This is a genomic window from Nonomuraea sp. PA05 (assembly GCF_008086045.1).
GTDB lineage: Bacteria > Actinomycetota > Actinomycetes > Streptosporangiales > Streptosporangiaceae > Nonomuraea > Nonomuraea monospora.
Genome location: NZ_VSEY01000026.1, coordinates 1 through 56,186, shown reverse-complemented (window position 1 = coordinate 56,186; position 56,186 = coordinate 1). Strand labels below are relative to the sequence as shown.

52 protein-coding genes (1 of these 52 running past the window's edge) are annotated in these 56,186 nt (G+C 71.8%); 26 read left to right on the top strand and 26 right to left on the bottom strand.

Translation table 11 applies throughout. The features are described from left to right. A protein-coding gene (locus FXF51_RS35545) for an NAD(P)/FAD-dependent oxidoreductase (RefSeq protein ID WP_148439098.1) crosses the window boundary here: on the bottom strand, nucleotides 1-453 show its 5' portion. The gene continues 663 nt to the left of window position 1, outside the view; 453 of the gene's 1,116 nt are visible here — the first part of the coding sequence; the start codon lies at nucleotides 451-453; its stop codon lies off the left edge, out of view. Nucleotides 454-492: 39 nt separating this feature from the next. After that, complete coding sequence (locus FXF51_RS35540) at nucleotides 493-1,050, bottom strand: hypothetical protein (protein ID WP_148439097.1); 558 nt, start codon at nucleotides 1,048-1,050, stop codon at nucleotides 493-495. 131 nt (nucleotides 1,051-1,181) lie between these two features. On the opposite strand from FXF51_RS35540, the gene FXF51_RS35535 reads away from it, so the two are divergent. The 7 genes from FXF51_RS35535 to FXF51_RS35505 all read left to right on the top strand — a co-directional run bounded on the left by FXF51_RS35535 (nucleotide 1,182) and on the right by FXF51_RS35505 (nucleotide 7,783). Next, on the top strand, nucleotides 1,182-1,811 hold the full coding sequence (locus FXF51_RS35535; protein ID WP_148439096.1) for an IclR family transcriptional regulator: 630 nt from the start codon (nucleotides 1,182-1,184) through the stop codon (nucleotides 1,809-1,811). Nucleotides 1,812-1,890: 79 nt separating this feature from the next. Beyond that, complete coding sequence (locus FXF51_RS35530) at nucleotides 1,891-3,060, top strand: homogentisate 1,2-dioxygenase (RefSeq protein WP_148439095.1); 1,170 nt, start codon at nucleotides 1,891-1,893, stop codon at nucleotides 3,058-3,060. Beyond that, on the top strand, nucleotides 3,057-3,833 hold the full coding sequence (locus FXF51_RS35525; protein ID WP_148439094.1) for a hypothetical protein: 777 nt from the start codon (nucleotides 3,057-3,059) through the stop codon (nucleotides 3,831-3,833). Before FXF51_RS35530 ends, FXF51_RS35525 begins: the two co-directional genes overlap by 4 nt. Next, complete coding sequence (gene fahA / locus FXF51_RS35520; RefSeq protein ID WP_148439093.1) at nucleotides 3,830-4,933, top strand: fumarylacetoacetase; 1,104 nt, start codon at nucleotides 3,830-3,832, stop codon at nucleotides 4,931-4,933. The genes FXF51_RS35525 and fahA overlap by 4 nt, the downstream gene beginning before the upstream one ends. A gap of 73 nt (nucleotides 4,934-5,006) precedes the next feature. Then, nucleotides 5,007-6,197 carry an Ig-like domain-containing protein gene (locus tag FXF51_RS35515; protein ID WP_148439092.1) on the top strand — a complete coding sequence of 397 codons (1,191 nt, stop codon included), beginning with the start codon at nucleotides 5,007-5,009 and terminating at the stop codon, nucleotides 6,195-6,197. A 74-nt stretch (nucleotides 6,198-6,271) separates the two neighbouring features. Next, on the top strand, nucleotides 6,272-6,703 hold the full coding sequence (locus tag FXF51_RS35510) for an NfeD family protein (protein WP_148439091.1): 432 nt from the start codon (nucleotides 6,272-6,274) through the stop codon (nucleotides 6,701-6,703). Nucleotides 6,704-6,706: 3 nt separating this feature from the next. Further along, nucleotides 6,707-7,783, top strand: a complete 1,077-nt coding sequence (locus FXF51_RS35505) for an SPFH domain-containing protein (protein ID WP_148439090.1) — start codon at nucleotides 6,707-6,709, stop codon at nucleotides 7,781-7,783. A 24-nt stretch (nucleotides 7,784-7,807) separates the two neighbouring features. On the opposite strand, the gene FXF51_RS35500 is transcribed toward FXF51_RS35505, so the two are convergent. The 4 genes from FXF51_RS35500 to FXF51_RS35485 all read right to left on the bottom strand — a co-directional run bounded on the left by FXF51_RS35500 (nucleotide 7,808) and on the right by FXF51_RS35485 (nucleotide 11,411). Further along, complete coding sequence (locus tag FXF51_RS35500) at nucleotides 7,808-8,380, bottom strand: hypothetical protein (RefSeq protein WP_148439089.1); 573 nt, start codon at nucleotides 8,378-8,380, stop codon at nucleotides 7,808-7,810. Then, nucleotides 8,377-8,961 (bottom strand): RNA polymerase sigma factor, encoded by a 585-nt coding sequence (locus tag FXF51_RS35495; RefSeq protein ID WP_148439088.1) that lies wholly within the window; start codon nucleotides 8,959-8,961, stop codon nucleotides 8,377-8,379. The genes FXF51_RS35500 and FXF51_RS35495 overlap by 4 nt, the downstream gene beginning before the upstream one ends. 12 nt (nucleotides 8,962-8,973) lie before the next feature. Beyond that, nucleotides 8,974-10,167 carry a Gfo/Idh/MocA family protein gene (locus tag FXF51_RS35490; protein ID WP_148439087.1) on the bottom strand — a complete coding sequence of 398 codons (1,194 nt, stop codon included), beginning with the start codon at nucleotides 10,165-10,167 and terminating at the stop codon, nucleotides 8,974-8,976. Between the two features lie 101 nt (nucleotides 10,168-10,268). Continuing rightward, complete coding sequence (locus tag FXF51_RS35485) at nucleotides 10,269-11,411, bottom strand: ROK family protein (protein ID WP_148439086.1); 1,143 nt, start codon at nucleotides 11,409-11,411, stop codon at nucleotides 10,269-10,271. 158 nt (nucleotides 11,412-11,569) lie between these two features. On the opposite strand from FXF51_RS35485, the gene tdh reads away from it, so the two are divergent. From tdh to FXF51_RS35460, 6 genes are all read left to right on the top strand, one after another. Continuing rightward, a complete protein-coding gene (tdh, locus tag FXF51_RS35480) occupies nucleotides 11,570-12,670 on the top strand; it encodes an L-threonine 3-dehydrogenase (RefSeq protein WP_262380048.1) in 1,101 nt (366 codons plus the stop codon). After that, nucleotides 12,670-13,839 carry a glycine C-acetyltransferase gene (locus FXF51_RS35475; protein ID WP_148439085.1) on the top strand — a complete coding sequence of 390 codons (1,170 nt, stop codon included), beginning with the start codon at nucleotides 12,670-12,672 and terminating at the stop codon, nucleotides 13,837-13,839. Before tdh ends, FXF51_RS35475 begins: the two co-directional genes overlap by 1 nt. 65 nt (nucleotides 13,840-13,904) lie before the next feature. Beyond that, nucleotides 13,905-14,807, top strand: a complete 903-nt coding sequence (locus FXF51_RS35470; RefSeq protein ID WP_148439084.1) for a LysR family transcriptional regulator — start codon at nucleotides 13,905-13,907, stop codon at nucleotides 14,805-14,807. A 61-nt stretch (nucleotides 14,808-14,868) separates the two neighbouring features. Further along, on the top strand, nucleotides 14,869-15,411 hold the full coding sequence (locus FXF51_RS35465) for an RNA polymerase sigma factor (RefSeq protein ID WP_148439083.1): 543 nt from the start codon (nucleotides 14,869-14,871) through the stop codon (nucleotides 15,409-15,411). Nucleotides 15,412-15,413: 2 nt separating this feature from the next. Next, nucleotides 15,414-16,286, top strand: a complete 873-nt coding sequence (locus tag FXF51_RS61150; RefSeq protein WP_187414745.1) for a hypothetical protein — start codon at nucleotides 15,414-15,416, stop codon at nucleotides 16,284-16,286. Between the two features lie 23 nt (nucleotides 16,287-16,309). After that, nucleotides 16,310-17,485, top strand: coding sequence for an MFS transporter (locus tag FXF51_RS35460; protein WP_187414744.1), 1,176 nt, complete (start codon nucleotides 16,310-16,312; stop codon nucleotides 17,483-17,485). Between the two features lie 42 nt (nucleotides 17,486-17,527). Here FXF51_RS35460 and FXF51_RS62960 read toward each other — a convergent pair whose 3' ends face one another. The 6 genes from FXF51_RS62960 to lhgO all read right to left on the bottom strand — a co-directional run bounded on the left by FXF51_RS62960 (nucleotide 17,528) and on the right by lhgO (nucleotide 25,283). Then, complete coding sequence (locus tag FXF51_RS62960; RefSeq protein ID WP_262380047.1) at nucleotides 17,528-19,399, bottom strand: YfjP family GTPase; 1,872 nt, start codon at nucleotides 19,397-19,399, stop codon at nucleotides 17,528-17,530. Next, nucleotides 19,396-21,174, bottom strand: coding sequence for a GTPase domain-containing protein (locus FXF51_RS61145; RefSeq protein ID WP_262380046.1), 1,779 nt, complete (start codon nucleotides 21,172-21,174; stop codon nucleotides 19,396-19,398). The genes FXF51_RS62960 and FXF51_RS61145 overlap by 4 nt, the downstream gene beginning before the upstream one ends. A 62-nt stretch (nucleotides 21,175-21,236) precedes the next feature. Then, a complete protein-coding gene (locus FXF51_RS35445; protein ID WP_187414757.1) occupies nucleotides 21,237-21,896 on the bottom strand; it encodes a response regulator transcription factor in 660 nt (219 codons plus the stop codon). 65 nt (nucleotides 21,897-21,961) lie between these two features. Next, nucleotides 21,962-23,377 (bottom strand): sensor histidine kinase, encoded by a 1,416-nt coding sequence (locus FXF51_RS35440; RefSeq protein WP_148439080.1) that lies wholly within the window; start codon nucleotides 23,375-23,377, stop codon nucleotides 21,962-21,964. After that, a complete protein-coding gene (locus FXF51_RS35435; protein WP_148439079.1) occupies nucleotides 23,377-24,069 on the bottom strand; it encodes a response regulator transcription factor in 693 nt (230 codons plus the stop codon). Before FXF51_RS35435 ends, FXF51_RS35440 begins: the two co-directional genes overlap by 1 nt. Nucleotides 24,070-24,086: 17 nt before the next feature. Continuing rightward, nucleotides 24,087-25,283 carry an L-2-hydroxyglutarate oxidase gene (lhgO, locus tag FXF51_RS35430; protein ID WP_148439200.1) on the bottom strand — a complete coding sequence of 399 codons (1,197 nt, stop codon included), beginning with the start codon at nucleotides 25,281-25,283 and terminating at the stop codon, nucleotides 24,087-24,089. A 65-nt stretch (nucleotides 25,284-25,348) separates the two neighbouring features. On the opposite strand from lhgO, the gene FXF51_RS35425 reads away from it, so the two are divergent. Beyond that, the gene (locus FXF51_RS35425; RefSeq protein ID WP_148439078.1) at nucleotides 25,349-25,720 is read left to right on the top strand and encodes a hypothetical protein; all 372 of its coding nucleotides are present in this window, start codon (nucleotides 25,349-25,351) and stop codon (nucleotides 25,718-25,720) included. Between the two features lie 45 nt (nucleotides 25,721-25,765). On the opposite strand, the gene FXF51_RS35420 is transcribed toward FXF51_RS35425, so the two are convergent. Together FXF51_RS35420 and FXF51_RS35415 are read right to left on the bottom strand one after the other, a co-directional pair. Beyond that, a complete protein-coding gene (locus FXF51_RS35420) occupies nucleotides 25,766-26,797 on the bottom strand; it encodes a hypothetical protein (RefSeq protein ID WP_411268413.1) in 1,032 nt (343 codons plus the stop codon). Between the two features lie 29 nt (nucleotides 26,798-26,826). Beyond that, a complete protein-coding gene (locus FXF51_RS35415; RefSeq protein WP_148439076.1) occupies nucleotides 26,827-28,107 on the bottom strand; it encodes an MATE family efflux transporter in 1,281 nt (426 codons plus the stop codon). A gap of 85 nt (nucleotides 28,108-28,192) precedes the next feature. On the opposite strand from FXF51_RS35415, the gene FXF51_RS35410 reads away from it, so the two are divergent. Continuing rightward, nucleotides 28,193-29,161 (top strand): aldo/keto reductase, encoded by a 969-nt coding sequence (locus FXF51_RS35410; protein ID WP_148439075.1) that lies wholly within the window; start codon nucleotides 28,193-28,195, stop codon nucleotides 29,159-29,161. A gap of 158 nt (nucleotides 29,162-29,319) precedes the next feature. On the opposite strand, the gene thpR is transcribed toward FXF51_RS35410, so the two are convergent. The 4 genes from thpR to FXF51_RS35390 form a co-directional block, all read right to left on the bottom strand. After that, nucleotides 29,320-29,877 carry an RNA 2',3'-cyclic phosphodiesterase gene (gene thpR / locus FXF51_RS35405; RefSeq protein ID WP_148439074.1) on the bottom strand — a complete coding sequence of 186 codons (558 nt, stop codon included), beginning with the start codon at nucleotides 29,875-29,877 and terminating at the stop codon, nucleotides 29,320-29,322. Nucleotides 29,878-29,992: 115 nt separating this feature from the next. Further along, nucleotides 29,993-31,234 (bottom strand): MFS transporter, encoded by a 1,242-nt coding sequence (locus FXF51_RS35400; RefSeq protein ID WP_148439073.1) that lies wholly within the window; start codon nucleotides 31,232-31,234, stop codon nucleotides 29,993-29,995. Nucleotides 31,235-31,257: 23 nt separating this feature from the next. Beyond that, nucleotides 31,258-31,710 (bottom strand): MarR family winged helix-turn-helix transcriptional regulator, encoded by a 453-nt coding sequence (locus FXF51_RS35395; protein ID WP_148439072.1) that lies wholly within the window; start codon nucleotides 31,708-31,710, stop codon nucleotides 31,258-31,260. Nucleotides 31,711-31,842: 132 nt separating this feature from the next. After that, a complete protein-coding gene (locus tag FXF51_RS35390; protein ID WP_411268412.1) occupies nucleotides 31,843-33,222 on the bottom strand; it encodes an NCS2 family permease in 1,380 nt (459 codons plus the stop codon). A gap of 143 nt (nucleotides 33,223-33,365) precedes the next feature. On the opposite strand from FXF51_RS35390, the gene FXF51_RS35385 reads away from it, so the two are divergent. After that, nucleotides 33,366-33,578 carry a DUF2530 domain-containing protein gene (locus tag FXF51_RS35385; protein ID WP_262380045.1) on the top strand — a complete coding sequence of 71 codons (213 nt, stop codon included), beginning with the start codon at nucleotides 33,366-33,368 and terminating at the stop codon, nucleotides 33,576-33,578. A gap of 112 nt (nucleotides 33,579-33,690) precedes the next feature. Then, a complete protein-coding gene (locus FXF51_RS35380) occupies nucleotides 33,691-35,160 on the top strand; it encodes an alpha/beta hydrolase (protein ID WP_148439070.1) in 1,470 nt (489 codons plus the stop codon). A gap of 58 nt (nucleotides 35,161-35,218) precedes the next feature. On the opposite strand, the gene FXF51_RS35375 is transcribed toward FXF51_RS35380, so the two are convergent. Both FXF51_RS35375 and FXF51_RS35370 read right to left on the bottom strand, forming a co-directional pair. Further along, nucleotides 35,219-38,254, bottom strand: coding sequence for a sacsin N-terminal ATP-binding-like domain-containing protein (locus FXF51_RS35375; protein WP_148439069.1), 3,036 nt, complete (start codon nucleotides 38,252-38,254; stop codon nucleotides 35,219-35,221). Between the two features lie 66 nt (nucleotides 38,255-38,320). After that, nucleotides 38,321-39,121, bottom strand: a complete 801-nt coding sequence (locus tag FXF51_RS35370) for a DUF3027 domain-containing protein (RefSeq protein WP_148439068.1) — start codon at nucleotides 39,119-39,121, stop codon at nucleotides 38,321-38,323. Nucleotides 39,122-39,235: 114 nt separating this feature from the next. On the opposite strand from FXF51_RS35370, the gene FXF51_RS35365 reads away from it, so the two are divergent. Then, entirely contained in the window at nucleotides 39,236-40,984 is a 1,749-nt protein-coding gene (locus tag FXF51_RS35365; protein WP_148439067.1) for an MFS transporter, read from the top strand. A gap of 45 nt (nucleotides 40,985-41,029) precedes the next feature. Here the strand turns inward: FXF51_RS35365 and FXF51_RS35360 are convergent, their stop codons facing one another. Together FXF51_RS35360 and FXF51_RS35355 are read right to left on the bottom strand one after the other, a co-directional pair. Next, the gene (locus FXF51_RS35360; RefSeq protein WP_101789277.1) at nucleotides 41,030-41,425 is read right to left on the bottom strand and encodes a cold-shock protein; all 396 of its coding nucleotides are present in this window, start codon (nucleotides 41,423-41,425) and stop codon (nucleotides 41,030-41,032) included. Between the two features lie 92 nt (nucleotides 41,426-41,517). Beyond that, nucleotides 41,518-42,135 carry an HAD family hydrolase gene (locus tag FXF51_RS35355; RefSeq protein WP_148439198.1) on the bottom strand — a complete coding sequence of 206 codons (618 nt, stop codon included), beginning with the start codon at nucleotides 42,133-42,135 and terminating at the stop codon, nucleotides 41,518-41,520. 104 nt (nucleotides 42,136-42,239) lie between these two features. Here FXF51_RS35355 and FXF51_RS35350 point away from each other — a divergent pair, with 104 nt between their 5' ends. Next, nucleotides 42,240-42,626, top strand: a complete 387-nt coding sequence (locus FXF51_RS35350; RefSeq protein ID WP_148439066.1) for a hypothetical protein — start codon at nucleotides 42,240-42,242, stop codon at nucleotides 42,624-42,626. Between the two features lie 84 nt (nucleotides 42,627-42,710). Further along, on the top strand, nucleotides 42,711-43,328 hold the full coding sequence (locus FXF51_RS35345) for a TetR/AcrR family transcriptional regulator (protein ID WP_148439065.1): 618 nt from the start codon (nucleotides 42,711-42,713) through the stop codon (nucleotides 43,326-43,328). On the opposite strand, the gene FXF51_RS61140 is transcribed toward FXF51_RS35345, so the two are convergent. Continuing rightward, nucleotides 43,321-44,298, bottom strand: a complete 978-nt coding sequence (locus tag FXF51_RS61140; RefSeq protein WP_187414742.1) for a hypothetical protein — start codon at nucleotides 44,296-44,298, stop codon at nucleotides 43,321-43,323. The genes FXF51_RS35345 and FXF51_RS61140 overlap by 8 nt on opposite strands. Nucleotides 44,299-44,343: 45 nt before the next feature. On the opposite strand from FXF51_RS61140, the gene FXF51_RS35330 reads away from it, so the two are divergent. Continuing rightward, entirely contained in the window at nucleotides 44,344-46,707 is a 2,364-nt protein-coding gene (locus FXF51_RS35330; RefSeq protein WP_148439062.1) for a helicase-associated domain-containing protein, read from the top strand. 100 nt (nucleotides 46,708-46,807) lie between these two features. Here the strand turns inward: FXF51_RS35330 and FXF51_RS35325 are convergent, their stop codons facing one another. After that, complete coding sequence (locus FXF51_RS35325) at nucleotides 46,808-48,160, bottom strand: hypothetical protein (protein WP_148439061.1); 1,353 nt, start codon at nucleotides 48,158-48,160, stop codon at nucleotides 46,808-46,810. A 304-nt stretch (nucleotides 48,161-48,464) separates the two neighbouring features. Here FXF51_RS35325 and FXF51_RS35320 point away from each other — a divergent pair, with 304 nt between their 5' ends. The 3 genes from FXF51_RS35320 to FXF51_RS35310 all read left to right on the top strand — a co-directional run bounded on the left by FXF51_RS35320 (nucleotide 48,465) and on the right by FXF51_RS35310 (nucleotide 52,142). Further along, nucleotides 48,465-49,943, top strand: a complete 1,479-nt coding sequence (locus tag FXF51_RS35320; protein WP_148439060.1) for an AMP-binding protein — start codon at nucleotides 48,465-48,467, stop codon at nucleotides 49,941-49,943. Between the two features lie 77 nt (nucleotides 49,944-50,020). Beyond that, nucleotides 50,021-50,371, top strand: coding sequence for a hypothetical protein (locus tag FXF51_RS35315; RefSeq protein WP_148439059.1), 351 nt, complete (start codon nucleotides 50,021-50,023; stop codon nucleotides 50,369-50,371). Between the two features lie 124 nt (nucleotides 50,372-50,495). Continuing rightward, nucleotides 50,496-52,142, top strand: coding sequence for a DNA repair helicase XPB (locus FXF51_RS35310; RefSeq protein WP_148439058.1), 1,647 nt, complete (start codon nucleotides 50,496-50,498; stop codon nucleotides 52,140-52,142). Nucleotides 52,143-52,391: 249 nt separating this feature from the next. Here the strand turns inward: FXF51_RS35310 and FXF51_RS35305 are convergent, their stop codons facing one another. Beyond that, entirely contained in the window at nucleotides 52,392-52,727 is a 336-nt protein-coding gene (locus FXF51_RS35305) for a hypothetical protein (RefSeq protein ID WP_148439057.1), read from the bottom strand. A 120-nt stretch (nucleotides 52,728-52,847) separates the two neighbouring features. On the opposite strand from FXF51_RS35305, the gene FXF51_RS35300 reads away from it, so the two are divergent. Together FXF51_RS35300 and FXF51_RS35295 are read left to right on the top strand one after the other, a co-directional pair. Next, nucleotides 52,848-54,848: a HelD family protein gene (locus FXF51_RS35300; protein ID WP_148439056.1), complete on the top strand. Its 2,001-nt coding sequence runs from the start codon at nucleotides 52,848-52,850 to the stop codon at nucleotides 54,846-54,848. Nucleotides 54,849-54,959: 111 nt separating this feature from the next. After that, a complete protein-coding gene (locus FXF51_RS35295; RefSeq protein WP_148439055.1) occupies nucleotides 54,960-55,490 on the top strand; it encodes a YbhB/YbcL family Raf kinase inhibitor-like protein in 531 nt (176 codons plus the stop codon). Nucleotides 55,491-55,598: 108 nt separating this feature from the next. Here the strand turns inward: FXF51_RS35295 and FXF51_RS35290 are convergent, their stop codons facing one another. Then, nucleotides 55,599-56,006: a hypothetical protein gene (locus tag FXF51_RS35290; protein WP_148439054.1), complete on the bottom strand. Its 408-nt coding sequence runs from the start codon at nucleotides 56,004-56,006 to the stop codon at nucleotides 55,599-55,601. Between the last annotated feature and the right edge of the window lie 180 nt (nucleotides 56,007-56,186).

Here is a 56,186-nt window from a genome sequence, read left to right as displayed (position 1 = left end):
CTGGGTGGCCCGCCTGGCCCTGATCACGCCCGCGTTCGGCTCCCAGAGCAGGAAGCTGAGTCCGTCGCCGCTGAAGCTGGGGAAGAACCTGCCGCCGTCGGCCGGGTCCAGCTCCGCGCACTCGATGTCCAGGCTCTTCAGCACCTGGGCGCTGGCGCGCTCCCACCCGTCGGGGGTCCTGGCGAGCCACACCATGCCCGCCTCCAGGTACAGCTCCTCCCCGGCCCGCTCGCCGAGCCGCCGCCAGCCGTCCCTGGCCTCCCAGGCCAGGCGGGCGTACCAGTCGTCGGCTCCGTGCGCGCAGCGCAGCAGGCGGGTCTCACCCGCGCTGGCCTGCCGTACATGCCCCGGCCTGTGCTGCTCGACCAGCGTCACCCGCCAGCCGGTTTCGGCCAGCCGCAACGCCAGTGACGACCCCCAAATGCCCGCTCCGACCACGATGACCGATTTCATGAGACCACCGTGACCGGTAACCGGGCCCCGCCACAAGACTCAGACGATGATGAGCCGCACGACCACGCCCGCGCAGTTGCCCGCCACGCAGACGCGCACCGGCACCTCGGAGATGCCGGGCGCGGCGGGGACGCCGCCCACGTGCCCGTCGGGGCCGATGCTCACGCCCTCCGGCACCTTGTCGTGGTCGGTCACGGTAAAGGTGGGCACCACCCCGGCGGGGCCGCCGTTGATGCCGATCTCGCCGTTCAGCGCGGTGCCCGCCTTGCCGGGGAAGGTCAGCTCGCGCGGCTCCCACGGCACGTTGGCCAGCACGACGAGCGTGACGTCCTGCTCGCGGCACGAGCCTCCCGAGCAGACCTGCACCGTGGCGACGAACGTGCCGGAGCGCTGCGGCTTGCCGTACAGCCGGCCGCCCTGGTCGACCTGGACGCCGACCGCGAGGTAGGCGGGGCGGAAGGTGACGCCCTTGGCCGTGGGCAGCAGGAACTGGCTCACCTCGATGCCGACGGTGACGTAGAACGTGTCCTCGACCAGGCTCTCGTCGGCGGGGGTCTCCCTGGACACCTGGACCATGGGGGTGGTGAGCGACGGCATGGCAGGCGAAAGAGCACACATCGCCGCCCCGGCAAGCAGGAGAACCCACCTTTGCCGCATCATTACCCCCCGGCTCTTCTACGCCGATACGTACCCCCTTCACCGCGGAGCGTCACTCCATAATCGGTCGCATGGCCGCTGAATCAGCTCAGACCCTGGAGCGCGGGCTCCGCCTGCTCCGACTGCTCGCCGACGGCAAGGGCGGGCGAACGCCGACCGAGCTGAGCGCCGAGCTGTCGCTCAGCCGTCCCGTGGTGTACCGGCTGCTCACGACGTTGCTAGGCGAGGGTTTCGTGCGCAGGGACGCCGAGGGGCGGGTGCATCTCGGGTTCGGGGTGCTGGCGCTGGCCCAGGCCGTGCAGCCGCTGCTGCGGGCGGCGGCGGTGCCGACGTTGCGGCGGCTGGCCGAGCAGGTGGGCGCGACCGCCCACCTGACGGTGGCCGAGGGCGACGACGGGCTGGCCGTCGCGGTGGTGGAGCCGTCCTGGACGCGGATGCACGTGGCCTACCGCGAAGGCTCGCGCCACCCGCTGGCCAGGGGCGCGGCGGGGCAGGCGATCCTGGCCCTGCGGGAGGGGCGGCACGACTACTTCGTGACGGAGGGGCAGTTGCAGGAGGGGGCGCGGGGCGTCGCCGCGCCCGTGACCGGTCTGCCGTGGCTGGAGGCGTCGGTGGGGGTGGTGACGTTCGGGCCGCTGGACGATTCGACGGGAGCGCGCGTGGTGGCCGCGGCGGCCGAGCTGGCCGCGGCCCTGGGTTGACATCTTCACGGCGATAGCGGACGGTAGTCACAGATAGAGGACACATCCGTCCGATAGTCGGACAGGTATGGAGGGGCCGATGCCGTACTACCGGCTCGTGGGAGAGGTGCCGAGGAAGCGGCACACGCAGTTCAGGCGGCCGGACGGCGGCCTGTACGCGGAGGAGCTGATGGGCGAGGAGGGCTTCTCGTCCGACTCCTCCCTGCTCTACCACCGCCACCTGCCGACCGCGATCGTCAAGGCCGAGGCGGTCACCCCGGCCGCGCAGGCGCGACTGGAGCCCAACCTGCCGCTCTCGCCACGCCACTTCCGCACCCAGGACCTGGCCAGCGCCGGCGACCTGGTCAGCGGGCGGATGACACTGGCGGGCAACGGCGACGTCCGATTGTCGTACGCGACCAGCGACCGGCCCAGCGAGCTTTACCGCAACTCCATGGGCGACGAGTGCGTGTACGTCCAGCGCGGCCGGGTGCGCTTCGAGTCCACGTACGGCGTGATCGAGGCCGCGGAGGGCGACTACGTGGTCATCCCGACCGGCACCATCCACCGCTGGGTGCCCGAGGGCCAGGTCAACGTGCTGGCCATCGAGGCGGCCGGGCACATCAGGCCGCCCAAGCGCTACCTGTCGCAGTACGGCCAGCTCCTGGAGCACGCGCCCTACTGCGAGCGCGACCTGCGCGCCCCGTCGGAGCCGCACGTCGCCGAGGGCGAGGAGGTGCCCGTCCTGGTCCGCACGCGCGGCGGGCTGACCAGGCTCGTCTACCGCCACCACCCGTTCGACGTGGTCGGCTGGGACGGCTACCTCTACCCGTTCGCGTTCAACATCGACGACTTCGAGCCGATCGTGAAGAAGACGCACGCGCCGCCGCCGGTGCACCAGACGTTCGAGGGGCCGGGGTTCGTGATCTGCTCGTTCTGCCCCAGGCCGCTCGACTACCACCCGGAGGCCGTGCCGATCCCGTACAACCACCACAACGTGGACTCCGACGAGTTCATGTTCTACGTCGGCGGCGACTACTCGGCCCGCGCGGGCTCCGGCATCGACGTCGGCTCCGTCTCGCTGCACCCGGCCGGCTTCACGCACGGGCCGCAGCCAGGCGCGGTGGAGGCGGTGATCGACGCCGTCTCGCGCGGCGTCACGACGACCAGCGAGGTGGCCGTCATGGTGGACACCTTCCGCCCGCTCGACCTCGGCCAGGGCGCGCTGTCCTGCGAGGACCCCGGATACGCCTGGACCTGGGCACGATGACCATCTCAACGGACACGAGCCTTTTCACCGCACTGGTGGACGACGCGGGCCTGTTCCCGCCGACGTCCCTGCACATGGACGAGGCCCTGGCGCGCAACCGCCGCGACCTGGAGCGCGGCAGCCAGGTGCTCACCCACCGCTTCCTCTGCCCGGCCAGCCGCCTGGACCGGCTGCGCGGCATGGACTACCGGCCGCGCAGGATCGGGCTGATCGCCGACACCAGCACGCTGCCCGACTGGGGCGACCTGCCGGTCGACTACGTCGAGATGCCGCTGCCGCCCGACACCTCCGTCGAGGAGCTGGCCGGACGGCTCGCGCTGCGCGACGGCGTGCGGCTGTTCGCCGAGGTGCCCGCGCGCAAGACCGCCATGGACGTGCCCGGCGGCGTCGGGCTGAAGGTGCGCTGCGGCGGCGCCACGGCCGAGGCGTTCCCGCCGGCGGAGCACCTGGGGCAGTTCATCAAGTCGTGCGCGGAGAACGGCATCCCGTTCAAGGCCACGGCCGGGCTGCACCACGCCGTCCGCCACTTCGACCCGTCGCTCGGCGTGGACCGGCACGGCTTCCTGAACCTGCTGCTGAGCGTCTGCGAGGCGGTGGAGGGCCGCGACCCGGTGCCCGTGCTGCGCACGACCGACGTCGGCCACCTCGTGCGGATGGCGAACGCCGTGCCGCGCGAGACGGCGGAGCGGGCCCGCAAGCTGCTGGTGAGCTACGGCTCGTGCAGCACCAACGCGCCCATCGAGGACCTTCGGACACTGGGGCTGATCGCATGAGCTGGGGCGTGGACAACCTGCCGTACGGCGTCTTCTCCTGCCCGGGGCAGCAGCCCAGGGTCGGCGTCCGGTACGGAGACAAGGTGCTCGATCTGGCCGCCGCCCTGCACGACGAGGTCTTCGCCGCCCCGTCGCTCAACCCGTTCATGGCCAGGGGCCGCGCGGCCTGGCACGACACCAGGGCGCTGATCCAGAACAAGCTCACCACCGACAGGTCGGTCACGGAGCGGCACCTGATCTCGCTGGACCAGGTGCGGCTGCACCTGCCGTTCGAGGTGGCCGACTACGTCGACTTCTACTGCTCGATCGACCACGCGAGCAACATCGGCAGGATCTTCCGTCCCGGCTCCGAGCCGCTGCAGCCGAACTGGCGGCACCTGCCCGTCGGCTACCACGGCAGGGCGGGCACGGTCGTGGTGTCGGGCACGCCGGTCAAGCGGCCTCAGGGGCAGCTCGGGGCCGGGGTGTTCGGGCCGTGCGAGAAGCTCGACGTCGAGGCGGAGCTGGGGTTCGTGGTCGGCGTGCCGACCTCGATGGGCTCGCCCGCCGGGGCGTTCGAGGACCACGTGTTCGGGGTGACGCTGGTCAACGACTGGAGCGCGCGCGACATCCAGGCGTGGGAGTACGTGCCGCTGGGGCCGTTCCTGGCCAAGTCGTTCGCCACGTCCGTCTCGCCCTGGGTCACGCCGCTGGAGGCGCTGCCCAGGATCCCCGGCCGGGAGCAGAGCCCCGAGCCGGCCGGATACCTGCGCAGGCAGGGTGACTGGGGCCTGGACATCGCGCTGGAGATCCTGCTGAACGGGGAGGTCGTGTCGCGGCCGCCGTACTCGGCGATGTACTGGACGCCCGACCAGATGCTCGCGCACCTGACCGTGAACGGAGCCTCGCTGCGGACCGGCGACCTGTTCGCCAGCGGCACGATCTCAGGGCCCGAGCAGGGCCAGCGCGGCTCGCTCATCGAGCTGACCTGGAACGGCGACGAGCCGATCAAGCTGCCGGGCGGCGAGACGCGCACGTTCCTGCAAGACGGCGACACGGTGACGATCAGGGCCACCGCAGCCGGGCTGAGCCTCGGGGAGGTTTCCGGAACTGTCGGATAGCTGACTCGGCGTGCTTGCACGGTGACTCACCGCTACCCTGGGACGACCCCTTCCCTCGGAAAGCAGGAGTTCCATGCGGCATGCCGCGACCCTTTGTGTCGCCTTTGTCCTGGTCTGCGGGTTCTTGCTCCTGGTCAGCGGCTGCGGCTCGGCCCCGGCCGAGCCGCCCGCCTCACCGCCCGTGGTGCAGGTCTGGCCGCCGTTCGACTCCAAACGCGCCCGCACCGACCGCGGCCTGATGGTCAAGGTGCAGGGCGGCACGCTCACCCAGGTGCTCGTCTACGAGGGCGGCGAGCCGGTGCCGGGCAAGCTCGACGACACGCGCACGACCTGGCGCACCGATTGGACCCTGCGGCCGGGGGCCGAATACACCGTGACCGCCACCGCCACCCGCGAGGGCGCGCCCGCTACGGTCGCCATGGGCCGCATCCGCACCCGCACCGCCGCCAGGACGTTCCAGGTGGCCGCCACCGCGCCGCTGCCCGGCGAGACGGTCGGCGTCGGCATGCCCGTCGTCATCGACTTCGACGCGCCCATCGAGGACAAGGCGGCCGTCGAGCGCGCGCTCGAGGTGCAGGCCGAGTCGCCGGTCGAGGGGGCCTGGCGGTGGACCAGCGACACGCAGGTGGTCTACCGCACCCGGCGGTGGTGGCCGTCCAGGCAGCGGGTCACGGTCACGGCGCACCTGGCCGGCGTGCGCGCGGGCGACGGCCTCCACGGCGCGACCGACTCCACCTTCTCCTTCCTCGTCGGACGCAGGCAGACCAGCTCCATCGACACCAGGACCCACCAGATGCTCGTCCTGCGCGACGGCAAGCCGGCGCAGCGCATGGCCATCAGCGCCGGCATGGCCACCACCACCGAATACACCACGACCAGCGGCATTCATCTCACCATGGACAAGGGAAACCCGGTGCGCATGATCTCCCCCGGCCGCGAAAAAGGTGATCCCGGCTTTTACGACTTGATGATCGACCACGCCGTCCGCATTTCCAACAGCGGCGAATACGTGCACGCCAAGGACAACGTCTGGGCCCAGGGCCGGTCCAACGTCAGCCACGGCTGCGTCAACGCCAGGCCCGACCAGGCCGCCTGGTTCTACGCCACCTCACTGCGCGGCGACCCGGTGACGATCACCGGGACCGATCGCATCCTGGAATGGGACAACGGATGGGGTTTCTGGCAACTCCCGTGGGAGAAATGGCAACAGGGAAGCGCTCTGCGGGAAATGCGCGACGCAGGTGGATGGGTGCCGAAGAGGTGATATCAGGATTACGGTAGAGAGGGGAGGAACCACTCGCGGACACAGGCCCGTTGTCCCATCAGGAGGGCCAGGACATGGATGAATGGATCATCTGGATAATCCTCGCAGTCGTCCTCGGCGTGGCCGAAATCTTCACGCTCACGGCCTCACTCGGCCTGCTGGGCGTCGCGGCTCTGCTGACGGCCGCCACCGCGGCCATCGGGTTGCCCGTCCCCCTGCAATTGATCTTCTTCGCCGTGTCCTCGGCGGCCGGCCTGCTGGTGCTCAGGCCGATCGCGATGCGTCATATCAACCAGCCGCCGCTGCAGCGGTTCGGCGTGGAAGCGCTCGTCGGTAAACCCGCGTACGTGGTGGCCGAAGTGACGGGCCGCGACGGCCGCGTGCGCATCGGGGGCGAGGAATGGTCGGCGCGCGCCTACGACGAGACGCTCGTGATCCCCGCCGGGGCGACCGTCGACATCATCGAGATCGAGGGTGCGACAGCCCTCGTATATCCCCGGGAGTGACTGATGGATCCGCTGTTGCTGGTCGGACTGTTCATCATACTTTTCGCGGTGATGACCCTGCTCAAAGCGGTACGGATCGTTCCGCAGGCCCGGGCCCGCAACGTCGAGCGCCTCGGCCGCTACCACCGGACGCTCAAACCGGGGCTCAACTTCGTCATCCCGTACATCGACCGCGTCTACACCATGATCGACCTGCGTGAACAGGTCGTCTCCTTCCGCCCCCAGCCCGTCATCACCGAGGACAACCTCGTCGTCGAGATCGACACGGTCCTGTACTTCCAGGTGACCGATCCGCGGGCGGCGGCGTACGAGATCGCCAACTACATCACCGGCGTCGAGCAGCTCACCGTCACCACCCTGCGTAACGTCGTCGGCTCCATGGACCTGGAGAAGACCCTCACCTCCCGCGACACCATCAACAGCCAGCTGCGCGGCGTCCTCGACGAGGCCACCGGCAAGTGGGGGCTGCGCGTCAACCGCGTCGAGATCAAGGCCATCGACCCGCCGAAGACCATCAAGGACGCGATGGAGAAGCAGATGCGGGCCGAGCGCGACAAGCGGGCCGCGATCCTGAACGCCGAGGGCCAGCGCCAGTCGCAGATCCTCACCGCGGAGGGCGACAAGCAGAGCCGCATCCTGCGCGCCGAGGGCCAGCGCACGGCCGCCATCCTGGAGGCCGAGGGCCAGTCGCGCGCCATCGACCAGGTCTTCCAGGCCGTGCACCGCAACGACCCCGACCCGAAGCTGCTGGCCTACCAGTACCTCCAGGTGCTGCCGCAGCTCGCGCAGGGCGACGGCAACACGTTCTGGGTGATTCCCAGCGAGGTCACCTCGGCCCTCCAGGGCGTCTCCAAGGCGTTCACCGAGGCGCTGCCGCGCTCGGCGGCCACGCGCGAGGAGGTTCCCGAGAGCTCGGCGGCCGAGGAGGAGGCCGCCAAGGCGGCCGAAGCGGCGGCCGAGGCCGTCGCCGACGCGCAGGAGGCGGAGAGCCCGAACGGCCCCCGGCAGATCACGCAGCGGGTCGACGAGCCCTCCCCCTTCCCCGACCTGGACAAGAAGCGGTCGGAGGCCGAACGCTGAGTGCCTGTCGCCGAGTGGGAGCTGTCAGTGCGACAGCGGCGCCTGCGTGGTGTCCACCAGCTCGCACTCGGCGATCGGGCCCTCGCCCACCCGGGCCCAGATGCCCGCGACAACGCCCCCGTTGTTCTCCGAGACGCTGAACTCCAGGACCCCCGTCTGGCCCTCCCCGATCACCCGGGGGTCGATGACGAAGCCCGGCAGGCTGTCCTCAGGCGTGGGGAACACGTGCAGCGGGGCCTCCTCGACACTGAGGAAGTGGCCGCTGCGGGGTTGCGGGCTGCACTTCTTGCCCATGGGGATGTAGTCCACGACCACGTTCGCCCCCAGGTCCCGCAGATCCTGCTCCAGCCGGTCCGGGTCCTTGGCCTCGTTGATGGTGATGTGGATCAGGCCGTCGGGCCGCTCGGACACCGCGTACGCGGGCGAGCCGCCCAGCACCAGCGGGACGGCGACCGCGGCGGCGGCGGCCAGCCCCAGCGCGGGGGCCAGAACGGTCAGGCGGCGCTTGCGCGGGGTCGTCTCGATCTCGGTCATCACGAACTCCTTGAGCAGTCGGTGACGGCCCTCGGGAAGATCGCGTTCAGCCGGCATGTTCATCGGATCTCCTCCTTGGGGCCTCGGTCACCTACTACCTGTCGGCTGCCGGGAGGCGGTTCCCCGGCAGCCGCGAGTTTCTTGCGCGCCCGCGACAGCCGGGAGCGCACCGTGCCCACCGGGATGCCGAGCGCCTCGGCCGCCTGGGCGTAGTCGAGCCCCGACCACACGCACAACGCGAACACGTCCTGCTCCTGGCGGCGCAGCCGTCCGTACGCCGCGCGCACGGCGGCCAGGCGCTCGGCGTCGTCGATGCGGCCCACGACCTCGTCGGCGAAGTCCGGCACCGTCTCGCCGGCGGGCATCCTGGCCAGCGCGTCGTCGTGCCTGCGGGCGGCCCTGCGCACGTTGCGGTGCACGTTGGTGGCGATGCCCAGCAGCCAGGGCCGCAGCGAGCCGCCCTCGGGGTCGATCTTCGCCCGTAGGCGCCAGGCCTCCAGGAAGGTCAGCGCCATCACGTCCTCGGCGGTGGACCAGTTGGCGGTCAGGCGGAAGGCATGGTTGTAGACGGCCTTCGCGCATTCGTCGAAGAGTTGCCCGAAGGCCGCCTGATCACCATCACGGATCCGGGCACGTAGTGACATATCCACATATGTCTACTGTCCGGACGCGCTCCCCGGTTCCGTCTGGCCGTTGTCGAAGTACGCCGCCAGGTCCGCGTCCAGCGGCGGCACGTCGTACGGCATGCCGCCGTCCCGCAGCGACATCGTCGCCATGTACCCGGCCGCCACGCTCATCCGCGCCGCCACCGGCGAGGTGTCCGTCGCCCCGCCTTCCCTGACGAACCTGAGGAACTCGGTCACGATCTCCGCGTCCGCGCCCCCGTGCGAGCCGGTCGCCGCCGGCACCTTGTAGGCGATGTCGCAGTCCTCCCGGTACCCGGTGGGCCCGGTGTTCCACACCTTGACCGTGTCGCCAGGCCCGTCGCCGAAGTTCTCCAGGCGGCCCTCGGTGCCGATCACCGTGTAGTTGCGCACGTAGTCGGGCGAGAAGTGGCACTGCTGGTAGGCGGCGATGACGCCGTTGTCCAGGCGCATGTTCATCACCGACACGTCCTCGACGTCCACGATGTGGTGCAGGTTCTCACGCGTGGTGGGCGGCCACTCGTACTCCTGCAGCCACCCGTCGGGCCGGGGCGTGCCGGGCTCGCGGCGCGGCAGGTCGCCGTAGAGCATGAGGTCGCCCAGGGCGTTCACCCTGCTCGTGTAGCCGCCGGCGAGCCAGTGGATCACGTCGAGGTCGTGCGCCGCCTTCTGCAGCAGCAGCCCGGTGGTGCGGGTGCGGTCGGCGTGCCAGTCCTTGAAGTAGTAGTCACCGCCGTAGGAGACGAAGTGGCGCACCCAGACCGTCTTCGGCTCGCCGATGACGCCCTTGGCGATGATGTCGCGCATCAGCCGCACCACGCCCATGTGCCGCATGTTGTGGCCCACGTACAGGCGCGTCCCTGTGCGGCGGGCGGCGCGCAGGATGTTGTCGCAGCCCTCCACCGTGATGGCCATCGGCTTCTCCAGGTAGACCGCCTTGCCGGCCTCCAGGCAGTCGATCGCCAGCCGCTCGTGCGTGTCGTCCGGGGTGTTGACCACGATCGCGTCGAGATCGGGGCGGTCGAGCAGCTCGCGGTAGTCCTCGGTGAGGAAGCCGGCCTCGAACTTGCCCGCCTGCCCCTTGAGCACGGCCGGATCGGAGTCGCACAGGGCGGCCACGACCGCGCCCCCGCCCGGCCGGTGAGCCGCCAGGGCGAGGCTCTTCCGCAGGCCGAGGCCGATCACTCCGATGCGCAGGTCTTCCACAGGTGCCCCTTCCGGCAGCGCTGATTTATCCAAGCCATCAGCTTAAATCACGCGGATCTACGCAAACATGACCAATACTGCCATCTTCCCGACACATTTCTTCAGGGCGCCTGCGTAAAGAGCCGTCGGTCGGCGTGGTCGAGCGCCAGCCTGACAGCGCCCAGCGCGATGCACTCACCACCCAGACCCGAGGCCACCACGATCGGCGGACAGAGACACGCCTCGGAGAACAGCTCCCTGATCGGCTCGATGAGCAGGTCACCGGCCTTCGACAGGCTGCCGCCGATCACCACCATCTCCGGGTCCAGCGGGTTGACCACCGTGATCAGGCCCTCGCCGAGATGGCGGGCGAAGTCCCTGACCGCGCGCAGGGCCTGCGCGTCGCCCGCGCGGGCGCGCTCGATCGCGAACTCCGCGGCCTCGCGCTGCGAGCGCATCTCGCCCGGCTCCACCGAGATCGCGTACTCGCTCATGTGCCGGTAGGCCCGCCAGTGGTCGCCGGACTGCCGCCCGATCTCGCCGGAGGCCGCGTGGGCGCCACGGTGCGGCCTGCCGCCGATGAGCAGGCCCAGGCCGAGCCTGCTGCCGGTGAAGAGGTAGACCACGTCCTGGCGGCCCCGCGCCTGGCCGCGCCAGTGCTCGGCCAGCACGGCCAGCCGCATGTCGTTCTCCACCAGCACCGGCGCCGGGATGCGGCGGGACAGCTCGCCTCGCAGGTCGAGCCCCGTCCAGCCGGCCAGTGCGACGCTCTTGACGACCCTGCCCGAGCCGTCGACGGTGCCCGTGGTGCCTACGCCCACGGCCGCCACCCCGGGCACGGTCAGCCCCGCCTCGGCCACCACCGTGCCGACCAGCCCCGCGATGGCGTCGAGCCGGTCCGCGGCGGGCATCGAGGAGTGGTGCGGCACCTGTCGCGCGGCCACGACGGTTCCGTTGAGGTCGGTGACCATGGCCCGCAGCCTGGAGGCGCCCACGCCGACGCCCACCACGTGCCCGGCCGCCGCGCGGAACCTGAAGCGCCTGGCCGGCCGCCCGCGCCGGCGGTCGCCCTGGTCCTCGCCACACTCCTCCGCCCACCCCTCGGCGAGCAGGTCCTCCACGATCACCTCGGCGGTCGGCCTGGACACGCGGGCCGCCCTGGCCAGCTCCGACAGCGTGGCCACCTCGCTCTCACGCAGGATGCGCAGGATCGCCGCCGCGTTCAGCCTGCGCAGGAGAGAGGCGTCACCGCTCTGCTGTCGCACCCGACCTCCAACCGGTTATTCCAAGAAGTTTGTCTAATTCTGCCAGGTACGGCGGTCGCGTGAAGCAGAGCTGAGGGGGCACTTAAGAACTCCTCGATGGACACGTCCCGTATCGGGCAGGCACAGTGCACTAGGTTCGTCAAGGGGGAATGGGAGCTATGAAAGCGCTGGTCAAAGAGCGGCCCGAGGCTGGCCTGTGGCTGGTGGACGTGCCCGAGCCCGAGGTCGGCCCCGGTGAGGTGAAGATCCGGGTCCTGCGGACCGGCATCTGCGGCACGGACCTACATATTCGGAAATATGACGACTGGGCGCGGCACACGCTGGAGCTCCCGCTCATCGTCGGGCACGAGTTCTCCGGCCACGTGGTCGAGGTCGCGCCCGGCGTCGAGGACATCGCCGTCGGCGACCTCGTCAGCGGCGAGGGGCACATCGTCTGCGGCAAGTGCCGCAACTGCATGGCCGGCCGCCGCCACCTGTGCGCCAACACGATCGGGCTCGGCGTCAACAGGGACGGCGCCTTCGCCGAGTACGTCACCCTCCCCGCCTCGAACGTCTGGGTGCACCGCGTCCCCGTCCACCCCGACGTGGCGGCCATCTTCGACCCGTTCGGCAACGCCGTGCACACCGCGCTGTCCTTCCCCCTCGTCGGCGAGGACGTGCTGATCACCGGCGCCGGCCCGATCGGCCTGATGGCGGCGGCCGTGGCCACCCACGTCGGCGCGCGCAACGTGATGATCACCGACGTCAGCGACGAGCGTCTCGACCTGGCGGGCAAGCTCGGCGTCTCCCTGGCCGTGAACGTCTCCCGCTCCTCCATCGCCGAGGGCATGCGCCAGCTCCACCTGCGCGAGGGCTTCGACGTCGGGCTGGAGATGTCCGGCAACCCCGTGGCGGTGCGCGACATGATCGCGGGCATGGCCCACGGCGGGAAGATCGCCATGCTGGGGCTGCCCGCCGGGGAGTTCGCCATCGACTGGGCGACCGTCGTCACCTCCATGATCACGATCAAGGGCGTGTACGGCAGGGAGATGTACGAGACCTGGTACAACATGTCCGTCCTGCTGGAGAAGGGGCTCGACCTCTCCCCCGTGATCACCGACCGGTTCTCGTACCGGGACTTCGACGCCGCCTTCGACACGGCGGCGAGCGGCCGTACCGGCAAGGTCATCTTGGACTGGAGCGAAGGAGCTCGGCTGGAGAGCGCGAGCGCCGAGCCAACGGAAGCCGAAGCGGTCGCGACCGTAGACAGGAGCCTCTGATGTTCACGAACGTGCGCCAGCAACTGCGTACGACGCTCGACGAGATCACCGAGGCGGGTTTGCTCAAGCCCGAACGCGTGATCTCGACCCCGCAGAGCTCCCAGGTGAGCGTGGCCGGCCGCGAGGTGCTCAACTTCTGCGCCAACAACTACCTCGGCCTGGCCGACGAGCCCACCGTGGTGGAGGCCGCCAAGCAGGCGCTCGACCGGTGGGGCTTCGGCATGGCCTCCGTGCGCTTCATCTGCGGCACCCAGGAGGTGCACAAGGAGCTGGAGTCCCGCCTGTCCGACTTCCTCGGCATGGAGGACACCGTCCTCTACAGCTCCTGCTTCGACGCGAACGGCGGCGTGTTCGAGACCCTGCTCGACGCGCAGGACGCGGTCATCTCCGACGCGCTCAACCACGCCAGCATCATCGACGGCATCCGCCTGTCCAAGGCCCAGCGCTACCGCTACGCCAACCGCGACATGGCCGAGCTGGAGGCCCGGCTGAAGGAGGCGTCGCAGGCCCGGCGGCGGCTGATCGTCACCGACGGCGTGTTCTCCATGGACGGCTACCTCGCGCCGCTGCGGGAGATCTGCGACCTGGCCGAGCAGTACGACGCCATGGTCATGGTCGACGACTCCCACGCCGTCGGCTTCGTCGGCCCGACCGGCCGCGGCACGCCCGAGCTGCACGGCGTCACCGACAGGATCGACATCATCACCGGCACGCTGGGCAAGGCGCTCGGGGGCGCCAGCGGCGGCTACGTCGCGGCCCGCGAGGAGATCTGCGAGCTGCTGCGGCAGCGCTCGCGCCCGTACCTGTTCTCCAACTCGCTGGCCCCCGTCATCGCGTCGGCGTCGCTGCGCATCCTCGACCTGCTGGAGACCTCGAACGAGGCCCGCGAGCGGCTGCGCGCCAACACCGCCCGCTTCCGCGGCGAGATGACCAGGAACGGGTTCGACATCCTGCCCGGCGACCACCCGATCGCGCCCGTCATGATCGGCGACGCCGCCGAGGCCGCCGCCATGGCCGACCGCCTGCTCGACCTGGGCATCTACGTGATCGGCTTCTCCTACCCCGTCGTCCCGCACGGGCAGGCCAGGATCCGCGTGCAGCTCTCGGCGGCCCACTCGGAGGAGGACGTGGACCGCGCCGTCCAGGCGTTCGTCCAGGCCCGAGGCTGAGCCAGCCACCCACCCGCGCTCGTCCAGGTGCCGGGCTCAGTATTCTCGCGTGCTATGGAGCACGGGTGATTGACACGCGGCGGTTGCGCACGCTGCGCGCGGTGGCCGACCACGGCACGGTCACCGCCGCGGCGGCGGCGCTGCACCTGACCCCCTCCGCCGTGTCCCAGCAGCTCGTCGCGCTGGAGCACGAGGTGGGGCACCGGCTGTTCACCCGTGACGGGCGCGGCGTGCACCTCACCGCCGTGGGCAAGATCATGCTGGGTCACGCCAACGAGGTGCTCGCCCAGCTCGAACGCGCCGAGGCCGAGGTGGCCGCGTACACGACGGGCCAGGCGGGCGAGGTCACGGTGGCCTGCTTCGCGACCGCCATCAGCGCCGTGCTCTCCCCCGCCATCGCCGCCCTGCGCGAGACGTCCCCGGGCGTGCACGTCCGCGTGCAGGACGCCGAGGGCGACCACAGCCTGGCCCTGCTCCTGGACGGCCAGGCGGACCTGGCCATCACGGTGGAGTACCGTGGCGCGCCCGACGCCGCCGACCCCCGGCTGTCGCGCCGCCCCCTGTACGCGGAGCCGTTCGACCTGGTGCTCCCCCGCGACCATCCCCTGGCGGGCTCGGCCACGCTGGTGTCGCTGGCCGCCGAGACCTGGATCGGCCCCTACCCGGGCAACCCGGTGCACGACGTGATCACGTTCGCCTGCCAGCAGGCGGGCTTCACCCCGAACCTCGTGCACTGCTCCGACGACTTCCGCGCCGTGGTCGCCCTGGTCGGCGCGGGGGCCGGGGTGGCGCTGGTGCCGCGGCTGGCGCTGCGCGACATGGCGCTGCCGGGGGTGGTGGTGCGGCAGACGCCGGGGCCCGAGCGCCGCGTCTTCGCCGCCGTACGGCGCGGCTCCGACGTTCATCCCCTCCTGCGCCCGCTGCTGTCCGCGCTCCGCACGGTCGCGGAATCTCTCGGAACGGGCTGAAACACTCCCCACATATCCGCACATCTCCTCAAATGTGTTCGCCGATCGGAAGGAACGCCGAATGGGGCCGTCTGAGCCCGAACAACGGTTTGAGGAGATCTACATGGCGTACTATCCCGCCGTCGCCAGCTATGTGCGGCGCCGCGCCGGGTCACCCGACGACGTCGCGGACGTGATCGCGGAGACGTTCACCACGGTATGGCGCCGCCTGAACGCCGTCCCCCAGGGGGACGAAGCCAGGCTCTGGCTGTACGGCGTCGCCAGGCGCGTGCTCGCCAACCACTTCCGCGCCGAGGAACGCCGCACCGCCCTGGCTGTCCGGCTGCGCGAGGAGGCCGCCACGTGGGCCGCGCCGCAGCACGCGCACGACCCGGCCTACCAGGCGTTCCAGCGGCTGGCCGACGACGACAGGGAGCTGCTCTCCCTCGTCGCCTGGGAAGGCCTCAGCGGGCCCGAGATCGCCAAGGTGCTCGGCTGCTCCCGCGGCGCCGCCAGGCTCCGGCTGCACCGCGCCCGCAAGCGGCTGGCCAAGGAGCTGGCCGGCCTCGACCCCGACCTCGCCGGCTACGGCAGCCGCGCCGTCTCTCTCGCGAAGGGACAGTGACCATGTCCGACCAGAACCTCACCGACGTCGTCTCCCGGTTCGCCGCGCCCCCCGTCACCTCCGTCAGCGAGGGCGCCCGCGAGCTGATGCACCAGATCATGGCGGACACCCCCGCCCCCGAACCCGCGCGGTCCCGCAGGCGGCCCGGCCTGCGGGTGGCCATCCCGGCGGGCGCGCTGCTGGCGGCCGGGGCGGTGGCGGCCACCCCCTGGCTGCTTCCCGCCTCGCCCGCCGCCGCGCTCGACATCAAGCAGGAGGGCGGCTACTACGTCATCGAGATCAAGGACCTCTACGCCAACCCCAAGGTGTACGAGCGGGAGCTACGGAGCGCCGGGCTCGACGTGACGCTGCGCGTGATACCCGCCACCGCTGCCTTCGAGCACATGGTCTTCCCCACCTCACCGGACAACCGGCACCTGACCGAGATCAAGAGCATCTACCCGCCCGGCCCATGCGAGAAGCTGGGCGGCTGCGCCATCGGCATGAAGATCCCCAAAGACTTCGCCGGAACCGCCGACATCGCCGTGCACAGGAAGGCGCGGCCGGGCGAGAAGTACCAGAGCGTCACCACGTTCAGCGCCAAGGGCGAGCCCATGCACTGCGTGCCCTACCTCAACAAGACCGTCGCCGAGGTGCTGCCTCTGCTGAAGGAGCGCGGCGTGCGGGTCAACGAGTACTCCGACTCCACGCTCGTCGGCAACGACGACGGCAGCGACATGAGAACCTCGGTGCCCGGCACCTGGCACGTCGACGGCGGCGCGCTCACCGAGCCCGGCGTGGCCTTCCTCTCGGTCTCGGAGGAGCCCATGCCGCAAGAGGAGATCGACTTCCAGAACCAGAAGTCGCAGAGAGCGTACGGCTGCTCCATCTCCTGATCTTCAGGGGTAGCGTGCGGCAGATGACGCGAAACGGGCCGGGCGGCTCTCCCTACCGGAGGCTGCTCGGCCTGCCCGGGGTCGCGGCGCAGGCCGTGCTCGGGTTCCTGGCCCAGCTCACCCAGCAGGTCGCGCCCGTCGGGATCGTCCTGGTGGTGCAGGAGGCGAGCGGCTCGCTGGCCCTGGCGGGGGTCGCGGCGGCGGCGTTCTCCGTCGGGGGCGGCATGGGCAGGCCCGTGCAGGGGCGGCTCATGGACCGGCGCGGCACCGGACCGGTCCTCGCCGTCACCGCCCTCACGCACGTGACGGCGCTGCTGGCCCTGCTGGGCTGCGCGCACGCCGGCTGGCCGTGGTGGACGATGACCGCGCTGGCCTGGGTGGCCGGGATCGGGCTGCCGCCGATCTCCGTCAGCATGCGGATCGCATGGGGACGCAGAACCGGCGACGACGGGCGCACCGCCGCCTACAGCCTCGTCTACCTGGTGCAGGAGCTGGCCATGATGGTCGGGCCGCTGCTGTTCGGCCTGCTCATCGCCGTCGCCTCCGCCTCACCCGCCCTCGGCGCGGTCGCCGCGGCGGCCGGGCTCGGCACGGTCGCCTTCTCCCGCGCGCTGCGCTCCGAGCCGGGCGCGCCCTCGCGGGGGCGAGGACGCGTCTTCGCCGACCGGCGCATGCTCGTGCTCCTGTCCGTCGTCCTGCTGCACGGCTGCACCTTCGGAGCGCTGCAGGTGGGGGTGCCCGCGCTGGCCGCCGCCCACCACGTCCCGGCCGCCACCGGGCTGCTCATCGCCGCGCTGTCGCTGGGCGGCATCACGGGCGCCGCCGCCTACGGCGCCCGGTCGTGGCGCTCCAGGGTGCCGCTGCGGCTGGCGGGGCTGATGCTGGCGCTCGGGCTCGCCCTCGCCCCGCTCGTCCTGATCGGGTCGTTACCGCTGGTGGGGGCGGTGCTGTTCGCCGGAGGGCTGGTGCTCAACCCGGCGTTGACGACGTCCTCGCTGCTGGTGGACGAGTATGCGGCGGGGGCTGAGGGTGAGGCGTTCGGGTGGGTGTCCACGGCGCTCGGGACGGGGGGTGCGGCGGGGGCTGCGGTGGCCGGGCTGGCCGGGGAAGGCCTCGGCCCCGGTGCGCCCTTCCTCGCGGCCTCCGCCTTCGCCCTGCTGGGCGCGGCCCTGACCCTCCCCCTCCTCCGCCGCTCCTGACCGCCCGTTCACGTGCCCCGCCGCTCGCGTGTGGGCGCGTTTCTAGGTGCGGGCGCGGGCCAGGTCGAGCGCCTCGACGAAGCGGGCGTACGTCGCCAGCTCCCCCTCCACCGGCTCCAGCACCAGCTTCCCCCCGACCTCCCCGATGGCCGTACGCAGAGCCTTGGCCGTACGACGGGCCCGGCGCCTGCCGCCCGCCCACGCCGCCAGCCGCGACAACAACGCGATCAGCACGCCCGCCAGCGCCCCGCCCACCAGCAGCACCGTCGGCCACGGCACCACGCCGACGGTGGGCAGCGGCGGCTCGGGCAGGCGCAGGTAGTCCAGCCCGAACAGCACCCCGAGCCACAACGCGCCCGCCAGCATGGCCGCGAACACCACCCACTGCAACGCGTTCACCGCCCGCCACCACAGGGGGCGCCTCGTGCCGACGGCGGACGTCGTGGCCACCGCGCGGTCCACCGCGTCCGCCAGCTCCTGGGCGCGCGACCTGGCCGCCTGCCGCACCGCCGCCGCCCACGGCCCGGGCAGCCCCGCGGCGGCCGCCTCGCCGACGTCCCTGATCGCCGTCTCGACCTGCGCCCGCTGGACGGCGGACGCGGCGGGCACGGAGGTACGCCCGACGATCCCCCCGCCCGGCCGCTCCACGATCTGGCTGCCCGGCCGCTCCACGACCTCCCTGCCCGACCGCTCCACGATCTCCCTGCCCTGCCCACTGGCGACTGCCCCACCCGGCCGACCGGCGGGCGTCGCACCTGACCGCTCTACGGGCACCCGGCCCGACCGCTTGCTTGACGCCAGGCCCGGCCGTTCGACGGACGCCGGTCCCGACCGCTTGCCGGGTGCCATGCCGCCGATGCGCAGCCGCCGCAGCGGGTCGGGGCGGAACCGCCTGACCCACCGCGTGACCGGCCAGCCCGTGGCGACGACGGCCCGGTGCCGGTGCCCCTTGGCCACGGCCTCCACGACCAGCGGCACCCCTGCCGCCGCACACAACGCACCCGTCAGCGCCCGCCCCGTCCCGGCCGACACCGTCCCAGCCGACACCGTCCCAGCCGATGCTCTCCCGTCCGGCGCCGTGACGGGAGCGTCGCCCTCCCCGGGCGAGCCCCCCGACGTGGCGAGCCGGTCGGCGGCGGCCGTGATGTCGGCGGCCAGCCGAGCCGACCACGACTTGCGCTCCGAGACCCGCTCCCCCAGCAACGCCCGAAGCTCCCCCACCCCCCGCCCCGTACGCGCAGACACCGCCAGCACCGGAATGCCGTCCAGCCCGTCATCGTCCAGCAGCCGCCGCAGGTCGTCCAGGCAGCGCGAGACCGTGGGCGCGGGCAGCCGGTCCACCTGGTTGAGCACGACCACCATCACGTCCCGATGCCCGGCGAGCGGCCGCAGGTAGCGCTCGTGCAGGGCGGCGTCGGCGTACTTCTGCGGATCCACCACCCACACCAGCAGATCGACCTGCTCCACCAGCCGGTCCACCTCCAGCCGGTGTGAGAGCCGGATGGAGTCGTGGTCGGGCAGGTCGAGCAGGACCAGCCCGGACAGGCCAGGGTCGGGGGCGGCGGAGTGGCGGCGCGGGATGTCCAGCCAGTCGAGGAGCGGGCCTGCGCCCTCGCCGTCCCACAGGGCGGCCTGGGCGGTGGAGGTGGTGGGCCTGGTGACGCCGACGTCGGCCAGGTCCTGGCCGGCCAGCTCGTTGTAGAGGGAGGACTTGCCGCTGCCGGTGGCGCCGGCCAGGGCGGCCACGGTGTGGTCGAGGGACAGTTCGCGGCGTACGCCGGCCCGTTCGGCGACCGTGCGCGCGCCGGACACGTCGTGCTGGGGCAGCCGGCCCTCGCCCAGGGTGGCCGCCTCCAGCAGGGCGGCCAGGCGGGTGTCGAGGGCGGGCCCCTCCTTGCGGCGCAGCAGCTTCACGGCCCCTCCTCCGCATCACGCGACGTGGGCGGCTCGTCCACGGACAGCACAGGCAGCTCCACGGTCACCGCCGCCGACGCGGGCAACTCCGCGCGATGGTCCTGGATGCGCCGGGCAGCCGCCCGCAACGCCTCCCCCGTCCCCCGATCCGGCTCCACCGCCTCCAGCCGCTCGGTGAACCGCCCCGCCTCCTCCTCCAGCAACCCCCGCACCCGTTCCCGCAGATCCTCCCGCGCCCGCACGGTCAGCGTCCGCACCGCCTGGTCCCCGAACACGGCCTCCAGCAGCTTCTGTGACAGCACGCTGGTCCCGCCCGCGATCCCCACCTCGATCCCGGTCAGCCCGCCGGTGGACGCGAACACGGCCAGCATGAGCAGCAGCCCCGCCCCGTTCACCCCGAAGGAGGCCACCCTGGCGGCGGTGCGCCGCTCTGCTCCTTCCTCGCGGACGAGGTCGAGCACGTACTCCTGCCACCCCCGCACCGCCGACTCGGCTCGTTTGCCGAGGTCGGCGGAGGCACGGCCGAGGCGGGCGGACTCGACGGGGCCGAGCCGTTCGAGCAGGCCGGGGCCGCCGGGCGCGGCGGACCAGCCTTCCAGGGCGCGTTCCGCGGCTCCGTCGGCGGCTCCTCTGATGAGGGCTTCGACGCCGCTTTCCAGGGCGTCCCTGAGCTGGACCTCCGGCACGCGTCCGGTGAAGAAGCCGACGATGCGGTCGCGCAGCCATCCGACGCGGCTCTCCAGGGAGCGCATGAGGTCGCCGGTGCCGATGAAGTCCTGCCAGCGGGCCAGCACCTCGCCGCGCAGCAGCGAGCCGTCCCGCATGCCTTCGTCGAAGTCGGCCATGCCTCCCGCGTACGCGCCCGTGACGATGGAGCGCAGGCCGTCGAAGGCGCTCTGCTGGCGTTCGACGGCGGCGGCCAGCGACGGCACCCGGGTGGCCAGGCTGTCGAGGGCCCCTGACAGGGTCTGGCGCACGACCCGTGACCGTTCGGCGGCGTCGGCGGCGAGTCCGGTGAGCCAGGCGGAGATGTCGGCGACGTGGGCGGCGGGCAGGCGGGCCTTCTCGTCGGGCAGGGCGGCCTCGGGGACGGTGAACAGGCGGGTGCCTTCGAGGCCGTTCTCGGTGAGGAGGCGGGCCAGGTCGCGGGAGACGGGCTCGACGGCCTCCGGCGGCACCCGGTCGAGGACCACGGCCAGGGCGGTGCTGCGTTCGCGGGCGGAGCGCAGGAAGCTCCAGGGCACCTCGTCGGCGTACCGGGCGGCGGTGGTGACGAACAGCCACAGGTCCGCGGCGGCGAGGAGCTGGGCGGCCAGCTCGCGGTTGGCGGTCACGACGGAGTCGATGTCGGGGGCGTCGAGCAGGGCCAGCCCGGCGCCGAGGGCGGGCGAGGTGACCACGCGCAGCGCTCCGGGGCCCTGGCCGGTGGCGCGGGACAAACCGGGCAGCACGTTCTGGCCCATGAACCAGGTGCTGTCGGCCTGGCTGACGACGAGGGTGGGCACCAGCGTGGTGGGCCGCAGCACGCCGGGCTCGGCCACGTCGGCGCCGACGAGGGAGTTGACCAGCGTGGACTTGCCCGCGCCTGTCGAGCCGCCGACGACGGCCAGGAGCGGGGCGTCCAGGGCACGCAGGCGGGGCAGCAGGTAGTCGTCGAGCTGGCCGGTCAGCTCGCGCAGCGCGCGCCGGTCGGCGTCGGCCTCGCCGATCGCCAGCGGGAACAGCTCCCCGTCCAGCGGCCGACGTAGCGACTCCAGCGCGCCCAGCAGGTCCATGGGAACCACGCTATCCCCGATCGCGGCAGGTAATCGGGACTGACCCGCGTTCCCGCCGGTGATCAGCCGGAGGCCGGCGGTTCGCGCAGGACGTAGCCGACGCTGCGCAGGGTGTGGATGAGCCGCGGTTCGACGTCGTCCACCTTGCGCCGCAGGTACGACACGTACGACTCGACCACGCCCGCGTCCCCGCCGAAGTCGTAGTTCCACACGTGGTCGAGGATCTGCGCCTTGGACAGCACCCGCCCGGCGTTGACCATGAAGTAGTGCAGCAGCTTGAACTCGGTGGGTGACAGCCGCACCTGCCGGCCGCCGCGCGTGACCTCGCGGGCCTCCTCGTCCAGCTCCAGGTCCGCCACCTTCAGCTTGTTGGCGGGCGCGGCCTCGCCGCGGGTGCGCCGCAGCACCGCCCGGATGCGGGCCTGCACCTCTTCCAGGCTGAACGGCTTGGTGACGTAGTCGTCCCCGACCCGCAGCCCGGCGATCTTGTCCTCGGTGGCGTCGCGGGCGGTGAGGAACAGGACGGGCGCCTCGATGCGCCTGGCCACCTCGAACCCGTCGAGGTCGGGCAACATCACGTCGAGCACCACCAGGTCGGGCGCGGCCCGGACGGCCACCTCCACGGCCTCCTCACCGTCGGCGGCCGTCAGCACCTCGAACCCGGAGAAGCGCAGGCTGGCGGCGAGCAGATCTCTGATGCTGGGTTCGTCGTCCACCACCATGATCAGCGCCTCGGATTTCGTCACGTACTCAGAGTGACTCAGCAGCCTGAGGGTTAGCTGAAGGGTCACTCCAAGGCGAGTGGGAGTTCGACGCGGAAGGTGGAGCCCTTCTCGGGGGCGCTGTCCACGGTGACGGCGCCGCCGTGGGCCCTTACGAGCGCCTGCACGATGGCCAGGCCGAGCCCGCTGCCGCGGTCCTCGGCTGAGCGGCGGCGGGACCGGGCGGAGTCGGCGCGGTAGAAGCGCTCGAAGACGTGCTCGACCTGCTCGGGGGTGAGGCCGGGGCCGTTGTCGACGACCTCGATGAACAGCTTGTCGGTGGCCGCCCCTGCCCGGACGATGATCGGGGAGCCTGGCTCGGTGTGCACGAGGGCGTTGGTGACGAGGTTGCTGATGACCTGGCGCAGGCGTACCTCGTCGCCGGAGACGATCAGGGCGGCGCCGCCGACGACGTCCAGCTTGATCACGCGGTCGGGGGCGATGATGCGGGCGTCCTGCACGGCGTCGGCGGCCAGCGCGAGCATGTCCACCGGCTGCATCTTCAGCGGCCGCTGCTGGTCCACCCTGGCCAGCAGGAGCAGGTCGTCCACGAGCACGCTCATCCGGCCTGCCGCCTTCTCCACGCGCTGCATCAGCTCGGCGGGGTCGGCGCCGGGGTTCTGCCTGGCGTACTCGGCGAAGCCGCGGATGGAGGTGAGCGGGGTGCGCAGCTCGTGGGAGGCGTCGCCGACGAACTGCCGCATGCGGTCCTCGGAGCGGCGGGCCGCCAGCTCGGAGGCGGACCTGGCGGCGAACGCGGCCTCGATCTGGGCGAGCATGCCGTTGAGCGACCTGGCCAGGCCGCCCACCTCGGTGCGCGGGTCGCCGTCGGGCACCCGGCGCCCCAGCTCGCCGCCGGCGATGGCCTCGGCGGTGCGCTCGATCTCGCGCAGCGGCCGCATGCTGTGCCGGACGATCGTGACCCCGGCCACGGCCAGGATGAGCAGGATGCCGCCGCCGCCCAGCAGCTCGATGAGCACGAGGCGGGTGGTGATGGCGTCGACCTCCTCCAGGCTGACCGCGACCACGAGCGTGCGCCGCTGGGCGACGACGCTGCCGAGCACCCGCCACTCGCCGTCGCCGCTGATGGCGGGCGCCGTGTAGGGGTCGGGGCCGGGCGAGCGCGGCAGCACGGGCTTGGGCTTCTGGTCCACGTCGCGGTCGGTCAGCATCGGTACGTACGCGCCACCGGGCTCCTTGACCAGGGCGATCGCGTCGGACTCGATGAGGATGGGGTGCTCGGCGGTCTCCCTGTCCTTCCTCCAGTCGCTCCTGACCTTCTTGTCCATCCGCGCGCTGAGCAGCACGAGCTGGCTGTCCACGCGGTCGAGCAGATATCCGTGCAGCACGGAGACGCTCACCAGGCCGATGAAGAACATGCCGAAGCCCAGCAGCGCCAGCATCGACGCGATGAGCTTGATCCTCAGCGGCAGGCCGCGCATCAGGGGCTCGGTGGCAGGCGCAGGACGTACCCGACACCGCGCAGGGTGTGGATGAGTCGCGGGCTCCGGTTGTCGATCTTCCGGCGGAGCACGGACACGTACGACTCGACGATGCCCACCTCGCCCCGGAAGTCGTAGTCCCACACGTGGTCGAGGATCTGCGGCTTGGACAGGACGCGGCCCGCGTTCGTCATGAAGTAGCGCAGGAGCTTGAACTCGGTCGGCGACAGCGCCACGGCGTTGCCGCCGCGCCACACCTCGTGGCTCTCCTCGTCCAGCTCGATGTCGGCGAACGTGAGCCGCGGCGGCGCGGCCTGCGACTCCCCGGCGGTGCGGCGCAGCACGGCGTGGATCCTGGCGACGACCTCTTCCAGGCTGAAGGGCTTGGTGACGTAGTCGTCGCCGCCGAGCGTGAGCCCGCGGATCTTGTCCTCGGTCTCGTCGCGGGCGGTCAGGAACACCACCGGCGTGTGCAGCCCGCCGCCGCGCAACCGCCTGACGATCTCGAAGCCGTCCAGGTCGGGCAGCATGACGTCGAGCACGACGAGGTCAGGGCGGTGTCGTTGCACGGCGGCCACGGCGTCGAGACCGCTCTTCGCCGTGGTCACGTCGAAACCCGCGAACCTCAGGCTCGCGGCGAGGAGTTCGAGGATGTTCGGGTCGTCCTCGACTATCAGCAGGCGTGATTCCATCACCTCCAAGGATGCCCTCATCGGACGAGTGCTGGGACAATTCCGGCAATATGCCGGGCAATAGCCAGACTTGAGGTGGCCGCCGGAGAAGGGGCATTCCTCACCAGAACTACCTTTCCCCGGACATCCACCACGAAGTCATCCACGAGCCCTCCGTCCCTGGCGACGGCTTGCGCGCGCACGCCGCCAGGAGCCCGCTCCAGGTCGGCGGCGGTGAGCTCCGGCACGTACCGGCGGGCGTCCATCAGGAACGCGCTCTTGGCCAGAGATCCATAGACTTCCTTAACTCCGGTACGCCAGTGCGTCCTGGCCATCCGCAGCGTTCCCGGCCAACCAAGAATTTGCCGAACATTACGGAAATTCGACCATCGGTACCCCTCGTACGCCGTGGCCAGCACCGCGTTCGGACCCACCAGCACCCCGCCCCCGATCCGCCGGGTCAGGTGCACCCCCAGGAACGGGTAACGCGGGTCGGGCACGGGATAGATCAGCCCCCGCACCAGGTCGCGGGCGGCGCCCTTGAGCGCGTAGTACTCGCCCCTGAACGGCACGATCCGCACGTCGCCCCCGGCGCCCGCCATCCGGGCCACCGCGTCGGTGCCGAGCCCGGCGCACACCACCAGGCGGTCAAAGGCGAACCTGCGTCTGCCCGCCACCACCTCGACACTGCCCGCCCGCTCCCGCATCGCCCTGACCGGGTAACCGAGGCGTACGGACCCGCCCAGCTCGGCCACGTCCAGCGCGAGCCTGCGCGCCACGGCCGGGAAGTCGCAGATCGCCGTGTGCGGCGAGTGGACGGCGGCCACGCCGACCGCGTGCGGCTCGATCTCGCGCAGCGCGAGCGCGTCCAGCTCGGCGACGCCGGGCACGCCGTTCGCGCGCGCCCGCTCCGCCAGCGCGGCCAGCCGCGGCCGCTCGGCCCGGTTCGAGGCCACGACCAGCTTGCCGACCTCCTCGTACGGCAGCGCGTGCGCCGCGCAGTACTCCTTGAGCAGCGCCACGCCCTCCCGGCAGAGCCTGGCCTTCAGCGAGCCCGGCGGATAGTAGATCCCCGCGTGCACGACGCCGCTGTTGTGCCCGGTCTGGTGGGCGCCGACGCGCCCCTCCTTCTCCAGCACGGTCACCTCGGCCCCTCTGGCGGTGGCCAGCTCGCGTGCCACCGCCAGCCCGACGATGCCCGCACCGACGACTCCGATCTTCTCCGTCACAAGGATGATTTTCCGTGCTACCGGCCATCCCCGCCATATCCGGGCGAATCGAACATGCGTACGATGTCCATATGTACGTCCCACCAGAATGGCCCGCGGAGGTCCGGCCCCCCAGCGTGCCCGACTGGGAGACCTCGGCAGTGGCCTGGCTGCTCGACGCGGTGCCGCCGGACTACCGGGCGTACGAGGTGCTCAGACGGCATCCGGTGGCGCTGGCCGCGATGGCCCGCCACCACGTCGGATCGGCCGTCGAGGCGGCCCGCGCCGGCTACCGGGCGGCAGCGGTCGACCTCAAGGGCCACCTGCCGCCGCACGCCATCGAGGCGGTGCTCGACACCTACCGGCAGGAGGGGCCGCGGCTGGTGCGGCTGTCACGCTCCGTCGAGGTGGTCGAGCGCGCGCTGAGGGGCGACATGTTCACCGCCACCATGCGCCGGCCCTGAGGGGCGACACGTTCGCCGCCACCATGCGCCGGCCCTGAGCCGGGCTCAGCGGGTGCGGCGGGCCAGGAACGTGATCACGCCGATCGCGCCCACCGCCGCGGCGAGCCAGATGAGCACGTCACTGACCGACAGGCCCGTGCCGTCACCGGCGGCGTCGTCGGCCCGCGCCGTGCCGCTCGACGCCGGCTTCGGCTCCTCCTCCGCCTTGACCGGGCTCGGGGCGGGCGTGCCCGCCGCCGGCAGCGGCACCCGGTAGACGGGGCTGCGCGGCCCCTCGCTGCCGACCAGCAGCGACTTCCCGTCGGCGGTGTACGCGATCGACTCGGCCTGCTCCAGCTCCGGCATCGTCACCCGGCCGATCGTCTCGCCGGAGGAGCGGTAGAGGGTGGCGGAGAAGTAGGTGCGGATCACGTACGACGAGCCGTCGGGCGCGTAGGCGGCGTCCGTGGCCATGAGCGGCGCGCTCGCCACCTTGCGCAGCACGTTCACCCGGTCGGAGCGCAGCGTCTTCGGCGCCGCGTACACCGAGCCGGAGAACTCCTTGGAGACCACGTACAGCCGCCCGGTGCGCGGGTGCACCATGAGGCCCTCGGCGTTGCGCGCGCCGTCGGCGTACCTGAACCGGTAGCGGACGGCGGGCAGCGTGGCGTCGGCGACCGTCTGCGGCTCCATCACCTTGTAGACCGACACGTTCGGCCAGGCGCCGTCGAGATTGTCGCCGATGTCGGCGAACCAGAGCACCCCGCGCCCCGTTCGTGGGTCCTTGGTGGCCGCCATCGCCTCCCAGTCGCGCGCCTGCGCGCCCCGCACCTGGTACGTGGCCCGCGTGCGCCCCTGCCCGTCCACCGCATAGAACGCCGGAGCCGCCGCGCTGTCGTTGTGCGTGTAGTAGAGGCCTTCGTGCGTCGGCGACAGGGCCAGCCCGCTCGACTCCGTGATCCGCTGGTCCCTGAAGGTGAACAGCTTCTCCGTGCCGTCGCCCTCCGGCGCCGCCGCCGCGAAGGCCGGCGCGGCCGGCAGCAGGCACACGGCCGCCACGACGAGCATCCTGCTCACGAAGTCCCCCACGCCAGCCATCATGCCCCACCCGCGCCCGTCCGCCGCGCCTACCGCGCCTGGGCGGGCGACCTCGTGGCGCCCACCTTCGCGCTGTGGCGGTGGAAACCGGTGCCCTGCAGCACCACCAGGAGCCCGTTGGCCACCGCCATGGCCGTCCACAGCCCGTCGAGCCCCCAGGTCCTGGCGACGGGCACGGCGGCCACGACCAGCAGGCCGTACCCGATCACGAAGTACAGCAGGCTGGACGCGGAGCGCTTGAGCGCGGTCAGGCCGGTGCCCTGCACCGCCTGGGCGGCGTCGAGGGCCGAGGCCAGCAGCATCATCGGCAGCAGCCCGAGCGCCCGCTGGCGCACCGCGCCGTCGTCGCTGAACAGCAGCAGCGCGTGCTCGCCGAACCCGAGCAGCAGCCCCGCCACCACGAGCGTCCCCGTGACGGCGAGCAGCGCCGCGCGCCACTGGGCCCGCCGCGCGGCGGCCGGGCCGGGCGCGCGGGCCACCTCGGGCACCGCGGCCTGCGCCACGGACAGGGAGGCCAGCATGATCAGGCCGGTGAGCGTGGTCAGCACCGCGTGGGTGGCGGTGTCGCGGGTGCTCGTGGCGCTCGCGGCGAAGGTCACCACGCCCAGCACGCCGAACTTGATGAGCACGGTCCCGGCGAGCGGGATGCTGACCCTGGCCAGCCGGACGATCTCGCGCGGCCTGGGACGTCCCTGCCCGATGGGCCGCCCGAGCGCCCGCCGCAGGCTGATCGCGGCCACGGCCGCCGCCGCCAGCCCGGACAGCAGCCAGGCGACGCCCACGCCGGTCAGCCCGAGCCGCGGCACCAGCAGGGCGGTGAGCCCGCCCACCCCCGTCCCGAAGACCAGGGTCGGCCAGAGCACGTCGCGGCTGCGGCCCAGCGCGACCAGGATGGTGCTCGCCCCGCCGGTGGAGGCGAAGACCAGCAGGTACGCCGCCAGGAACCAGGGCAGCGCCCCCATCTCCCGCACCACCTCGCCCGGCACCCCGGCGGCCCCGGCGAGCAGCGGCACGCAGAGCACCGCGAGCGCGCCGAGCACGCCCGTGGCCAGGCTGAGCCAGCGCGCGTCCCGCACGATCGGCACGGCCGCGGCGGGCTCCTCCCTGAACGGGGCCACGAACGGCCCGAGCCCGCGTAACGCGCCCTGCACGGCGGCGGCCGCGGTGGTGAGCACCGAGCTGACCACGGCGAACGCGGCCAGCGTGACCGTGTCGTGCCGGCCCAGCACCGAAGTGACGATCAGCGACCCCACGATGCCCGCGACCATGGCCAGGAAGATCGGCACGGCGGCACGCAGCAGTGCGATCATGGGAGGATGCGATCCGGCCGGCCGTCCGAGATCATGAAGTGAGTCTATGGCCTGGAGTGCACTCCAGGTCCTTAGGGTTGTCCGCATGGACTATGTCAACCTCGGACGCAGCGGTCTCCTGGTGAGCCCGCTCAGCCTCGGCACCATGAACTTCGGTCCGCGCACCACGGAGGAGGACTCCTTCGCGATCATGGACCGGGCTCACGAGCTGGGCCTGAACTTCTTCGACTCGGCGAACGTCTACGGCGGTCAGAAGGGCGAGGGCATCACCGAGCAGATCATCGGCCGGTGGTTCGCCCAGGGCGGCGGTCGCCGTGAGAAGACGGTCCTGGCCACCAAGGTCTACGGCGACATGGGCGAGTGGCCCAACGAGCGTGGGCTGTCGGCGCTGAACATCCGCCGCGCCTGCGACGCCTCGCTCAAGCGCCTGCAGACCGACTACATCGACATCTACCAGGCCCACCACGTGCACAGGACGACTCCGTTCGAGGAGTTCTGGGAGGCCATGCAGGTCCTGCGGCAGCAGGGCAAGATCCTGTACGTCGGCTCGTCCAACTTCGCGGGCTGGCACCTGGCCAAGGCTCAGGAGACCGCGGCCCGCCGCAACTTCCTCGGCCTGATCAGCGAGCAGACCCACTACAACCTGCTCACCCGCGCGCCCGAGCTGGAGGTGCTGCCCGCCGCCGAGGACTACGGACTCGGCGTCATCCCGTGGAGCCCGCTCGCCGGCGGCCTGCTCGGCGGTGTCCTGCGCAAGCTCGACAAGGGCCGCTCGGGCGCCGAGCACATGCTCAAGCAGCTCGAAAGGCACCGCGACAAGATCGAGCAGTACGAGAAGTTCTGCGACGAGCTGGGCGAGGAGCCCGCCGACGTGGCGCTGGCCTGGCTGCTCAAGCAGCGGGCGGTCGCGGCGCCGATCATCGGGCCGCGCACGATGCAGCAGCTCGAAGGCAGCCTGCGGGCCCTGGAGATCGACCTGGACGAGGCCGCCCTGGGCCGCCTCGACGAGATCTTCCCCGGGCACCGCACCGCTCCGGAGGACTACGCCTGGTAGGCGCCTGAAAGCGGACGGGTCGTCGCCGTGGCACCACAACGCCCGGCGGCGGCCCCGGCCTTCTCTAGGACAGCAGGGCGCCGATGATCACGATCAGCAGGAGCAGGCCGAGCACGATGGGCAGCAGCCACGGACGAGGACGATCCACGACCTGGAGCCTAGCTCTGCTCTGCGGGTGCCAGCGCCCATTCGGCGAGTGACTCGTACCTCACCGGTGGCCCCAGGTGGCTGCGTACGAGCCGGACGTGCTCCGCCCGCCACGGCGACCCGCTGAAGCCCTCCAGCGACTCCACCAGCGGCCTCAGGTCCGTCTCCGCCTTGGCCCTGGCGAGCGTCAGGTGCGGGTGGGAGCGCTTCTCGTCGGTCTGCGCCGCCCCGGCCCGCCGGGCGCCCGCCTTGACGGAGTCGGCGAGCCTCGTCATGGGGTCGCCGCTGACGCCCGCCCAGAAGACCCTGGCCCGCCGTACGGAGGAGAAGGCGCCGAAGCCGTCGAAGGCCAGGTTGAGCACGTCGTGGCGGCGCACGGCGCGGGCCAGGCGCGTCTCCAGGTCGGGCAGCACCCGATCGGGCACCTCACCGAAGAAGCCGAGCGTGATGTGCCAGGTCTCCCGGCCGGGCCAGCGCAGCCCCGGCACCTGCCCGACGTGCGGCGCGATGGCGTGCGCGATCTCGTCCAGCACGTCGTCGGGCGGCACCAGCGCCGCGAAGAGCCTCATACCTCCCGATTGTGCCCCCGCGGGTGCTCGCCCCTCGAACGGCACCCCGTACAGCAGAAGAGCGGGCACCCGCGAGTGCCCGCCCAGGAGGCCGCCGACGACGACGGCCGATGACTCATGCCACAGCGAGTGCCGGCTTGGCCACGCGGGAGCTGATCAGCCGCGTCATCAGCACGGCCAGCCCCGTCCCGACCAGGACCAGCACGCCGGACAGGATGACGCCCGTCCGCGGCCCGCCCAGCTCGGACAGCCATCCGATCAGCGGCGCCCCCAGCGGCGCCCCGCCGGTGAAGACCAGCATGTAGATGCCCATGACCCGGCCGCGCATGTCGGGCGAGGTGGCGATCTGGACGCTGGCGTTGGCGACGGTGTTGATGGTGATCAGGGCGATCCCGGTGGGGATCAGCAGCAGCAGGTACGCGGGGTAGAACGGCGCGACCCCGGTGGCGATCTGGAACAGCCCGAATCCGATCGCCCCGGCGAAGAGCGTCCTGCGCGACAGCCGCGCCCTGCGCGCCGCGAGCAGCGCCCCGCCGAGTGCCCCCACGGCGAACATGCTGGACGCCAGCCCGAACGACGACGCCCCCGCCCCGAACGTCTCGCGCGCCATGAGCGCGATCGACATCGAGAACGACTGCGAGAACATCGACACGAAGGCGATCAGCAGCACCGGCATGAGCAGCTCCTCGCGCCGCAGCACGTACCGGAGCCCCTCGCGGAGCTGGCCCTTGGCCCGTGGGACGGGCGGGGAGACGTTCAGCTCGGCCTTGCGCATGAAGATCAGGCTGGAGATGACGCCGCCGAAGGTCAGCGCGTTGATCAGGAAGATCGGCCCCGTGCCGCCCAGCACGTAGATCAGCACGCCGGCGAGCGCCGGGCCGACCACGCGGGCCAGGTTGAAGATGGAGCTGTTGAGCGCGATCGCGTTGGGCAGGTCCGCGCGGCCGACCATCTCGACCACGAACGCCTGCCGCGTCGGCACCTCCACACAGGAGATCATGCCGAGCAGGAACGCCATCACGTACACGTGCCACACCTGGGCGGTGCCCGTCATCGTGAGGATGCCGATGGTCAGCGCCAGCCCGGCCATCAGCGACTGGGCCGCGATGAGGATGGGCCGCTTGGGGTAGCGGTCGGCGAGCACGCCGCCGAACATGCCGAACAGCAACATCGGCAGGAACTGCAGCGCGGTCGCCGTGCCGAGGGCCGCCGCGCTGCCGTGAGCGTTGCCGGGGCCTGCGGTCAGGTCGAGCACCAGCCAGTCCTGGGCGGTGCGCTGCAGCCAGGTGCCGACGTTGGAGACGGTGCCGCCCGCCGCGAACATGCGGTAGTTACGAACCCTGAGTGACCGGAACATCCCGGTCCTGGGTTCTTCGGGCTCTATATCTTGCTGAGCTTCTCCAGGATCGGCGCCGCCTGCCTGAGGATCGACCTCTCCTCCGGCGACAGCTCCTTCAGTCGCTGTGTCAGCCACGCCTCCTTGCGGCGGCGCTCCTCCTTCAGCAGCTTCTCTGCGTCCTCGGTCACCGAGACGGTCACCTGGCGCCGGTCGGTCGGATGCGGGGTGCGGGCGACCAGGCCGCGTTCCTCTAGAGCGGCGATCACGCGGGTCATCGAGGGTGGTTGCACCTTCTCGAGCTCGGCCAATTCGCCGGGGGTTATCCCGGAATGCCGTTCCACCGCGGCGAGCGTCGCGAACTGGGTGGGCGTCAGCGAGTGCGCCGCCGCCTGTCGTCGTAGGCGTCGGTTCAGCCTTGCCAGGGACACGCGCAGGGCTGAAGCCAGGCCTGCGTCGCTGCGCAGGTCCATCTTGGGCTGGGTTTTGGTTAGCATGAGTCATTACCTTTGCTAACTATACGGCAAGGCAAGATATTTCCGGACACAAGTGTCGTTCCACCCCTTGATACCCCGAAGCCGTCCCGCGCGTGCGGAACGGCCTCGAAGGTGTGACGGTCAGGTACGGGATCAGAGCCCCAGCATCGCCCGGATCGGCCCGATGGCGAAGTAGAGCACGAACAGCAGGGCCACGCCCCACAGCAGCGGATGCACCGAACGCGCCTTCCCCCGCACCACCTTGATCAGCACGTAGCTGATGAACCCGGCGCCGATGCCGTTCGAGATCGAGTACGTGAACGGCATGATCACGATGGTGAGGAAGGCCGGGATCGCGATGTCGAAGTCGTCCCAGTCCACGTCCCGGATGGCGGTCATCATCAGGAAGCCGACCAGGACCAGCGCCGGCGCGGCCGCCTCGTAGGGCACGATGGTGACCAGCGGCGCGAAGAAGATGGCCACCAGGAACAGCAGCCCCGTGACCACGCTGGCGAGGCCAGTGCGAGCGCCCTCGCCGACACCCGCGGCCGACTCGATGTAGGTGGTGTTCGAGGAGACGGAGCCGGCGCCGCCGGCGGCCGCCCCGAGCGAGTCGACGAGCAGGATCTCCCTGGTACGCGGCAGCGTCCCGCCCTCCTGCACCAGGTTCGCCTGGCGGCCGACGCCCACGATGGTGCCCATGGTGTCGAAGAAGTCGGTGATCAGCAGGGTGAACACCAGCAGGGCGGCCAGCAGCACGTCCACCCGGACGAACCCGCCGAACGGGTCGAACTCGGCGAAAAGCACGAGCGGGTTGTGGAAGCCGAAGATCTGGTCGGGCATGGCGGGCAGGTTGAGCTGCCAGCCGTCCGGGTTGTCGGCCGAGAAGGAGCCCGCCTTGACGATCGCCTCGACGACGATGGCCAGCACCGTGGTGCCGACGATCCCGATGAGGATGGCGCCCTTAAGCTTGCGCGCCACCATCGCGGCCGTGGCCAGCAGCCCGATGATGAACACGAGCATCGGCCAGGACGTCAGCGCGCCGCCGATGCCCAGCTCCAGCGGCGTGCCCGCGGCCTTGCGCACGAAGCCGGAGTCCACGAACCCGATCAGCGCGATGAACAACCCGATGCCCACGCTGATCGCGGTCTTGAGCTGGGCGGGGATGGCGTGGAAGATCGCCGTTCTGAGCCCCGTCAGCACCAGCACGGCGATGATGATCCCTTCCAGGAAGACCAGGCCCATGGCCTCCTCCCAGGTCATGATCGTGGCGATCTGGAAGGTGACGAAGGCGTTCAGGCCGAGGCCCGCCGCCATCGCGAACGGCACCCTGCCGATGACCCCCATGAGGATCGTCAGCACGCCGGCCACGAACGCCGTGCCCGCCGCGACGAGCGCCACGGGAGCGGTCGCGCTGTCGGCGATGTACTCGCCGGTCACGTCCTTGCCGTTGGCCAGGATCAACGGATTGAGCACGACGATGTACGCCATGGTGAAGAAAGTGGCGATGCCGCCGCGTACTTCACGGGAGATGGTGGATCCTCGTGCGGAGATTGCGAAGAAACGGTCTATCGCATTACGTGTGTCACTCACGACGCGAAGAGTGACAGTAGTGATGAGCTGCGAAAAGAGCCAGTGATGAGATCGAGACCCGATTGGAAGCTAGGCTGGACAACGTGAAGCAGCAGTGGCACCCTGACCCGGAGCCGATCAAGACCAACGACACCGCCGCCATCGCCGTCGGCACGGCCGCGTGGGCGGTCGCCCTCGTCGCCCTGCTGATCTTCCGGCCCGCCCCCGAGAACACCTGGTGGATCTGGACCTGTGTGACCGGGGTGGGCTTCGGCTTCTTCGGCATGTGGTTCGTCCGGAGGCCCAGGCGCGGCTGAGCCCGCGCCCGGCAGGTGACATTCGTCATCTCCTGCCGTTCCCCGAAGTCATCTCCAAGTGGTGTTTTCGCCCACTACATCGGCATATGCCCGTCGGCTCATGCTGGGTTGCATGAAGAAGTCCATCGCCACCTTCCTCCTGGGCGCCATGGTGCTCAGCGCCTGCGGCACTTCCGACCCCGCCGCGAAGACCCCGCCCGCTGAGAACAGCACCGGCACGGTGGCGTGGAGCACCTGCACCGACCTCGTCGGCCCCGACGGCAAGCAGCTCACCCCCGGCCCCGGTGTCGAATGCGGCAAGCTTCAGGTCCCCCTCGACCACGCCGAGCCCGGCGGCGAGAAGATCGACCTCGCGCTCATCCGGGTCAAGGCCACCGGCGAGCGCCTCGGCTCCCTGGTGTTCAACTTCGGCGGCCCCGGCGCCTCCGGCGTCGACTCGATGGCCGTGGCCGCCTCAGCGTTCGCCAAGCTCGGCACCCGCTACGACCTCGTCAGCTTCGACCCGCGCGGCGTGGACCGCAGCGCCGGCGTCACCTGCGGCGACGAGTTCGCCAAGAGCCTCGCCGCCGACGCGGACGCCGACCAGGACGCGATGACCAAGGAGTTCGCCCAGGCGTGCCAGCGGGAGTCCGGCAAGGTGCTGCCGCACGTCGGCACCGTCAACGCCGCCAAGGACCTCGACCTGCTCCGCGCCGCCCTCGGCGACCAGCGGCTCAACTACTTCGGCCTGTCCTACGGCACCCACCTCGGCGCCGTCTACGCCACCCACTTCCCCAAGAACGTCGGCCGCTTCGTCCTGGACAGCGCCTTCGACCCCGCGGTGACGTACGAGGAACGCGCCGTCATCCAGGCCACCGGCTTCGACCAGGCGCTGGAGGCGTTCGCCGAGGACTGCGTGGCGAAGAGCTGCGAGCTGGGCGGCGACCCCGCCACCGTCGTCAAGACGGTCGAGGACTTCGTCGAGGGGCTCAAGACCAAGCCCATCAAGGTGGGCGACCGCGAGCTCACGTTCTGGCTGGGCCAGCTCGCCGTCATCACCCCGCTGTACGCCAAGCAGAGCTGGCCCGTGCTGGAGCAGGCGACCGCCGCCGCGCGCAAGGGCAACGCCACCATCCTGCTCGCCCTGGCCGACTCCTACACAGGACGCCGGCCCGACGGCACCTACAACACCATGATGACCAGCCTCGCGGCCATCAACTGCGCCGACTACGCCGAACGGCCCACCGCCGCGCAGATGAAGCAGGTCAACGAGCGGATCAAGGACATCTTCCCCGTCCTGTCCTTCGACGGGATCAGCAGCGGGACGTGCGAGCACTGGCCGGTGCGCGGGGACGACGCGGCCAGGCGCATCGACGCCACCGGCTCCGCGCCGATCCTGGTCGTCGGCGGCAAGGGCGACCCCGCCACGCCGTTCCAGTGGGCCACCAGCCTGACGGAGAAGCTCCGCACCGGTGTCCTGGTCACCTATGAGGGCGAGGGGCACGGCGCTTACCTGACCGGCGACGGGTGCGTCATGAAGACCGTGGACGCGTACGTGATCGAGGGCAAGGTGCCGGCCGCGGGCACCACCTGCGCCGCCTGACCACCGGCGCGGAACCGGGGAGGGCCCTGACGAAGGGCGCCTCCCCGGTACGCGCGAGTCAGGACAGGTCGGCCTCGGCCAGCAGCAGCGGCACCGCCTCCGGGTCGCGCAGCAGGGCCGCCACCGCGAGCCGGTCGTTCCACTGCCCGGTCGCCCAGGCCAGCCCCCTGGCCAGCCCGTCGATCCCGGTGCAGTGCACGGCGCCCTCGAAGAAACGCCAGGCGCACTCGACCCCGTCGACCAGCAGCTTCTCGTGCTCGACGTACGTGCCGGGCGCGGCGGGCAGCAGCGACCGCACCTCGGCCGGCACCTGCCGTGTCACCCCCTCCGAGGTGACCTCACCCGAGGTGAGCTCACCGGCGAGCGGCAGGTCGAGCAGCTCGGACAGCGACTCGGCCAGGTCGTAGGAGGCCAGCACCAGCGGCCGGTCCGTGACGAGCTGCAGCAGGTCGGGCGCCTCCACCACGACGGCGTCCTCGGCCGAGGCCACCACGATCTCCCCGCCGAGCACCGCCCGCACCCTGGACGGCGGCGCGACCCGCGACGGGTCCACCGCGGCCAGCGCGATCCACAACGCCCGGAGCTGGGCCCGGTCGACCTCGATCGACTCGTCGGCCATCAGGTCGAGCAGCTCCTCCGGGCCGCCGTGCGAGGCCAGCAGCTCCGCCAGGGTCGTGCGGACGCCGAGCATCGACAGCGCCGCCTCGTCGAGCCCGGCGGGCGCGTCGGCGTACAGGCCCTGCAGCAGCGGGTCGGCGCCGGGCAGCCGCAGCTCCAGCGGCCTGCGCCCGCCCAGCACGGGGTGGTGGGCCAGCCACCACGCCGTGTAGGACGGCACCTCCACGCCCTCGACGCGCAGCGGGTGCAGCGCCGCCCGCAGCGGCGGCGTGGTCAGCAGCCGCAGCGCGGCCGGCCAGTCGGCCACCAGCTCCAGGTCGCGCACCGCGAGGAACTCGGGCACCAGCGGCGGCACGTCCAGCTCCGGCAGCAGGTCGAGCACGTGGTCGAGCCAGTCGGCCTCGCGGTCGAGGTCGTGGTCGCACTCGTCGGGGTCGAGCAGCACGTCGGGCTCGTGCACCACGGCGAACCCGTCGAGCACCCCCGCCGCGGCCAGCACGCGCGGCCCGTAGGTCTCCTCCAGCTCGGACGCGGCCACCCCGAGGTGCGTGTCGGACTCCAGGACCGCCGCGAGCGCCCCGTCGGCCAGCATGAGCTCGCCGGCCGCGTACAGCTCGCCGTCGGTGCCCCGCAGCGCCAGCTCGGCCAGCCACGGCGCCTCGCCGGGCCCCAGCCCGGACGCCTCCACCAGCGACAACACGGCCCGCGACACCGGCTCTGGGTCGGGGCTGTCGAGCGACTGCGCGACGGCGGCCTTGGTCAGCGGGTCTTCCAGCACCGTGCGGGGCGTGGCCTCGGCGGCGCCCAGCCGCAGCAGCGCCGGGTGCGCCGCCTCCGGGTGCACGATGCGCAGCCCGAGCGGCGTCAGGTCGAGGTCGGCGCCGCCGTCGGTGAGGATGAGCGTGCCGCGCGGCCCGCGCACCAGCCGGCCGTCGGCCAGCGGCACCGGCAGCGCGCCCAGCGACTCGGGGTCGTCGGCGGGCAGCACCTCGTACAGGGCGCGCCACCACGACGGCTCGCGCGCCTCCAGGGCCTCGCCCGACAGCAGATCGACGACGTCGGACAGCTCCACCCTGCGCACCCCGAGCGCCGTCATGGCGGGATGGCGGGCGGGCCAGCCGGCGGGCAGCAGCCCCGGCACGAAGTCGGCGACGGTGGTGAGCAGCTCGGCCGAGGCGGAGGCCACGACGGCCGCCTCGCGGCCCGTCACCACCCAGCCGTCGCCGCCCGGCTCCGGCGCCGGGTGCTCGACCCGCCACCGCGCGTCGGGCTCGTAGACCTTCTCGTCGGCGAACGACGGCGCCTGCACGGCCGGGGCGGGCGCCGACAGCGCGGGCAGCAGCGGCGTGCCGGGCAGCCGCTCCAGGACGGCCCTGCGCACGCGCGCGTCGAGCTCTCCCTTGCCCATGAGGGAGGGCACCAGGTCGAGCAGCTTGGACGTGCGGGGCAGCTCGCGCAGCAGCCGCACGTAGGCGTCGGCGACCCGCTCGACCAGGAAGTCGGCCAGCGGCCCCTTGGCCACGTGCCGCCGGTCGGTGGCCATCGGGAACGAGGCGATCAGCAGCGCGGGCAGGTCGATCGGCTCGTCGCTGGGCGTCGGCGCGTGCACCACGGGCGGCACGGCGGCGGGCAGCGGGCCCGGCTCGCCCGTGCCGGTGACCGGCACCGCCCAGCGCAGCGACCAGTAGGGCCTGGCACGCTCCTCGGTGGGCCGGTCGGCGAAGAGCCTGCCGACCTCCTCGGGTGTGAACTCGCCGGACTCCGAGACGACGTGCCAGCCGTCGGCGACGACCGTGCGCACGGAGCCGTCGAGATCGACCTCGATGCTCTCCAGCGCCGGCAGGCCGAGCAGCAGCGCGGGGCTGGTCTCCGCCAGCATCCGGCGCACGGCCTCGACGCTCGCCTGGTCGCGCAGCGGCAGCCGGACGACCGTGTCGAAGCCCTCGGGGATGTCGATCATCGGCGGCTCGTCGAACGGCAGCCGCAGCAGCGGCACGTGCCCGCCGCGCTCGGCCAGCTCGCCCGCCAGCGCGGGAACCTCGGCGACGAGGGCCGCGGTCTCGGTGCGGGACCAGCGCACCGCGGGCGCCCCGCGCGAGCCGATGGAGGGCGCGTCGCAGACGGACACCACCGCCGCGAAGCCCACCCCGAACCGGCCCGCCGCGCCCGCCTCGTCACGCTTGCCCGAGGCGCGCAGCGTGGACAGGCTCTCCACGCCGGTGGCGTCGAGCGCCGCGCCGGTGTTGGCGGCGGTCAGCACGTCGCCGCGCAGCGTCAGCCGCAGCACCCCCGGCACGCCCGCCCGCAGCGCCGCGTCGGCGGCGTTCTGCGCCAGCTCGACGATCAGCCGATCGCGGTAGCCGCCGAGCGCGAAGTCCTCCTCCGCGTTGGCGTCCTCGCGGAACCGGGCGGGCGAGGCCGTCCAAGCGGAGAGGACGGCTGCGCGCATCCGGTCAGTGCCGTAGGTGTCGCTCATCGATCACGATCCTGGTGTGAGGGTAGGGGGCCACCGTAGGTTAGCGGCCCTCACCGACACTCACGGTCAGGAATGGCCGAGCTCCTCGGAAGCCGATTCGTCCACCGAACCTGCTTCCTCCTCCATCAGGTCGTAACCCAGATCGTCGAGAATCGGGATGGCCTGCTCCACGGGCGGCGGCAGCACGGCGGCCTCGGAGTGCGCGCCGCACCCGTGGTCGGCGGCCACCACCTTGCCGTCGTCGGGGGCGTACTCGTTAGTGCACACCCCGAACATCTGCCGCAAGCCACCCGCCAGCAGCCAGTAGAAGCCGCAGGTGGAGCATTGCGCGGGAGCGGCGTGTGCGATCGGCGTGTGCGGCCCGTGCTCGCCCGAGTGCCAGCGTCTGGCAGCCCGGTCCTTGCCGATGGCCGAGAGCACACGGGCTCGGCCCAGGCCGTACTCGAAAACCGCCTGATGGTCGGCGTCGTCGTCGGTCTCGGTGAAACCCGGCGCGAGCCTGTCGTCGTCGTCCGCGGTCGGCAGCAGGTCGCCCACGCCCAGGTCGCCGGGGCGCAGCCGCTCACTCCACGGCAGCCACTCGGGCGCCAGCAGTGCCCCCGAGCCCGGCAGCAGCACGGCCTCGCTCACCGTGACCTTCTTCGCGCGCGAGGCGCGCGTCACGGTGACGGCCCAGCGCCAGCCGCGATAAGCCCGGTCAAGGCAGGCGAAGTAATGGGTGACGATCCGGTCGCCTTCGCTCTCGTAACCGAGGTGCTCGCCGGGCTCGCCCGGCCGCGCTAGCTCCTCGGCCGCGGCACGCGCCAGATCGACCGCGGCGACACAGGCCTGGTCGGGAGCGGAGACGCGGGCCCTGGTGCGGCTCATCGGGCCGCCTCCGCCGAAAGGTGCTGTTCGCTCACACTTCATTCTCACCCATCACGGGACCTGCGGGGGCCCACACGGCCGAGATCGGGCCAGTATCGGGTAAGACTGGTACTCGTGGAGGGAGGCTGGGAGCGGGCACGCCACATCTCCCGGCGCGTGGCGCGTGGCGCCGCTGACGCCGGACGCGCCACCGTGCGCGCGACCAAGGCCACCGCCGGCGGCACCGTCCGGGCGACCAAGGCCACCGCGAGCGGCACCGCGCGGGCCGGCAAGGCCACCGCCAGGGGCGCGCGCGGCGTCGGCAAGGCCGCCCGCAAGCTCACGTACGCGGGCGGCGCGGGCCGCACCGGGCTCGGCCGGCTGATCGAGCTGTCGGCAGGCAACAGCGCCTGCGACGCGCTCGTCACCGTGGCGCTCGCCAGCACCGTCTTCTTCGGCGTCCCCGTGGGCGAGGCGCGCGGCTCTGTGGCCCTCTACCTCGTCATCACGATGGTGCCGTTCGCGCTGCTCGCGCCGTTCGTGGGGCCGATACTCGACCGGTTCAGGTCCGGCCGCCGCTACGTGATGGCCGGCACGCTGTTCGGGCGCGGCCTGCTGTGCTTCGCCATGGCGGCGGCCGTGGGCCCCGGCGACCTGCCGACGCTGTTCATCGGGGCGCTGGGCGTGCTGGTGCTGTCGAAGGCGTACAACGTGTCGCGGGCGGCGATCATGCCGAGCGTGCTGCCCGCCGACATCACGCTGGTGTCGGCGAACGCGCGGGTGGCGCTGTTCACGCTGGTCTCGGCCGGGGTCGCGGTGCCGCTCGGCGCCGGGCTGACCGCCTGGCTCGGCAGCGCGGCGATCCTGCGCGTGGCCATGGTGGGCTTCCTGCTGCTGGGCGTGGTCGCGGTACGCCTGCCGCGGCACGTCGACTCCCCCGACACGGAGGAGGAGGGCGCGGCCCCGCGCTGGCGCACCCTGCTCAAGGTGGGGCCCGCGGTCGCCGAGGCCGTCTGGGCCAACGTGGCCATCCGGCTCTTCTCCGGATTCCTGCTGTTCTTCCTGCTCTTCCTGGTGCAGGACGAGGCCGTGCCGTGGCTGGCCGCCGCGGAGCCGTGGGCGCGCGACCCGTTCTTCGACATCCCCAAGACGATCGCGCTGCTGGCGGGCGCGGCCGGGCTGGGCGGCCTGGCGGGCGCCGTGGTGGCCAACTGGACACGCAACAACGCGCCGCAGCTCATCGTGCTGGTGACGCTGGCGCTGACCGCGGTGACCGCCATCGTCACCGCGATCTTCTTCGGGGTGTGGACGGCGCTGCTGATCTCGCTGGTCGCGGCCTTCGCCCAGGAGCTGGGCAAGCTGGCGCTCGACGCGATCGTGCAGCGGGAGATCGGCGAGGAGGTGCGTTCGTCCACCTTCGGCGTGGTGGAGGCCGTGCTGCAGCTCGCCTGGGTGTTCGGCGGGCTGGTCGGGCTGGTGCTGTCGCTCACCGAGAGCAGCCTGGCGGGGCTGGTGGCGCTGGCCGTCGCGCTGACGGCGGCGCTGGGGTGGCTGCTGATCTCCCGGCGGAAGCGGGTGCGCGCGACCAAGGCCAAGCTGCGCCGCCAGCGCGCCGAGGCCCCCGCCGACGCCGCGCCCGGCCACCCATCGCCCGGCCACCCATCGCCCGGCCACCCATCGCCCGATCACGCCGCGACCGCGCATCCCTCGACGGGCCACGCCTCGCCCGCTCACACCGCGCCCGATGACGCCTCTCCCGGTTACGCCGGGCCGGGTTCCTCCGACGAGGTCAGCCCGTACGACAGGACCGTCCCCAACGGCGAGCAGCCGCCACGCAAGGAGAAGCTCGACTCCACCAAACCCCTCACCAACCCGAACGGCTGACCCGCCCCCAGGCAGGCAGGCGGGCCGGGACGCCGGGAAACGGGGTCAGGCGTCGAGGTCGTCGGCGACCGCCCGGAGCACCTGGGCGATCTTCTTGGCATGCGCCGCGTCCGGGTGCTTGCCCCGCTGGTAGGAGGTCGAGACCCCGTCGAGCAGCTTGATCAGGTCCTCGACGATGACCACCATCTCGTCCGGCTTCTTCCGCTTGCCCTTGGGCTTGGTCTTGGCCAGCGTCGGCGGCTGCTCCAGGATCCTCACGGAGAGCGCCTGCTGGCCCCTGCGGCCCTCGGCCACGCCGAACTCGACCTTCTGGCCGGGCTTGAGCGGGCCTGCGCCGGCGGGCAGCGCGGATGAATGCACGAAGACCTCACCGCCGTCGTCGCGGGTGAGGAAGCCGAAACCCTTGTCGGCGTCGTACCACTTGACCTTGCCACTCGGCACAGGAGGACCTCGTTCAAACAGTCGAAAAGATGATGGATGGATGTAGGTTATGCCCCGCGAAGCTCCGGGGCGACCGGGTAATTACGGGACAATTAGCGAAGCGCATCATGCTCGCGCCAACCGGTGAACCAGGCGGCGAATTCGGTCAGGTCGCCCAGTGCCACATCTGCTCCGTGATCACGCAGCTCTCCCACCGTGTAGGGGCCGGTCGCGACTGTCACGCTCACGGCGCCGCCCGCGCGTGCCGCCTGGATGTCCGCGACATGGTCACCAACATAAGCCGCCGCGCCGAAGCGCGCGAGTGCCGATCCCTTGTCCGCTCCGAAAACCGAGCCGACCACTTCGTCCACGTCCAGCCCGAGCACCTTGACCGTGCCTCTGGCGTCGCGGGCGTTCTTGCCCGTCACCACGATCACCCCGCCGCCGGCCTGGCGGACGGCGGCGATGGCGTCGTGCGCGCCGGCCATGGCCGTGTGCACCGGAACCCCCATTTCCGGATATATCTCTCGATAGAGGTCGGCGGCGGCCGGCACCTCCGCCGAAGGCAACCAGTTGGCCAGCTCCATCTCCAGCGGCGGCCCCAAGCGGCTCACGATCGCCGCGCTGTCGAATGGCACGCCCAATCGCACGGCCAGCTCGTCGTAAACGGCCGCGATGCCCGCCCGCGTGTCCGCCAAAGTCATGTCGAGGTCGAATCCCACCGAAGTCATCACAGAGTGCAGGATGCCAAACGGCCCCCTACCCCACGTAACGGCCCTTGTTCCACGGCAAGAGAAATGGGAAGAAAGGAGTTACTTATCGGAGAGGAGCGGCCTTGACCGACACCCCTGAGCCCGGCGACCGGCTCGTCGCCTCCTCCGCCCCTCCCCGCCCCCACCGCCCGGCCCGCCCCGGCGGGCACACCGTGACGGCCAGGCAGCGCGCCGCCTCCACCCTGGCCGGCCTCGTGCGGCTGGCCTCCCGGGTGGCCGCGCTGGCCCTCCTGCTCTACGCGCTCTTCACAGTTCTCCGCGCCAACCCGGGCAACGTCTGGTACCAGTTCGTCGAGCTGCTCGCCTCGTACCTCTCGCTGGGCCTGGCCAACCTCTTCCAGCTCGCCGACCCGCGCTGGACGGCGCTGGTCAACTACGGGCTCGCCGCGATCGTCTGGCTGATCATCGGCTCCGCCCTGGCGGGGCTGATCCGGCGCGCGGGCTCCTGAGGACGAAGTGCGACCCCCGCAGCGTGCCGCTGAACCGCGACCCGCGGAAGCGATTACTCTCCTTACGGAGGTATCAGCGTAGATATGAGCAGATCGACCCGTGAGCGGATCATCGATGAGGCCCTCAGGCTTTTCGCCGAGCGAGGGTACTCCGCCACGTCCGTGGCCGAGATCGAGGCCGCCTCAGGGCTGTCTCCAGGCGCCGGAGGGCTCTACCGGCACTTCAAGTCCAAGTACGAGGTGCTGTCCGCCGCCATCAACGAGCACGCCAGCCGCACGAGATATCAGGTGGCCGAGAGCCTGGCCCAGCTCGGCAGCATGGAAGCCTCCGTGGACCTGGAGGAGCGGCTGGCCCACGTGTGCCGCGCCGGCCTGGCCAAGGTGCGCGAGGAGTCCGAGCTGACCCGGGTCTTCTTCCGCGACCTGAGCCAGTTCCCCGAGCTGGTCGCGGTGGTGCGCGAAGGGCTGATGCAGCCGATGTTCGACGCCATCGTGAGCTGGTTCCAGGCGCAGCCCGAGTACCGCGACGTCAAGCTCGACTGGGCGGGCATCTCGACCGTGCTCGGCGGCTCCGTGGTGCACTACCGGCTGTTCCAGGAGACGGTGGGCGAGCTGCCTGGGCACGCGGAGAAGGACCAGTTCGTGGCCGCCTGGGTACGCCTGGCCGTCGGACTGCTGCCCAGCCCGGCGCCGGTCAGCTGACGTCCAGCAGCCGGTAGGCCAGCCACACGACGCCCACGCCCGTACCGATCATGAACATCGTGCCGCTGACGTCGAAGAACTGCTGGACGAACGCCTGCACCCCCGCCTCGATCCCCACCCGCAGACCGCCGATGACCACCCCGCCCACCGAGTAGCCCAGCAGCGGCGCGCCGATCCCGAGGAACTTGTCGCGCGCGTTCCAGCTCTCCCCGAACAGCACCAGCGCCGCGCCCACCGCCCACACCACCAGGGGCACCTCGAAGATCGCCACCGGTGGCAGGTCGATCGGCACCAGCAGCGCCGCCACCACCAGGATCACCATCGCCGCCACGTCGCGGGGGTGCTCCTTGACGATGGTCCTGGCGTCCCTGCCGCCGGTGGCCATCGGGTTGGCGCTGGACATGGCCGCCCTGCGCAGGCCCGCGAACGGCAGGCCGCGGCCCTGCTGCCGCCTGTCGACCCTTTCCTGAGCGAGTCTGCGGTACGTGCGGACGCCGGGAGGTGAGGCGCCGTCGTCCACGATGGCGGGAAACCTCCGCGTGTCCCCCACACCTTCCGCCGCCGCGCCCGTGCCCAGCGCCGGGCCGCCCGCCGGTCCGTCAGCCGACCCACCCGCGCCGCGCGCCGCCACCGCGCCCGGGACGGCCGCCGTGCCCGAGGAAGCCGGGACCGAAGAAGCCGCGGCTGAGGAAACCGGGCCCGAAGAAGCCGGGACCGTGGCGCGCGCCGTCGCAACCCCCGCGGCCTCCAGCCTCCTGACCTCCCGCTCGACCAGAGCCACCGGATCCCCGAACCGCGCCAGCACCTTGGCCACCTGACGAGCGTTCTGGCTGCCGCCCCGCTCGGCCTCGATCCTGGCCCGCAGCCGCCTGGCGAAGTCGAGCCGCTGGTCGGCCCTGAGCACGCCGTGAGCGGCGTCGGCAGCCGCCGAGACGTAGTTCAGCACGAGCTGGTCCGCGCGCTCTATCACGCCTAGCAATGCTGCCCCAATCAGGGGGGACATACCATGGCAACGATGGAGTTCACGGAGTGGATCAGGGGGCGCACCGACGAACAGCTACGGGCGCTCGTCTCCGCGCGCCCCGAGTTGATCACTCCGGTGCCCGCGCATCTGGAGGGCCTCGCCTCGCGGGCCGCCAGTCCTTCGGCGATCGGCAGGGTGCTGGACCGGCTCGACCGGTTCACGCTGGCCGTCGTGGAGACGCTGGCGGTGCGGGAGGAGCCGATCTCGAAGGACGCGCTGCACGACCTCATCGGCAGGGCGCTGGCGTCCGACGATCTGGGCCGGGCGGAGGGCGGCGGGGTGGGTGATCCGGAGCCCGCGCTGTCCACGGCGCTCGACAGGCTGCGCGACCTGGCCCTGGTCTACGGGCCTGACGACGCGCTGGAGCTGGGCCCCGGCGTGCGCAAGGTGCTCGACGACCCGGCGGGCCTGGGCCCGAGGGTGACTGACGCGTTCCGTCACCACGCGCCCGAGCAGCTCGACGAGATGGCCGACGACGTCGCCCCCGGCACGGCGGGCTCGGGCAAGGAACGCCTGGCCGCCGCGCTGACCGAGCCGGGCTCGCTCATCGGGGCCGTGTCGCCCGAGGCGAGGGGCGCGCTGGATCAGCTCGTCTGGGGCCCGCCCACCGGCCGCGTGCCCAACGCCAGGCGCGAGGTCCGGGTGGCCTCGGCCCGCTCGCCCATCGAGGAGCTGCTCGCCCGCGGCCTGCTGGCCGCCACGGGTGAGGAGAGCGTGACGCTGCCCCGCGAGGTCGGCCTCTTCCTGCGCGGCGGCCGGGTGCACCGCGACCTGCTGGCCGTCCCGCCGGCGCTGCACGGCGCCACGCGCGATCCGAGCCTGGCCGACCGTACGGCGGCGGGGCAGGCGTTCTCGTTCGTCAGGGCCGTGGAGGAGCTGTGCGAGCGGTGGAGCGTCGAGCCGCCGGGTGTGCTGCGCACCGGCGGTCTGGGCGTCCGCGACCTGAAGCGCGCGGCGGGCGAGCTGGACCTGCCGGAGTGGGTGACGGCGCTGGTGGTCGAGGTCGCGCACGCGGCCGGGCTGATCGCGTCCGGCGGCGGCGTGGACGGCGAGTGGCTGCCGACGTCCGGCTACGACCTGTGGCGGGTCAGGTCCACGGCCGACCGCTGGACGACGCTCGCGGCCACCTGGCTGCACATGGACCGGGTGCCGGGCCTGGTCGGCGAGCGCGACGACCGCGACAGGCCGCTCAACGCCCTGCACACCGACCTGCGCCGCTCGTCCGCGCCGGGGGTCAGGGCGGCGACGCTGGGCGTGCTCGCCGCGGCGCCCGGTCTGGCGCCCGACCGTGACTCCGTGCTCGAACGGCTGGCGTGGGAGCAGCCGCGCCGCCGCGGCCCGCTGCGCGAGCAGCTCGTCGACTTCACGTTGCGGGAGGCCGAGCAGGTCGGCGTGACGGGGCTGGGCGCGCTGTCCGGTCACGGGCGGGCGCTGGTCGAGGGCGGCGCGGCGGCCGAGGCGCTGGCGCCGCTGCTGCCCGAGCCCGTCGATCACGTGCTGCTGCAGGCCGACCTCACCGCCGTCGCGCCGGGGCCACTGACGAGCGAGCTGAACCGCTGGATGACGCTCACCGCCGACGTCGAGTCGAAGGGCGGGGCGACGGTCTACCGGTTCAGCGAGAGCTCGATCAGGCGCGCGCTCGACGCGGGCCACGGCGGCGAGGAGCTGGTGTCGATGCTGGCCCGCCACTCCGCCACGCCGGTGCCGCAGGCGCTGTCGTACCTGGTGACGGACGTGGCCAGGCGGCACGGGCGGATCCGGGTGGGCACCGCGAGCGCGTACGTCCGCTGCGACGACCCCGCCCTGCTCGACCAGATCACCGCCGACCGCCGCTCGGCCGCGCTGCGGCTGCGCCGGCTCGCGCCGACCGTCATCGCCTCCCGCTCGTCCAGGGCGGCGCTGGTCGACTCGCTGCGGGCGATGGGGTACGCCCCCGTCGCCGAGTCGCTCGACGGCGACGTGATCATCTCCCAGCTCGAAAGCCGGCGCACCGAGGGGGTGGCGCCCGCCCGCGCCGTGGCCTCGCCCAACGGCCTCGACCCTGAGGTCGCGACGGCGGCCGTGCGCGCGCTGCGCGCCGGTGACGCGGCGCACCTGGCGCGGCGGGAGCCGGTGGACGCCCCGGGCGGTCAGGTGCCGCGCGGGCCCGCCACGGCGACCATCTCGGCGTTGCAGGAGGCGATCAAGCAGGGGGTGCGGGTGTGGATCGGCTACCTCGACTCGCAGGGCAACGCGACCTCGCGCATCCTGGAGCCTGCCCGGATGGAGGGCGGCTACCTCACCGCGTACGACGAGACAAGGGCGGCCGTGCACCGCTTCGCCCTGCACCGCATCACCGGCGTCGCAGGCCTCTGACCCGCGCTGCACCGGCGTCGCAGGCCTGTGACCCGCGCTAACCGGCGTCGCAGGCCTGTGACCCGCGCTAACCGGCGTCGCAGGCCTGTGACCCCCCGCTTCACCCGTGCGGCAGGGCTTTGATCGACTGAGCGGCCACCGCCGCCGCGGGGCCGCCCAGCGTCTCCAGACGCCGCAGCAGCCGCGCGCAGTCGCCGGGATAGCGCACGGCCAGCCCGCCGCCCAGCGCGACCGCCGCCGCCGTCGCCCTGATGTCCACCGGGTCGGCGGCCCACCCCACCGCGATCCCGAGCGCCGCGGGGGCGAGGGTGTCGTCGGCGCACATGTACGACAGCACGTTGGCCGCCGCCACCCGCTCGGCCGCGCTCCCCTGGGCCCAGACCTCCAGGAACTCCTGCCGCGCCTCCCGCATGGCGTGCCGGGCCAGCAACGCCACCCCTTCCGCCGCCCGTACCTGGAGGGCGGGCCCCTGCGACGGCAGCGACCTGACCCATTCCCGCAGCGGCTGCCACAGCGAGAACCCGTACCGCACGGCCAGCTCGGCCAGCACCCGGCCGCGCTGGTGCCCGGCGCGGAAGGCGACGAGCCCGTCCTCGGCGAGGATGAGCGGCCCGGTGACGGGCCGCCGGCCGATCTCGTGGCAGAGCCGTTCGAGCCGGGCGAGCTGCTCGTCGAAGGCGGCCTCGGCGAGCCGGTGGGTGAAGGCGAGCGCCGCGACGGCCAGCACCTCGCGCATGGGCGGCTTGGTGTCGAGCCAGGCCGCCACCTCCTCCCCTGAAGGCTCGCCACCGGGGGCCAGGCGCGCGGCGAGGCGGACGACCTCGGCGGGCGTCGGCAGCGTCAGCGCCAGCTCCCTGGCCCGGTTCAGCTCCTCGGGTGACAGCCCGGCGCGCAGGTCGTAGGTGCTCAGGCACAGGTCGAACAGCTCTCCCGGCTCGGGCACGGCCCACGCGTGCTCCACCTCGACGGCCTGCGACAGACCCTCACTCCTGGTGATCACCAGGTACGAGCCCAGCTCGGCCAGCTTGCGCGCCAGGTTGATGAGCTCGGTGCGGTCGGTGCTGGCCGCGATCCAGTCGTGCAGCAGGTACGCCCTGCCGGGCTCGTACTCGGTGCCGGCCAGCAGGTCGTGCGCCCCGGCGGCCGGGGACAGCACGGTGATGGTGCTCTCGGCCAGCGACATGCGCGACAGCAGCGCCAGCGCCCCTAATCGCCGCCCGGTCTCCTGCTCGCCGACGAGCACCAGCAGGTGGCGGGTGGCCAGACGGCGCACCCCCTCGGGGAAGCAGCCGGGCTCCAGGTACGAGCGGAGCAGCGTGTCGGCCTCCCGTCGGGTGAGGTCTCTGGTGGCCGGGCCGGCCACGGCGCGGAGGTGCTCGGTGACGGCCATGAGGCTCCCCGCGAGCGTCATGTTGTCGAGGTCGATCTCGCCTGGCTCAGGCGTTTCGGTCACGAAGCCACCTCGGTAGCTAACTGGAAACTTTTCTACAGGAATTAACGCGAGACAACGAGTTTCTTCGTTAATACAGGTGGTCACCAAGCGTCATCACCTGGCTGCTGATCTGCGAAGACAGGCGAACAGGAACGTCTTGCGACTCTCGGCACACCACCTTTACACGATCTCGACCAACATGAAAACACGTATGGCGACAGAAGAAGCGATATACCTATTTACGGGCTACAAGACCATCGTCCACAATGACTAGTCAAGAGGCCGAGGCTTGACTGAAGCTCCTCACACGCATCAGGTTGTGCATGTGACCGAGCAAACGCTGGGCAGGCTGGCGGAGGAGTCGTGGGGCCGCTTCGACGACCACGACTCGGTGTACTACGAAGGCGTCTGGCACCGCAGTCACGCGCTCGCCGAGCGGGCGCGCCGGATGAGCGGCGGTTTCGCCGAGGCGGGCATCAGGCCGGGCGACCGGGTGGCCGTCATGATGGCCAACTCCCCCGAGGTGCCGATCGTCTACCAGGCGCTGTGGGCGGCGGGCGCGGTGGTGACGCCGGTGGTGTTCCTGGTGGGCGCGGAGGAGCTGCGCCACCTGCTGATCGACAGCGGCGCCGCCGCGATCGTCACCTCGCCCGAGCTGGCGCCGACCGTCCGCGCCGCGAACGCCGGCATCCCCGTCTACGAGGACACCGCGGAGCTGGAACGGGCGGCGGAACGCGGCCCTGTCGCCCGCGACCCCGGCGACCTGGCGGCGCTCCTCTACACCGGCGGCACGACCGGCAAGGCCAAGGGCGTCATGCTGAGCCACCACGGCCTGTGGCAGGTGGCCAAGGACGCCTTCGACCTGTCCCACCAGGAGGGCAGGAACCGCGCGCTGGTGCCCGTGCCGCTGTCGCACTCGTACGGGCTGATCATCACGATCGCCTCGCTGCACGCCACCGAGCCGCAGCAGGCGGTGCTGATGCGCTGGTTCGAGCCGCGGGCGTTCCTGGAGCTGGCCGCCGGGCAGCGCGTGCAGTACGGCACCGTCGTGCCGTCCATGATCCACCTGCTGCTCGCCGAGCCGCTGGAGGAGCACCCGCTGCCCGACCTGGCCTACCTGACCTGCGGCGCGGAGCCGCTCGGCAGGTCGACGCTGGAGGAGTTCGAGCGCAGGATGCCCGGCGTGCAGATCCTGGAGGGCTACGGGCTGACCGAGACCAGCGCGGTCACCACGTTCAACCCGCCGGGCAGGCGGCGGATCGGCAGCGTCGGCCTGCCGCTGTCCGGCTACACGATCACCATCCGCGACAGCGACGGCGAGGTGATGGAGATCGGCGACGTCGGCGAGGTCTGCGTTTCCGGCGACTCGCTGATGCTCGGCTACTGGGGCGAGCAGCAGCCCGACCCCGAGGGCACCGCGCTGACCGGCAAGGAGCTGCGGACCGGCGACATCGGCTGCGTGGACGACGACGGCTACCTCTACATCGTGGACAGGAAGAAGGACCTGATCATCCGCGGCGGCTTCAACGTCTTCCCGCGCGACGTCGAGGACGCGCTCGACCGGCACCCCGACGTCGTGCTGTCGGGCGTCGTGGGGCGGCCCGACCCCAGATTCGGGGAGGAGGTCGTGGCGTTCGTGCAACTCAGGCCGGATGCTACGGTGACCGCCGAGGAGCTGATCGAGTGGGCCCGCGAGCGGGTCGGGCGGGTGAAGTACCCGCGCGAGATCCGCTTCGTCGACTCCATCCCGCTGACGAGCGTGCTCAAGCTCGACCGCAAGGCGCTGCGCGGCAGGCTCGGCTGAGTCACCCCGGAGATCTCGTGCTCTCGGTCAGACGCGTGTCAATTCCGTGATAAGTGTTGACCTGTCTGGAGGTGAACATGAGTCAGGGTGACCCGTCGGGATATCCGTACCAGCCTTATGGCGCGCCTTACGGCGAGCAGCCGCCCCCGCCGTACGGCTACGGCTACCCGCCTCCCCCGCGCAGCAACGGGCCGAGTGCCAACGCGATCGTCTCCCTGGTGCTCAACCTCTTCGCGCTGGTCTCCTGCTGCAACATTCTCGGGCTGCCCGGCGCGATCCTGGCGGGCCTGGCCATCAGCAAGTCGAGCAACGAGCCACAGACGGCCCGCACCATGGTCATGTGGAGCTGGATCCTGTTCGGGGTGGGCTTCGTGCTCACCATCGGCACGTTCGTCGTCCTGGGCGTCAACGGCGCCTTCGACGAGTGACCAGGCGATCCTGAGGACTAATCCTGGCCCGCCCGTTGTTGGAGACTCGGAGCGGGGGCGCCGGGATCGAGAGACGATGGTCCTGTTGCGCCAGGCCCCCGTCTGAACCCCACGGAGATTGCCAGTGAGCGATGGACCGCTGATCGTCCAGTCGGACAAGACGCTGCTGCTCGAGGTCGACCACGAGCGGGCCGACGCCTGCCGGAAGGCGATCGCGCCGTTCGCCGAGCTCGAGCGCGCTCCAGAACACGTGCACACCTACCGGGTGACGCCGCTGGCGCTGTGGAACGCGCGCGCCGCCGGCCACGACGCCGAGCAGGTCATCGACGCGCTCATCAGCTTCAGCCGCTATCCGGTGCCGCACGCGCTGCTGGTGGACGTGGCCGAGACGATGGCCCGCTACGGGCGGCTGCGGCTGGAGAAGGACCCCGTCCACGGGCTCATCCTGACCTCCACCGACCGGGCCGTGCTCGAAGAGGTGCTGCGCTCGAAGAAGATCCAGCCGATGCTGGGCGAGCGAGTCGGCGCCGACACGGTCATCGTGCACCCCAGCGACCGCGGCAACGTCAAGCAGGCCCTGCTCAAGCTGGGCTGGCCGGCTGAAGACCTGGCCGGGTACGTGGACGGCGAGGCCCACCCCATCGAGCTGCGCCAGGACGGCTGGGAGCTGCGCCCGTACCAGCGGGAGGCGGCGGAGGCGTTCTGGAACGGCGGCTCGGGCGTGGTCGTGCTGCCCTGCGGGGCGGGCAAGACCATCGTCGGCGCGGCCGCCATGGCGCACGCCAAGGCCACCACGCTCATCATGGTCACGAACACGGTCTCGGCCCACCAGTGGAAGACCGAGCTGCTCAAGCGCACGTCGCTGACCGAGGACGAGATCGGCGAGTACTCCGGCAACAAGAAGGAGATCCGCCCGGTCACCATCGCCACCTACCAGGTGATGACCACCCGCCGCAAAGGCGTCTACAGCCATCTGGAGCTGTTCGACGCCCGCGACTGGGGTCTGATCGTCTACGACGAGGTGCACCTGCTGCCCGCGCCGATCTTCCGGATGACCGCCGACCTCCAGGCCCGCAGGCGGGTCGGGCTGACCGCGACGCTGGTGCGCGAGGACGGGCGCGAGGGCGACGTGTTCTCCCTGATCGGCCCCAAGCGGTACGACGCGCCCTGGAAGGAGATGGAGAACCAGGGCTGGATCGCGCCGGCCGACTGCGTCGAGGTGCGCGTGACGCTGACGGACGAGGAGCGGCTGGCGTACGCGATGGCCGAGTCGGAGGAGCGCTACCGCTTCTGCGCCACCACGCCGTCCAAGACGCACGTGACCGAGGCCCTGGTCCGCCGCCACCTGGGCGAGCAGGTGCTGGTCATCGGCCAGTACATCGACCAGCTCGACGAGCTGGGCGAGCACCTCAACGCCCCGGTGATCAAGGGCGAGACGAGGGTGAAGGAGCGCGAGCGGCTCTACCAGGCCTTCCGCGACAAGGAGATCCAGGTGCTGGTGGTGTCGAAGGTGGCGAACTTCTCCATCGACCTGCCGGAGGCGACGGTCGCGATCCAGGTGTCGGGCACGTTCGGCTCGCGCCAGGAGGAGGCGCAGCGGCTGGGACGGGTGCTGCGGCCCAAGTCCGACGGTGGGGGCGCGCGGTTCTACACGGTGGTCAGCCGTGACACGGTCGATCAGGAGTTCGCGGCGCACCGGCAGCGGTTCCTGGCCGAGCAGGGGTACGCCTACCAGATCATCGACGCCGACGACGTGCTGGGCGGGGTGTGAGGATTGTGATGCCCGGCCGCTCGTCCTGAGCGGCCAGGCACTCAACGTGGCGTCACGTCCACGAGACTCCGCGGGCCGACGACATTCGAACCACCCCCCTCACCTGCGTACTATCACGCCGCCTGCGACATACCCTCATGATCCGGCAAACCCACCTGATATGCCCGAATTTTTCGGTATTCCCAGGTTCGTTACAGCTTGCGGGGATCAGCGCACCAGGCTCCCGCCTCAGCGCACCAGGCTCCCTCCTCAGCGCACCAGCATGCCGCCGAGGAAGAGCACGCCCTCCGCCGCGATCCACGCCAGCACCCCGGCGCCCATCAGCCGAGCGAACGCCCGCGGATCATGTCGTGACCAGGGCAGCAACCAGGCGGCAGCCGTGCAGCAGGCGGCCAGCGCGGCGAACAGCCCCGACACGGTGGAGACCGTGCCCAGCCGCTGCGAGCACGCGGACGCGGCCTCGCCACCCGCGCAGAACGCCTCCAGCCCCCACCCCGCGAACACCGACAGGCCCCACAGCGCCGCGAGCAGGAAGCTCGCGATCGTGGGGATGATCGGCGAGAACCGGAGCTGAATCCGCGCCACTCGTTATCCCTACCCTTCCCCTCGCCGGTAAATGCTTTGGATCCACGCGGAAGTCGCCACTAGACTGGCCGATTCGCTGCCTTTGACCACCTCCGTAAAGCACCAGGGAGGCGCTTTCGCATGCCCACACACAAGCTGGCTCCGGACATACCAACGGATGTGCTGGCCGCCGAGCAAGCGCATCTTGCCGAATCCAGGGCCGCGCTCACGGCCATGCGCGCCCACGCGCAGTCGCTGTCCGCTGACGCGGCGGGCGACTGGGTGTCGCAGCAGATCCTCCAGTCGCTGCTCGACCAGCGGGTGGCCGCACTCGCCGACCACCCGGACACACCGCTGTTCTTCGGCAGGCTCGACCGGGCCGGCGGCGACGACCTGCCCGGCACCATCTACGTCGGCCGCCGCCACGTGCACGACGGCAGCAGCAAGCCGCTCGTCATCGACTGGCGGGCGCCGGTCTCCCGCGCGTTCTACCAGGCCAGCCCGTCCGACCCGATGGGGATCGTGCGCCGGCGCCGCTTCGGCTACCACGGCGGCAAGCTCACGGCGTTCGAGGACGAGCCGCTCGGCGAGGGCGCTGAGATCGGCCCCTCGAAGATCCTGACCGAGGAGATCGAGCGCCCGCGCACCGGCCCCATGCGCGACATCGTCGCCACCATCCAGCCCGACCAGGACGAGATCGTCCGCTCCACGCTGGCCCAGACCGTGTGCGTCCAGGGCGCGCCCGGCACCGGGAAGACCGCCGTCGGCCTGCACCGGGCGGCCTACCTGCTGTTCACCCACCGCGAGCGGCTCGCCAGGTCCGGCGTCATGATCGTCGGCCCGAACCGCGCCTTCCTGTCCTACATCTCCTCCGTGCTCCCCGCACTCGGCGAGGTCAAGGTCGACCAGACCACGGTGGCGGGCCTGCTCGGCGAGCACTCGGCCCCCGAGGACCCGCTCGTCGCGGCGGTCAAGGGCGACGCCAGGATGGCCGCGGTGCTCGAACGCGCCCTCTGGCTGCACATCGTGAAGCCGACGGACGGCGTGGTGTTCACCAAGGGTGCCTACCGGTACAGGGTGGCCGACTACGAGGTCCGCGAGATCGTCGCCTCCCTGCGCGGCACCACCCGCTACAACCCGGGCCGGGCCGCGCTGGCGCAGCGCCTGGCCCACATGGTGCTTGTCAGGATGGAGCAGCGCGGCGAGTCGCCCGACGACCGGGTGCAGGACGCGGTGGCCAGGTCGAAGCCGGTCAAGCAGCTCGTGGACGCGGTGTGGCCGAAGCTGACGCCCGAGCAGGTGCTGTACCGCCTGCTGTCCGACCCCGAGTTCCTCGCCACGGCCGCCAAGTCCGACCTGACGCCCGGGGAGCAGGAGCTGCTCGGCTGGCGCAAGCCGTACCGGGGCTGGAAGTCCGCGAAGTGGACGGCGGCCGACGCCGCGCTCCTCGACGAGCTGCGCGACCTCATGGAGCGCACGCCCTCGCTCGGCCACCTCGTCGTGGACGAGGCCCAGGACCTGTCCGAAATGCAGCTCAGAGCGCTCGGACGGCGCTGCCGCAACGGCTCCGCCACCGTGCTCGGCGACCTCGCCCAGGGCACCACGCCGTGGTCCACCAGCTCGTGGGAGTCGGTGCTCGAACACCTCGGCCAGCGCGAGGGCGAGGTGACGGAGCTGACGCTCGGCTTCCGCGTGCCCCGCGAGGTCCTCGACTACGCGGCCCGCCTGCTCCCGTCCATCGCCCCCGACCTGGCCGCCCCGCGCTCGCTGCGGCCCGGCGCCGGGTCGCTCACGGTCCGGCAGGGCCTCGCGGTGGCGCAGGCCGCCGGGGAGGCGCTGGCCAAGGAGGGCTCCATCGGCGTCATCGTGCCCGACGCGCTGATCGAGGAGGTCTCCACGGCGCTGGCGGGTGTGCCGCACGCCGTGCTCGATCCCGACTCCGCGCAGGAGCACCGCCTCCTCATCGTGCCGGCCACGCTGGCCAAGGGTCTGGAGTACGACCACGTCATCGTCGTCGAGCCGGCGGACATCGTCGCGGCCGAGCCGAGAGGCCTGGCCCGCCTGTACGTGGTGCTGACCCGGGCCGTCACGTCGCTGACGGTGCTGCACGACAAACCACTCCCGGCACAGCTCGTGGCATGACGGGCGGCGGGCTCGTGGCATGACGAGCGGCGGGCTCGTGGCATGACGAGCGGCGGGCGCGGGCGCTTCTAGGATGGCTGAGCAAGCAGCCACTCACGCTAGGAGGATGCCGTGCCCGCACCCCTTCCCCACGAGTACCTGCCGCCGGTGCCCGAGCTCACGGTCGAGAGCGACGACATCCAGCACGGGCAGACGCTCGCCGATCTGCACGTCTTCAACGACTGGGGCATGACAGGCCAGAACCAGTCGCCCCACCTGCGCTGGTCCGGCGCCCCCGAGGGCACCCGCGGCTACGCCGTCACCTGCTACGACCCCGACGCCCCCACGGGCAGCGGGTTCTGGCACTGGGTCCTGTTCGACCTGCCCGCCTCGGTCACCGAGCTGCCCACGGGTGCGGGCACGGCCCCCGACTTCAAGGGCCTGCCCGACGGAGCCGTCCACGCCCGCAACGACTACGGCAGCAAGGCGTACGGCGGCGCGGCCCCGCCTCCCGGCGACCCGCACCGCTACGTCTTCACGGTGCACGCGCTGGGCGTGGACAAGCTGGGGATCGACAGCGACGTCAGCCCCGCTGTGGCGGGCTTCAACATCACCGCGAACACGCTGGCGCGCGGTCACATCGTCGCCCGCTTCGGCCTCTGAGCCACCCGTCGCGCGGGTGCCTGGCCCGCCGCGTCAGGCACCCGCACGATCCAGCGGCGGTATCAGGAACCCGCCGGATTCAGCGGCGGTATCAGGAACCCGCCCGATTCAGCGGCCCAGTGCCGCCGCCGGGCAGCCCACGAGCTGCGGCAGCACCTCGTCCACGATCGGGATGCCGAGACCGGACTCGGGCGCGCAGATGGGCATGTGCAGCTCACGCGGGAGCACGATGGCGGGCACCGACTCCCTTTCGAGGTGCACCCGCGTCCCCGGCTCGCCGGCGGCGTCCGACTTGGCCTCCATCTCCTCGGCGTGCGCCCGGTCCTCCATCGCGTCGGCTCGCGCCCGGGCAGCCAGCTCGTCGGCGTCCGCCTCGGCCTCCGCTCGCGCTCCGGCGTCCGCCGGGGCGAACAGTGCGGACCAGTGGTCGTCGGCCTGGGCCGGAGCGGCCACGGCGAGCGCGGCGGCGAGAGTGAGGGCCGCGACGCCGATAATACGTGTGCTGCGGAAAAGCACGTTCTGCTCCTTCGGTTGAGGTCGAGCGCCACCACCTTCCCTCACTCCAAGTAATCGATCAATTGTGAAACGTAATAGCAGATAAACAAAACAAGAGCGGCCCGGAAAAACCCGGGCCGCTCTTCGTCCGTGCGACGGGATTAGACCTAGAAGTCCATGTCGCCGCCGCCCGGCATGGCC

Bases quoted from the DNA above. Each gene is read 5' to 3' on its own strand.
- FXF51_RS35525 (WP_148439094.1), top strand. From the start codon at position 3,057: ATGACCATCTCAACGGACACGAGCCTTTTCACCGCACTGGTGGACGAC.
- FXF51_RS35425 (WP_148439078.1), top strand. From the start codon at position 25,349: ATGTACGTCCCACCAGAATGGCCCGCGGAGGTCCGGCCCCCCAGCGTG.
- FXF51_RS35475 (WP_148439085.1), top strand. From the start codon at position 12,670: ATGTTCACGAACGTGCGCCAGCAACTGCGTACGACGCTCGACGAGATC.
- FXF51_RS35415 (WP_148439076.1), bottom strand. From the start codon at position 28,107: ATGATCGCACTGCTGCGTGCCGCCGTGCCGATCTTCCTGGCCATGGTC.
- FXF51_RS35435 (WP_148439079.1), bottom strand. From the start codon at position 24,069: ATGGAATCACGCCTGCTGATAGTCGAGGACGACCCGAACATCCTCGAA.
- FXF51_RS35330 (WP_148439062.1), top strand. From the start codon at position 44,344: ATGGAGTTCACGGAGTGGATCAGGGGGCGCACCGACGAACAGCTACGG.
- FXF51_RS35315 (WP_148439059.1), top strand. From the start codon at position 50,021: ATGAGTCAGGGTGACCCGTCGGGATATCCGTACCAGCCTTATGGCGCG.
- FXF51_RS35460 (WP_187414744.1), top strand. From the start codon at position 16,310: ATGACGCGAAACGGGCCGGGCGGCTCTCCCTACCGGAGGCTGCTCGGC.
- FXF51_RS35395 (WP_148439072.1), bottom strand. From the start codon at position 31,710: ATGCTAACCAAAACCCAGCCCAAGATGGACCTGCGCAGCGACGCAGGC.
- FXF51_RS35530 (WP_148439095.1), top strand. From the start codon at position 1,891: ATGCCGTACTACCGGCTCGTGGGAGAGGTGCCGAGGAAGCGGCACACG.
- FXF51_RS35410 (WP_148439075.1), top strand. From the start codon at position 28,193: ATGGACTATGTCAACCTCGGACGCAGCGGTCTCCTGGTGAGCCCGCTC.
- FXF51_RS35500 (WP_148439089.1), bottom strand. From the start codon at position 8,380: ATGAACATGCCGGCTGAACGCGATCTTCCCGAGGGCCGTCACCGACTG.
- FXF51_RS35495 (WP_148439088.1), bottom strand. From the start codon at position 8,961: ATGTCACTACGTGCCCGGATCCGTGATGGTGATCAGGCGGCCTTCGGG.
- FXF51_RS35355 (WP_148439198.1), bottom strand. From the start codon at position 42,135: ATGACTTCGGTGGGATTCGACCTCGACATGACTTTGGCGGACACGCGG.
- fahA (WP_148439093.1), top strand. From the start codon at position 3,830: ATGAGCTGGGGCGTGGACAACCTGCCGTACGGCGTCTTCTCCTGCCCG.
- FXF51_RS35300 (WP_148439056.1), top strand. From the start codon at position 52,848: ATGCCCACACACAAGCTGGCTCCGGACATACCAACGGATGTGCTGGCC.
- FXF51_RS35375 (WP_148439069.1), bottom strand. From the start codon at position 38,254: ATGAGCGACACCTACGGCACTGACCGGATGCGCGCAGCCGTCCTCTCC.
- tdh (WP_262380048.1), top strand. From the start codon at position 11,570: ATGAAAGCGCTGGTCAAAGAGCGGCCCGAGGCTGGCCTGTGGCTGGTG.
- FXF51_RS35505 (WP_148439090.1), top strand. From the start codon at position 6,707: ATGGATCCGCTGTTGCTGGTCGGACTGTTCATCATACTTTTCGCGGTG.
- FXF51_RS61145 (WP_262380046.1), bottom strand. From the start codon at position 21,174: ATGGACCTGCTGGGCGCGCTGGAGTCGCTACGTCGGCCGCTGGACGGG.
- FXF51_RS35445 (WP_187414757.1), bottom strand. From the start codon at position 21,896: ATGGTGGTGGACGACGAACCCAGCATCAGAGATCTGCTCGCCGCCAGC.
- FXF51_RS35540 (WP_148439097.1), bottom strand. From the start codon at position 1,050: ATGCCGTCGCTCACCACCCCCATGGTCCAGGTGTCCAGGGAGACCCCC.
- FXF51_RS35510 (WP_148439091.1), top strand. From the start codon at position 6,272: ATGGATGAATGGATCATCTGGATAATCCTCGCAGTCGTCCTCGGCGTG.
- FXF51_RS35515 (WP_148439092.1), top strand. From the start codon at position 5,007: ATGCGGCATGCCGCGACCCTTTGTGTCGCCTTTGTCCTGGTCTGCGGG.
- FXF51_RS35400 (WP_148439073.1), bottom strand. From the start codon at position 31,234: ATGTTCCGGTCACTCAGGGTTCGTAACTACCGCATGTTCGCGGCGGGC.
- FXF51_RS35370 (WP_148439068.1), bottom strand. From the start codon at position 39,121: ATGAGCCGCACCAGGGCCCGCGTCTCCGCTCCCGACCAGGCCTGTGTC.
- FXF51_RS35465 (WP_148439083.1), top strand. From the start codon at position 14,869: ATGGGGCCGTCTGAGCCCGAACAACGGTTTGAGGAGATCTACATGGCG.
- FXF51_RS35535 (WP_148439096.1), top strand. From the start codon at position 1,182: ATGGCCGCTGAATCAGCTCAGACCCTGGAGCGCGGGCTCCGCCTGCTC.
- FXF51_RS35345 (WP_148439065.1), top strand. From the start codon at position 42,711: ATGAGCAGATCGACCCGTGAGCGGATCATCGATGAGGCCCTCAGGCTT.
- FXF51_RS35440 (WP_148439080.1), bottom strand. From the start codon at position 23,377: ATGCGCGGCCTGCCGCTGAGGATCAAGCTCATCGCGTCGATGCTGGCG.
- FXF51_RS35380 (WP_148439070.1), top strand. From the start codon at position 33,691: ATGAAGAAGTCCATCGCCACCTTCCTCCTGGGCGCCATGGTGCTCAGC.
- FXF51_RS35420 (WP_411268413.1), bottom strand. From the start codon at position 26,797: ATGGCTGGCGTGGGGGACTTCGTGAGCAGGATGCTCGTCGTGGCGGCC.
- thpR (WP_148439074.1), bottom strand. From the start codon at position 29,877: ATGAGGCTCTTCGCGGCGCTGGTGCCGCCCGACGACGTGCTGGACGAG.
- FXF51_RS61150 (WP_187414745.1), top strand. From the start codon at position 15,414: ATGTCCGACCAGAACCTCACCGACGTCGTCTCCCGGTTCGCCGCGCCC.